The organism is Amycolatopsis sp. NPDC051102 (genome assembly GCF_040682815.1).
Classification (GTDB): domain Bacteria; phylum Actinomycetota; class Actinomycetes; order Mycobacteriales; family Pseudonocardiaceae; genus Amycolatopsis.
This window is the reverse complement of the sequence record NZ_JBFBBT010000039.1, coordinates 1-53,855: the sequence shown is the minus strand read 5'-3', so window position 1 is coordinate 53,855 and position 53,855 is coordinate 1. Positions and strand designations below refer to the sequence as shown.

At 71.9% G+C, this 53,855-nt stretch carries 49 protein-coding genes and 1 other RNA gene; 19 read left to right on the top strand and 31 right to left on the bottom strand.

Going from position 1 to position 53,855, the window contains the following annotated elements; translation table 11 throughout:
- Window positions 1-88: 88 nt before the first annotated feature.
- On the bottom strand, window positions 89-1,546 hold the full coding sequence (locus tag AB0M93_RS47490) for a PucR family transcriptional regulator (protein WP_364287746.1): 1,458 nt from the start codon (window positions 1,544-1,546) through the stop codon (window positions 89-91).
- 100 nt (window positions 1,547-1,646) lie between these two features.
- On the opposite strand from AB0M93_RS47490, the gene gabT reads away from it, so the two are divergent.
- Window positions 1,647-3,002, top strand: coding sequence for a 4-aminobutyrate--2-oxoglutarate transaminase (gene gabT, locus AB0M93_RS47485; RefSeq protein ID WP_364287743.1), 1,356 nt, complete (start codon window positions 1,647-1,649; stop codon window positions 3,000-3,002).
- On the top strand, window positions 2,999-4,426 hold the full coding sequence (locus AB0M93_RS47480; RefSeq protein ID WP_364287740.1) for an aldehyde dehydrogenase family protein: 1,428 nt from the start codon (window positions 2,999-3,001) through the stop codon (window positions 4,424-4,426). The genes gabT and AB0M93_RS47480 overlap by 4 nt, the downstream gene beginning before the upstream one ends.
- Here AB0M93_RS47480 and AB0M93_RS47475 read toward each other — a convergent pair.
- Both AB0M93_RS47475 and AB0M93_RS47470 read right to left on the bottom strand, forming a co-directional pair.
- On the bottom strand, window positions 4,398-5,174 hold the full coding sequence (locus tag AB0M93_RS47475; protein ID WP_364287737.1) for a helical backbone metal receptor: 777 nt from the start codon (window positions 5,172-5,174) through the stop codon (window positions 4,398-4,400). The genes AB0M93_RS47480 and AB0M93_RS47475 overlap by 29 nt on opposite strands.
- Window positions 5,171-6,577 (bottom strand): RNB domain-containing ribonuclease, encoded by a 1,407-nt coding sequence (locus AB0M93_RS47470; RefSeq protein ID WP_364287734.1) that lies wholly within the window; start codon window positions 6,575-6,577, stop codon window positions 5,171-5,173. Before AB0M93_RS47470 ends, AB0M93_RS47475 begins: the two co-directional genes overlap by 4 nt.
- Before the next feature lie 126 nt (window positions 6,578-6,703).
- Here AB0M93_RS47470 and AB0M93_RS47465 point away from each other — a divergent pair, with 126 nt between their 5' ends.
- A complete protein-coding gene (locus AB0M93_RS47465; protein WP_364287732.1) occupies window positions 6,704-7,648 on the top strand; it encodes an ATP-binding protein in 945 nt (314 codons plus the stop codon).
- Here the strand turns inward: AB0M93_RS47465 and AB0M93_RS47460 are convergent.
- The 13 genes from AB0M93_RS47460 to AB0M93_RS47400 all read right to left on the bottom strand — a co-directional run bounded on the left by AB0M93_RS47460 (window position 7,645) and on the right by AB0M93_RS47400 (window position 23,225).
- The gene (locus AB0M93_RS47460) at window positions 7,645-7,830 is read right to left on the bottom strand and encodes a hypothetical protein (RefSeq protein ID WP_364287730.1); all 186 of its coding nucleotides are present in this window, start codon (window positions 7,828-7,830) and stop codon (window positions 7,645-7,647) included. The two genes, AB0M93_RS47465 and AB0M93_RS47460, sit on opposite strands and share 4 nt — an antisense overlap.
- 31 nt (window positions 7,831-7,861) lie before the next feature.
- Window positions 7,862-8,491 carry a hypothetical protein gene (locus tag AB0M93_RS47455; protein WP_364287727.1) on the bottom strand — a complete coding sequence of 210 codons (630 nt, stop codon included), beginning with the start codon at window positions 8,489-8,491 and terminating at the stop codon, window positions 7,862-7,864.
- Window positions 8,492-11,109: 2,618 nt separating this feature from the next.
- On the bottom strand, window positions 11,110-12,111 hold the full coding sequence (locus tag AB0M93_RS47450) for a C40 family peptidase (protein ID WP_364287724.1): 1,002 nt from the start codon (window positions 12,109-12,111) through the stop codon (window positions 11,110-11,112).
- A 2-nt stretch (window positions 12,112-12,113) separates the two neighbouring features.
- Window positions 12,114-12,716: a hypothetical protein gene (locus AB0M93_RS47445; RefSeq protein WP_364287721.1), complete on the bottom strand. Its 603-nt coding sequence runs from the start codon at window positions 12,714-12,716 to the stop codon at window positions 12,114-12,116.
- A 3-nt stretch (window positions 12,717-12,719) separates the two neighbouring features.
- On the bottom strand, window positions 12,720-14,783 hold the full coding sequence (locus AB0M93_RS47440) for a magnesium transporter (protein ID WP_364287718.1): 2,064 nt from the start codon (window positions 14,781-14,783) through the stop codon (window positions 12,720-12,722).
- A complete protein-coding gene (locus tag AB0M93_RS47435; RefSeq protein ID WP_364287715.1) occupies window positions 14,780-17,731 on the bottom strand; it encodes an ATP-binding protein in 2,952 nt (983 codons plus the stop codon). The genes AB0M93_RS47440 and AB0M93_RS47435 overlap by 4 nt, the downstream gene beginning before the upstream one ends.
- A 3-nt stretch (window positions 17,732-17,734) precedes the next feature.
- Window positions 17,735-18,271: a hypothetical protein gene (locus AB0M93_RS47430; protein WP_364287712.1), complete on the bottom strand. Its 537-nt coding sequence runs from the start codon at window positions 18,269-18,271 to the stop codon at window positions 17,735-17,737.
- Between the two features lie 10 nt (window positions 18,272-18,281).
- Complete coding sequence (locus AB0M93_RS47425; protein ID WP_247061182.1) at window positions 18,282-18,548, bottom strand: hypothetical protein; 267 nt, start codon at window positions 18,546-18,548, stop codon at window positions 18,282-18,284.
- Window positions 18,549-18,998: 450 nt separating this feature from the next.
- Window positions 18,999-19,853 carry a hypothetical protein gene (locus AB0M93_RS47420; protein ID WP_364287709.1) on the bottom strand — a complete coding sequence of 285 codons (855 nt, stop codon included), beginning with the start codon at window positions 19,851-19,853 and terminating at the stop codon, window positions 18,999-19,001.
- 235 nt (window positions 19,854-20,088) lie between these two features.
- An RNA gene (gene rnpB, locus AB0M93_RS47415) (RNase P RNA component class A) lies at window positions 20,089-20,483 on the bottom strand.
- Window positions 20,484-20,503: 20 nt separating this feature from the next.
- The gene (locus AB0M93_RS47410) at window positions 20,504-21,739 is read right to left on the bottom strand and encodes an FAD/NAD(P)-binding oxidoreductase (RefSeq protein ID WP_364287706.1); all 1,236 of its coding nucleotides are present in this window, start codon (window positions 21,737-21,739) and stop codon (window positions 20,504-20,506) included.
- A complete protein-coding gene (locus AB0M93_RS47405) occupies window positions 21,736-22,548 on the bottom strand; it encodes a ferredoxin (RefSeq protein ID WP_364287703.1) in 813 nt (270 codons plus the stop codon). Before AB0M93_RS47405 ends, AB0M93_RS47410 begins: the two co-directional genes overlap by 4 nt.
- A gap of 8 nt (window positions 22,549-22,556) precedes the next feature.
- Window positions 22,557-23,225 carry a DUF4142 domain-containing protein gene (locus tag AB0M93_RS47400; RefSeq protein WP_364287700.1) on the bottom strand — a complete coding sequence of 223 codons (669 nt, stop codon included), beginning with the start codon at window positions 23,223-23,225 and terminating at the stop codon, window positions 22,557-22,559.
- Between the two features lie 249 nt (window positions 23,226-23,474).
- Here AB0M93_RS47400 and AB0M93_RS47395 point away from each other — a divergent pair, with 249 nt between their 5' ends.
- The 4 genes from AB0M93_RS47395 to AB0M93_RS47380 all read left to right on the top strand — a co-directional run bounded on the left by AB0M93_RS47395 (window position 23,475) and on the right by AB0M93_RS47380 (window position 28,744).
- Window positions 23,475-24,053, top strand: coding sequence for a sigma-70 family RNA polymerase sigma factor (locus tag AB0M93_RS47395; protein ID WP_364287697.1), 579 nt, complete (start codon window positions 23,475-23,477; stop codon window positions 24,051-24,053).
- The gene (locus tag AB0M93_RS47390) at window positions 24,050-24,427 is read left to right on the top strand and encodes a zf-HC2 domain-containing protein (RefSeq protein WP_364287694.1); all 378 of its coding nucleotides are present in this window, start codon (window positions 24,050-24,052) and stop codon (window positions 24,425-24,427) included. The genes AB0M93_RS47395 and AB0M93_RS47390 overlap by 4 nt, the downstream gene beginning before the upstream one ends.
- Before the next feature lie 31 nt (window positions 24,428-24,458).
- Entirely contained in the window at window positions 24,459-27,251 is a 2,793-nt protein-coding gene (locus AB0M93_RS47385; protein WP_364287691.1) for an AAA family ATPase, read from the top strand.
- 251 nt (window positions 27,252-27,502) lie between these two features.
- Window positions 27,503-28,744, top strand: coding sequence for an SLC13 family permease (locus AB0M93_RS47380; RefSeq protein WP_364287688.1), 1,242 nt, complete (start codon window positions 27,503-27,505; stop codon window positions 28,742-28,744).
- A 109-nt stretch (window positions 28,745-28,853) separates the two neighbouring features.
- Here the strand turns inward: AB0M93_RS47380 and AB0M93_RS47375 are convergent, their stop codons facing one another.
- From AB0M93_RS47375 to AB0M93_RS47360, 4 genes are all read right to left on the bottom strand, one after another.
- Complete coding sequence (locus AB0M93_RS47375) at window positions 28,854-30,593, bottom strand: hypothetical protein (protein ID WP_364287685.1); 1,740 nt, start codon at window positions 30,591-30,593, stop codon at window positions 28,854-28,856.
- Window positions 30,594-30,776: 183 nt separating this feature from the next.
- Window positions 30,777-31,922: a bifunctional RNase H/acid phosphatase gene (locus tag AB0M93_RS47370; RefSeq protein WP_364287682.1), complete on the bottom strand. Its 1,146-nt coding sequence runs from the start codon at window positions 31,920-31,922 to the stop codon at window positions 30,777-30,779.
- Window positions 31,919-32,656 (bottom strand): C4-type zinc ribbon domain-containing protein, encoded by a 738-nt coding sequence (locus AB0M93_RS47365; protein WP_364287679.1) that lies wholly within the window; start codon window positions 32,654-32,656, stop codon window positions 31,919-31,921. The genes AB0M93_RS47370 and AB0M93_RS47365 overlap by 4 nt, the downstream gene beginning before the upstream one ends.
- Window positions 32,657-32,749: 93 nt before the next feature.
- Window positions 32,750-33,589, bottom strand: a complete 840-nt coding sequence (locus AB0M93_RS47360) for a Nif3-like dinuclear metal center hexameric protein (protein ID WP_364287676.1) — start codon at window positions 33,587-33,589, stop codon at window positions 32,750-32,752.
- Between the two features lie 31 nt (window positions 33,590-33,620).
- Here AB0M93_RS47360 and AB0M93_RS47355 point away from each other — a divergent pair, with 31 nt between their 5' ends.
- The 4 genes from AB0M93_RS47355 to AB0M93_RS47340 all read left to right on the top strand — a co-directional run bounded on the left by AB0M93_RS47355 (window position 33,621) and on the right by AB0M93_RS47340 (window position 36,560).
- Complete coding sequence (locus tag AB0M93_RS47355) at window positions 33,621-34,178, top strand: chorismate mutase (RefSeq protein WP_364287673.1); 558 nt, start codon at window positions 33,621-33,623, stop codon at window positions 34,176-34,178.
- A 369-nt stretch (window positions 34,179-34,547) separates the two neighbouring features.
- Window positions 34,548-35,009 carry a low molecular weight protein-tyrosine-phosphatase gene (locus AB0M93_RS47350; RefSeq protein WP_364287670.1) on the top strand — a complete coding sequence of 154 codons (462 nt, stop codon included), beginning with the start codon at window positions 34,548-34,550 and terminating at the stop codon, window positions 35,007-35,009.
- Between the two features lie 49 nt (window positions 35,010-35,058).
- Complete coding sequence (locus AB0M93_RS47345) at window positions 35,059-35,892, top strand: SURF1 family cytochrome oxidase biogenesis protein (protein WP_364287667.1); 834 nt, start codon at window positions 35,059-35,061, stop codon at window positions 35,890-35,892.
- 50 nt (window positions 35,893-35,942) lie between these two features.
- Complete coding sequence (locus AB0M93_RS47340; protein WP_364287664.1) at window positions 35,943-36,560, top strand: FMN-binding negative transcriptional regulator; 618 nt, start codon at window positions 35,943-35,945, stop codon at window positions 36,558-36,560.
- A 31-nt stretch (window positions 36,561-36,591) separates the two neighbouring features.
- On the opposite strand, the gene AB0M93_RS47335 is transcribed toward AB0M93_RS47340, so the two are convergent.
- Together AB0M93_RS47335 and AB0M93_RS47330 are read right to left on the bottom strand one after the other, a co-directional pair.
- Window positions 36,592-37,029 carry a hypothetical protein gene (locus tag AB0M93_RS47335; protein ID WP_364287661.1) on the bottom strand — a complete coding sequence of 146 codons (438 nt, stop codon included), beginning with the start codon at window positions 37,027-37,029 and terminating at the stop codon, window positions 36,592-36,594.
- Between the two features lie 89 nt (window positions 37,030-37,118).
- On the bottom strand, window positions 37,119-37,631 hold the full coding sequence (locus AB0M93_RS47330) for an RICIN domain-containing protein (protein ID WP_364287658.1): 513 nt from the start codon (window positions 37,629-37,631) through the stop codon (window positions 37,119-37,121).
- A gap of 275 nt (window positions 37,632-37,906) precedes the next feature.
- On the opposite strand from AB0M93_RS47330, the gene AB0M93_RS47325 reads away from it, so the two are divergent.
- The 3 genes from AB0M93_RS47325 to AB0M93_RS47315 are packed head-to-tail and all read left to right on the top strand — an operon-like array spanning window position 37,907 to window position 40,181.
- Entirely contained in the window at window positions 37,907-38,338 is a 432-nt protein-coding gene (locus AB0M93_RS47325) for a helix-turn-helix transcriptional regulator (protein ID WP_364287655.1), read from the top strand.
- Complete coding sequence (locus AB0M93_RS47320) at window positions 38,335-38,892, top strand: hypothetical protein (protein ID WP_364287652.1); 558 nt, start codon at window positions 38,335-38,337, stop codon at window positions 38,890-38,892. The genes AB0M93_RS47325 and AB0M93_RS47320 overlap by 4 nt, the downstream gene beginning before the upstream one ends.
- Window positions 38,889-40,181 carry an MAB_1171c family putative transporter gene (locus AB0M93_RS47315; RefSeq protein ID WP_364287649.1) on the top strand — a complete coding sequence of 431 codons (1,293 nt, stop codon included), beginning with the start codon at window positions 38,889-38,891 and terminating at the stop codon, window positions 40,179-40,181. Before AB0M93_RS47320 ends, AB0M93_RS47315 begins: the two co-directional genes overlap by 4 nt.
- Window positions 40,182-40,525: 344 nt before the next feature.
- On the opposite strand, the gene AB0M93_RS47310 is transcribed toward AB0M93_RS47315, so the two are convergent.
- Together AB0M93_RS47310 and AB0M93_RS47305 are read right to left on the bottom strand one after the other, a co-directional pair.
- Complete coding sequence (locus tag AB0M93_RS47310; protein ID WP_364287646.1) at window positions 40,526-41,410, bottom strand: cobalamin biosynthesis protein; 885 nt, start codon at window positions 41,408-41,410, stop codon at window positions 40,526-40,528.
- Window positions 41,411-41,451: 41 nt separating this feature from the next.
- A complete protein-coding gene (locus tag AB0M93_RS47305; protein WP_364287643.1) occupies window positions 41,452-42,156 on the bottom strand; it encodes an FCD domain-containing protein in 705 nt (234 codons plus the stop codon).
- 103 nt (window positions 42,157-42,259) lie between these two features.
- Between AB0M93_RS47305 and AB0M93_RS47300 the strand changes: the two genes are divergently transcribed.
- The 4 genes from AB0M93_RS47300 to AB0M93_RS47285 all read left to right on the top strand — a co-directional run bounded on the left by AB0M93_RS47300 (window position 42,260) and on the right by AB0M93_RS47285 (window position 45,040).
- Window positions 42,260-42,757, top strand: a complete 498-nt coding sequence (locus AB0M93_RS47300; RefSeq protein WP_364287640.1) for a gluconokinase — start codon at window positions 42,260-42,262, stop codon at window positions 42,755-42,757.
- Complete coding sequence (locus tag AB0M93_RS47295) at window positions 42,754-44,121, top strand: gluconate:H+ symporter (RefSeq protein WP_364287637.1); 1,368 nt, start codon at window positions 42,754-42,756, stop codon at window positions 44,119-44,121. Before AB0M93_RS47300 ends, AB0M93_RS47295 begins: the two co-directional genes overlap by 4 nt.
- 86 nt (window positions 44,122-44,207) lie before the next feature.
- On the top strand, window positions 44,208-44,531 hold the full coding sequence (locus AB0M93_RS47290; protein ID WP_093948599.1) for a metalloregulator ArsR/SmtB family transcription factor: 324 nt from the start codon (window positions 44,208-44,210) through the stop codon (window positions 44,529-44,531).
- Window positions 44,528-45,040 carry an SRPBCC domain-containing protein gene (locus tag AB0M93_RS47285; protein ID WP_086671945.1) on the top strand — a complete coding sequence of 171 codons (513 nt, stop codon included), beginning with the start codon at window positions 44,528-44,530 and terminating at the stop codon, window positions 45,038-45,040. Before AB0M93_RS47290 ends, AB0M93_RS47285 begins: the two co-directional genes overlap by 4 nt.
- Window positions 45,041-45,089: 49 nt before the next feature.
- Here AB0M93_RS47285 and AB0M93_RS47280 read toward each other — a convergent pair whose 3' ends face one another.
- From AB0M93_RS47280 to AB0M93_RS47255, 6 genes are read right to left on the bottom strand one after another with little or no spacing between them, the layout of a single operon-like run.
- Window positions 45,090-46,094 (bottom strand): BadF/BadG/BcrA/BcrD ATPase family protein, encoded by a 1,005-nt coding sequence (locus AB0M93_RS47280; RefSeq protein ID WP_364287633.1) that lies wholly within the window; start codon window positions 46,092-46,094, stop codon window positions 45,090-45,092.
- Entirely contained in the window at window positions 46,091-47,356 is a 1,266-nt protein-coding gene (locus AB0M93_RS47275; RefSeq protein ID WP_364287630.1) for a 6-phospho-beta-glucosidase, read from the bottom strand. Before AB0M93_RS47275 ends, AB0M93_RS47280 begins: the two co-directional genes overlap by 4 nt.
- Window positions 47,353-48,243: a carbohydrate ABC transporter permease gene (locus AB0M93_RS47270; protein ID WP_364287627.1), complete on the bottom strand. Its 891-nt coding sequence runs from the start codon at window positions 48,241-48,243 to the stop codon at window positions 47,353-47,355. Before AB0M93_RS47270 ends, AB0M93_RS47275 begins: the two co-directional genes overlap by 4 nt.
- The gene (locus AB0M93_RS47265; RefSeq protein WP_364287624.1) at window positions 48,240-49,223 is read right to left on the bottom strand and encodes a sugar ABC transporter permease; all 984 of its coding nucleotides are present in this window, start codon (window positions 49,221-49,223) and stop codon (window positions 48,240-48,242) included. Before AB0M93_RS47265 ends, AB0M93_RS47270 begins: the two co-directional genes overlap by 4 nt.
- Window positions 49,220-50,581, bottom strand: a complete 1,362-nt coding sequence (locus AB0M93_RS47260) for an extracellular solute-binding protein (protein ID WP_364287621.1) — start codon at window positions 50,579-50,581, stop codon at window positions 49,220-49,222. Before AB0M93_RS47260 ends, AB0M93_RS47265 begins: the two co-directional genes overlap by 4 nt.
- 24 nt (window positions 50,582-50,605) lie before the next feature.
- Entirely contained in the window at window positions 50,606-51,805 is a 1,200-nt protein-coding gene (locus AB0M93_RS47255) for an ROK family transcriptional regulator (protein WP_364287749.1), read from the bottom strand.
- A gap of 224 nt (window positions 51,806-52,029) precedes the next feature.
- Between AB0M93_RS47255 and AB0M93_RS47250 the strand changes: the two genes are divergently transcribed.
- Window positions 52,030-52,503, top strand: a complete 474-nt coding sequence (locus AB0M93_RS47250) for a hypothetical protein (RefSeq protein ID WP_364287618.1) — start codon at window positions 52,030-52,032, stop codon at window positions 52,501-52,503.
- Window positions 52,504-52,506: 3 nt separating this feature from the next.
- Here AB0M93_RS47250 and AB0M93_RS47245 read toward each other — a convergent pair whose 3' ends face one another.
- Entirely contained in the window at window positions 52,507-53,556 is a 1,050-nt protein-coding gene (locus AB0M93_RS47245) for a hypothetical protein (RefSeq protein ID WP_364287615.1), read from the bottom strand.
- Window positions 53,557-53,855: the final 299 nt, after the last annotated feature.

Genomic DNA, 53,855 nt, shown 5'->3' with positions numbered 1-53,855 from the left:
CACTTCACATCCGGAGGCCTTCACCTGTCAGCACGACAGGCCGCCACCAGGTCACCTCAACTCAGGACAACGTCCCTGGACATCACAGCTAGGTCTGCAGGGCCACCCACAGCTCGGCGCGGACGCCCGGGGAGTCCAGGTCGCGGCCCAGCAGCTCCTGCGCCTTGGTGATCCGGTTCCGCAGCGTGTGCCGGTGGACGCCCAGCCGGGCCGCGGCGACGTCCCAGTGGCCGTGGTGCTCCAGCCAGCAGCGCAGGGATTCGACGAGGTCGCCGCGGCCGGTTTCGTCGTGGTGGCGCAGCGGGGCCAGCAGGTTCTCGCCGTAGATGCGGGCCACCACCGGGTCGATGAGGGACAGCAGGCCGCGGGCCGAGTGCTCGGCGTACGTCACCAACGGCTTGCCCTCGGCTTCGGCCGCGCGGGCCGCGAGGTCGGCTTGCTCCGCTCCGGCCGCGAAGTCCTCGATCGCCACCGGATCGGCCAGGCCGGCGTACATCGGCCCGACGGTCGCCGCGGCGGCCAGGGCGCGGTCCAGCACGTCGCCGCCGGATCGACCGGCCACGAGCACCGCCGAGCCCGACTCGGCGAAGAAGAGGGAAGGATCCCCCTCCAGGGCATCGCACACCCGGCGCCGCTGTCCCGGGTTGCCGACCAGCGCGACCAGCGCCCACGGCGGCTCCGGCGGATCGCCCCAGACCGTGGTCATCACCCCCAAGGCCAGCTCGTGCCTGCCCTCCGCGAGCAGGTCCACCAGGCCGGTCCGCAGGAACCGCCACGCGTGCGTGAGCTGCAGATCCTGTTCCAGCGCCAGGGAAAGCAGCGCGACCGCCGTGTTCACCACGTGCCGCCCGGCGGTGTCGAGCGGCTCGGGCGTGCCGACCGCCAGCGCCCGGCGGACCCGCGTCGGCAGGGTCTGCAGCACGACTTCGTACCCGTCGAGCGCGAAGACCCGCGTACCCGAGCGGAGCTGCTTCAGCTCTTCACGCACTTCGTCGGCGTAAGACATCGCGGGGCCGGTTCCCTCGGCGCCCACTGTGTCGAGCAGCAGCACCCAGCCGTCGACCAGCTTCGCCAGCTTGCGCAGCACCCCGGCCGGGCCGCCCTTGCCGACCGCCGTGCGGGTCAGTTCCTGCTGGGCACGGCCGATGCGGACCGTCGTCGCGTACTCGTCCGCCGCCACCGCCCGCGAGACCGCGCGGGTGATCGCGATGAACGGCGTCTCGCGCGGTACCTCCAGCACCGGCAACCCGACCGAAGCCGCCGTCGTCACGAGTGAGCGCGGCACGGCCTCGTGGCTCAGCCCGACGCCGAAGCCGAGGCCCGCCACCCCGGCGTCGACCAGGCGGCGCACGTAGGCCGGCGACGTCGCTTCGTCCAGCGCCAGGCCGGTGGTGAGCAGCAGCTCACCGCCCTCGAGGAACGCCTGCGGGTCGGTCAGCTCGGTGGGGTGCACCCAGCCGATCGCGCGGTCCAGGAGTTCGTCGCCGGTCAGCACCCGCAGCCCGAGCGGGCGCTCGGCGGCCAAGCCGGCCAGCGTGAGTGCCATAACGGCCAATCGTACGCTCCGATCTGTACAGAACGGCCAGCTGACGCCGGTGGCCGCGGGACTCATCCTGGGGACGTCCCCGACTTCCCAGGAGCACGCCGTGACCGCACCCACCACCGCCGGGCCGCAGGCCCCGGCGCCCCGGCAGCGCAGGCTGCAGACCGAGATCCCCGGCCCGCTCTCGCGTGAGCTGCAGGAGCGGCGCACCGCCGCCGTCGCCGCCGGGGTCAGCTCGGTGCTGCCCGTCTACGTCACCTCCGCCAGCGGCGGCCTGCTCACCGACGCCGACGGCAACGTGCTGATCGACTTCGGCTCCGGCATCGCGGTGGCCAACGTCGGGCACTCCGCACCGGCGGTCGTCGACCGCATCCGCAAGCAGGCGTGCTGGTTCACCCACACCTGCTTCATGGTCACGCCGTACGAGGGGTACGTCGAGGTCTGCGAAGCCTTGGCCGAGCTGACGCCGGGCGACCACGCGAAGAAGTCGGTGCTGTTCAACTCCGGCGCCGAAGCGGTCGAGAACGCCGTGAAGATCGCCCGGGTGGCGACCGGGCGCCAAGCCGTCGTCGTGTTCGACCACGCCTACCACGGCCGCACCAACCTCACCATGGGCATGACCGCGAAGTCGGTGCCCTACAAGCACGGCTTCGGCCCGTTCGCGCCCGAGGTCTACCGCGTGCCGGGCTCGTACCCGTTCCGCGACGGCCTGGCCGGCCCCGAGGCGGCGGCCTTGGCCATCGACCGGATCGAGAAGCAGATCGGCGGCGACCAGGTGGCCGCCGTCGTGCTGGAGCCGATCCAGGGCGAAGGCGGGTTCATCGAGCCCGCGCGGGGGTTCCTGCCCGCGATTTCGGCGTGGTGCCGCGAAAACGGCGTCGTGTTCGTCGCCGACGAGGTCCAGACGGGCTTCTGCCGCACCGGTTCCTGGTTCGCCTCGTCCGACGAGGACGTGGTGCCGGACCTGATCGCAACGGCCAAGGGCATCGCGGGCGGCCTTCCGCTGTCCGCCGTCACCGGCCGCGCCGAGCTGCTGGACGCGGTCCCGCCGGGCGGCCTCGGCGGCACGTACGGCGGCAACCCGATCGCCTGCGCCGCGGCGCTGGGCTCGATCGAGACGATGAAGAACGAGGACCTCGCCGCGTCGGCCAAGCGCATCGAAGGCGCCGTCCTGCCGCGGCTGCAGGCGCTGGCCACCGAAACGGGCGTCATCGGCGACGTCCGCGGGCGCGGCGCGATGCTCGCCGCGGAGTTCGTCCGTCCCGGGACCACCGAGCCGGACGCGGACCTCACCAAGCGCGTCGCGGCGGCCTGCCACCGCGCCGGCGTGGTGGTGCTGACCTGCGGCACCTACGGCAACGTGGTCCGGCTGCTGCCGCCGCTGTCGCTGTCCAACGACCTGCTCGACGAGGGCCTGGCGGTTCTCGAGCACGCTGTCCGCACGGAGGCTCGCGCATGACTTCCCCGTTCTGGGTCGCCGGCAAGCCGGTGACCGCCGGCGCGACGTCCGTCGTCCGCCACTCGTTCGACGGCTCCACGGCGGGGTCGCACTTCGTCCCGTCGGAGGCCGACGTCGAAGCCGCGGTGCAGGCCGCGGCCGACGTCGCCGACGAGTTCGCCACGCTGCCCGCGCACGTCCGCGCCGGGGCGCTGGACCACGTGTCCCGATCGCTGGGTGAGCGGTCCGAAGAGATCGCGGCCCTGATCACGGCCGAGTCCGGCAAGCCGCTGAAGTGGGCACGCGGCGAGGTGGGGCGCGCGGTGTCGACGTTCCGCTGGGCCGCCGAGGAGGCCCGCCGCTTCTCGGGCGAACTGCAGCGGCTCGACACCGACCCGGGCGGCACCGGCCGGCTGGCCCTGGTCCGCCGCGTGCCGCGCGGGCCGGTGCTGGGCATCACGCCGTTCAACTTCCCGCTGAACCTGGTGGCGCACAAGGTGGCCCCGGCGATCGCGGTGGGCGCGCCGATCGTGCTCAAGCCCGCGCCGGCGACGCCGCTGACGGCGTTGCTGCTGGGCGAAATCCTGGCGTCGGCGGACCTCCCGGCGGGCTCGTGGTCGATCCTGCCGGTGGACAACGAGACGTCGTCCCGCCTGGTCGAGGACCCGCGGCTGCCGGTGGTCTCGTTCACCGGCTCGGTCCCGGTGGGCTGGGCGATCCGCGACCGCGTCCCGCGCAAGCACGTGGCACTGGAGCTGGGCGGCAACGCGGCGGTCCTGGTCTGCCCGGACTGGACCGACCTGGACTTCGCGGCCCAGCGGATCGCGACCTTCGCGATGTACCAGGCGGGGCAGTCGTGCATTTCGGTGCAGCGGGTGTACGCGCACGATTCGGTCTTCGACGAGCTGGCCTCGAAGGTGGTTGCCGAGGTCCGGGCGTTGCGCACCGGCGACCCGCGCGCCGAAGGGGTGGACGTGGGCCCGCTGATCAACGACGACGCTGCGTCGCGGGTGTCGTCGTGGATTTCGTCGGCGGTGTCGTCCGGAGCTCGCTTGCTGACGGGCGGTGGCCGGTCGGGGGCCACGGTGGAGCCGACGGTGCTGGCGGACGTCCCCGAGGACGCCTCGGTCATGGCAGAAGAGGTGTTCGGGCCGGTGGTTTCGCTGGTCCGGGTGCCGTCGGTGGCCGACGGGGTCGCGCGGATCAACGCGTCCCGCTTCGGGCTGCAGGCGGGCGTGGTCACGCGCGATGTCCCGACGGCCTTCGAGGTGTCGGCGGCGCTTCACGTGGGTGGCGTGATCGTGGGTGACGTGCCGAGCTTCCGCGCGGATCAGATGCCGTACGGCGGGGTGAAGGACTCGGGCGTGGGCCGCGAAGGTCCGGCGTCGGCGATGGCGGACTTCACGGAGGAGCGGGTCACGGTCCTGACGGGATTGACGCTGTAAGAGCGGCGTGCGCCTCGACGAGTGACGGTCCGTACCAGGTGAGGTGGCGGCCCGAGACCAGGACGTACCGCGCGTCCGGGAAGTGGTCCGGGCCGTCCTCCTCGGTGAACAGGTACGGCTCGTCCGGCAGCACCAGCAGGTCCGCGTCCGCGCTCAGGTGCGCCCGCAGCTCCTCGACGTCCGGTCGCGGGTACCGCTCCTCCGAACCCGCGTACACGTTCGCCACGCCGATGCGGCGCAGGACGTCGCCCGCGAACGTGTCGCGGCCCAGGACGATCCACGGCTTGCGCCACACCGGGACCAGCGCGTGGAAGCGCACCGGCCGGACCTCGCGCCAGACCTCTTCCGCCGTGACCAGCCAGTCCGGCTCGTCCAGTTCGTACGCCTGCGTCAGGATCCGCCGCAGCGAGCCGAGCGCGGCCGGGACCGTGGCCGCCGCGGCCATCACCCACACCGGGATCCCGTTGGCGCGCAGGCGTTCCACGTCCTCCTGGCGGTTCTCCTCCGCGTTGGCCAGCACCAGGTCCGGGGCCAGGTCGAGGACCCGGTCCAGCTTCGGGTACTTCGACCCGCCCACCCGTGGTACATCCAAAGTGGACGGATGGGTGCAGTAGTCCGTCGCGCCGGCGAGGCGGCCGGGTGCGCTGACCTCGACCGCTTCCGTCAGCGACGGGACGAGCGACACCACCCGCGACGCCGGTCCGGACAGCGGCACCGGTTCCCCGAGATCGTCGACCAGGTACGTCATGCGCGTTCGAACGACACCTTCCGCTTGTCGACGTCGACCGCCGTCAGCCGGACCGCGATCCGCTCGCCCGCGGTCAGCTTCTCCCCCGCGCACTTCGCCATCACCGTCGGGTCCTCGACCAGGATCTCCGCCTTGTTCTCGTCCGCGCGCAGCACCACCGCGCTGAACTCGCCGCCGACGTGCTCGGCCAGGACCCACGCCTCGACCTGGTCGATGCACGCCCGCTCGACCTTCGCGGCGAGCGTGTCGGACGCGCTCATCCGCTCCGGGACGTCGGCCAGGGCCGCGCGCACCCAGTCCGGGACCTCGCGGCCGGCCGAAACGGCGAGGCAGATCTCCGTGGCGAACCGGTCGACCAGCCGCCGGATCGGCGCCGTTACGTGCGCGTACGCGCCGCCGATGCCCGCGTGCGTCGTCAGCGCGGGCAGCTCTCCGTCGAACGCCGTGTAGCCCGCGCCGCGCAGCAGCCGGGTCGTGTCGGCGTAGAGCGCCATCGACGCGGGCTGGCCGGGGTCCAGGGTGGCCAGGAACTCCGAAACGGTCGTCCCGGGCGCCCAGGCGATGCCCAGCGCCTCGGCCGAGCGGCGCAGCCAGTCGACGGCCTCGGGCTCCGGATCGGGCAGCGTGCGCAGGACGCCGATCCGCGCGTCGAGCATGATCCGCGCGGCGGCCATGCCGGTGAGCAGCGAGATTTCGGCGTTCCACGCGTCGACGGCCGTGCGCGGGCGGCGGGCGAGCACCCAGCCGCCGTCCGGGTCGCCGGTGATCTCCTGCTCCGGCAGCTGCAGCTCGACCGCGCCGCGCCGGACGGCCAGCTCGCGCCGCCGCCGGCCCAGCTCGGGCAGCGCGGCCACCGACGGGTGCGGGTGGCCCGCGTCGAGCGCGGCCTGCACGGTCTCGTAGTCGAACTGCTCGGTGGACCGGACCAGCGCGCGGCGCACCCGGGTGGCCGTCGGCTCGCCGGCGTCGTCGGTCTCGATCGTCCAGAGCACCGCGGGCCGGACCTCGCCGGGCAGCAGGCTCGCCGCGCCTTCGGACAGCACCGGCGGGTGCAGCGGGACGTTCCCGTCCGGCAGGTAGAGCGTCTGCCCGCGCCGGCGCGACTCGCGGTCGAGCGCGCCGCCGGGCGGCACGAACGCGGCGAGGTCGGCGATGGCGTAGTGCACGCGGAAGCCGTGCGCGGTCTTCTCGACGACCATCGCCTGGTCGAGGTCCTTGGCGCCGGGTGGGTCGATGGTGACCAGCGGCAGGTCCGTCGCGTCCTCGCGGGGGCCCGCGCTGGCGAGCGGGTCGAGGACCGCCGCCTCCGCTTCGGCCAGCACCTCGGGCCCGAACGACTCCGGCAGCGAAAACTCGGCACGCAGGGGGCCGAAGTCCCCGCCCGCCGAGTGTGTCCTGATCACGAGGGGAGGCACCCCCCAACCCTAACCCGCTCCGGGCCCGGAGATCGCCCGATCGGGCGCGGGCCGGTCGGGTGTACGTTGCCCGGTAATAATGAAAACCGTCTTCATTGCCAGAAAGGATCGACTGTGAAGATCGCGTTCGTCGGCAAGGGCGGCAGCGGCAAGACCACCTTGTCGTCGCTGTTCGTCGCGTACCTCGCCGACGCCGGGCTGCCGGTGCTCGCCATCGACGCCGACATCAACCAGCACCTCGCGGTGGCGCTCGGCGCGACCGAGGAGGAAGCACTCGCCTGGCCGACGCTCGGCGACAACATGGCCCTGATCAAGGACTACCTGCGCGGCGACAACCCGCGGATCCCGGACGCGGCGTCGATGATCAAGACGACGCCGCCGGGCCGCGGATCGCGGCTGGTCCGGCCGTTCGAGGACAACCCGGTGTTCTCGGCGTGCTTCCGGCAGCTGGGCGGCGTCCGGCTCGGCGTCACCGGCCAGTTCGACGAGGACGACCTCGGCGTCAAGTGCTACCACTCGAAGGTGGGGGCGGCGGAGCTGCTGCTGAACCACATGGTCGACGTCGAGGGCGAATACGTCGTGATGGACATGACGGCGGGCGCGGACGCGTTCGCGTCGGGGCTGTTCACGCGGTTCGACGTGACGTTCCTGGTGTGCGAGCCGACGGTCCGCAGCGTGGGGGTGTACCGCCAGTACGCGGACTACGCGCGCGACTTCGGCGTGCGGCTCGTGGTGGTGGGCAACAAGGTGACGGACGCGGAGGACGTGGAGTTCCTGCAGGACGAGGTGGGCGGCGCGCTGCTGGGCTGGCTGTCGGCGTCCCGGCACGTGCGCGCGGCGGAGCGCGGCTCGGCCCGGCCGATCAGCGAGCTCGAGCCGCGCAACCTCTCGACGTTGCGTTCGATGCTTTCGACGGTGGACGCGGAGCAGCGCGACTGGGCGCGATACCAGCAGCAGGCGGTCGAGTTCCACCTGCGCAACGCCCGGGCCTGGGCGGGCGCCGACCTCGTTTCACAGGTGGACCCGGCGTTCGTGCTGGGCCCGCAGCTGGTGGTCTAGTCGTCGTCCTCGGCATCGGCCCGCCGGGTGCGCTCCCGGGCGATCTCGAGGGCGCGCCGGGCGGTGGCCTCGTCCGGGTAGGGGCCGAGCAGATCGATGCCGCGGCCGCGTTCGAGGTGCTCGACCTGGTTGGTGCGGGTGTTGTAGTACCACCCCGGGTCCGGGTTCGGATCTTTCGCCATGCCTCCAGGTTCGCATCCGGAGGCCCGGCTGTCAGCGCTTGTACCGGTACGGGATCTCGGTCGGCTGTCCGGTGGGGCCGAAGTCCTGCGGTTCTTCGGTTTCGGGCTGCTCGGGGAATTCGTCGAACCAGCCACGCGGAGTACCACGGGGCGGGGTGTCGGGCTCCTGCCGCGAGGGCTGCGGAAGGGGCGTGTCCCGCCCGGGGAAGACGGGCCGGGCGTTGGGAGCGGGCGGAACCGGGGGCATGGTGCCGGGGCCGGGGAAGACCGGCCGCGCCGGGGCGGCGTGGCGGGCGGGGAACGGCTGGGGGGTCGATTCCGGGCCGGGGAAGACCGGCTTGGGCCGGGGTGCGTTGCTCGCCTGGGGTGAGGGTCCGCTGGGGGCCGGGTGCGGAATGTCCCGGGTCGTCTCCCACGGGGTCGAAGCGGCGTGGGCCGGGCTGCCCTCTGCCGGCGGCGGGACTGCGCCGGGCGCCGGGTGGGTGGTCTCCCAGCTGGGCGGGTTCGTGCTCGGCAGCGGCGGACCGGGGGCGATCTCCGGTGTCTGGGTGGGGCTCGGGTTGGTGGGAGGAGCCTGGAGGTCGGGGGTTCCCCAGGGCGGCCGGGGGAGCTGGGAGCCGGTCAGCGGGGGTTGCGCCTGCGGGGAGGCAGGCTGGGCCACGACGGGCGGCTGCGGAATGGCAGGCGCCTGCGGTGAGGCGGGCTGGGGCGCGCCGCCCGGCGCAACTGGCGGCGGGGCCTGCGCTTCGCCGACTGCCTGGCCACCCGCCGCTGGTGGCTGCGGAATTGCGGGCGCCGGTGATTCGGCGGGCGCGGGACCACTCACCGCGGCTGGCAGCTGCGGGCTTACAGGCGGAGCCGCCTGCGGTGAGGCTGTCTGGTCAGGCTGGGGAGCGGTGCCGGCAGGAACCGGCGGCTGCGGACCACTCGCCGCGGCCGGCAGGCGCGGGACTGCAGGCTGTGGGGTGGCCTGACCAAGCTGGGGTGCATTGCCCGGAGCAACCGGCGGCGGACCGGCTTGCGCCTGGCCACCCGTCACGGTCTGGCCAGGCTGCGAAGGAGGTGCCACCGGCGGGGCCGGTTGCGGTTCAGCTGCCGGAGGCACAGCCGCCTCGGTCTCAGCGGCGTTCTGTGCCGCGGGCGCTTCGGACCGCAGCTCATTCGATGGCGCGGGTTCGAGGCGGGCGGCATTCCATGCTGCCGATTCATCCGAAGCCGAAGTGCCCTCCTCCAGCCGATCGGCATCTCGCGACGCTGGCTCGGGCACGGTGGAAGCGGCCTCCACCTCCGTCGGCGCCGGTTCAACTGCTGCCGGCGCGGAATCCTCCGGCTGCGGCGCCGATTCGGTGGGCTGGACCTCCGGCTGGCTCACCTCCCCCGACGGTCGTTCAGCGGCAGCCGGGGCGGGATCTTCTGGCCGATCCGCGCTCTGCAGCCCCGGATGAGCCGCAGCGACCTCCGGACGATTCGCCTCACCCGGCAAGAACTCAGTCGCACCTTGTGCGGGGGCCTCCGGCCGGTCCGCTTCCTGCGGCGCCGATTCGCTCGGGGCCTGGTGACTCGCCTCCGCTGGCGCTGGTTCGATCGAAGCCGGCGCGCTGGCCTCCGGCCGCTCCGCGCCTTGCGGCACCGATCCAGCCGCGGCAGTAGCCTCCGGCTGGTCCGCTTCACTCTGCAAGGGTTCCCCGACTGCCGGTGCGGCAGCTTCCGGCCGATCCGCGCCCTGCGACGCCACTACGGCCCCGACACCGGCCTCTGGCCGGCCCGCTTCACTCGGCAACGGTTCCCCGACTGCCGGTGCGGCAGCTTCCGGCCGATCCGCGCCCTGCGACGCCACTACGGCCCCGGCAGCGGCCTCCGCCTGGTCCGCTTCACTCGGCAACGGTTCCCCGACTGCCGACGTGGCAGCTTCCGGCCGATCCACGCCCTGCGGCGCCAGTTCAGCCGCAGTAAGCGCGGCCGTCTCCGGCTGGCTCACCCCACTCGGCGCCGATTCAACCGCGGCAGCACCCTCCGGCCGACTCACCTCACCCGGCGCTGGTTCAACCGGGGTAGCACCCGGCCGACTGAGCTCATCCAGCGACGGTTCGACCGCGGCGGCAGCCTCCGGCCGACTCACCTCACCCAGCGACGGTTCGACCGCAGCAGCAGCCGGCCGACTCGCCCCACTCGGCGCCGGTTCAACCGCGGCAGCAGCCTCCGGCCGACTCACTCCACCCACCGATGGCTCGACCGCGACAGCCTCCGGCCGGTCCGCTTCCCGCGGTGCCGGTCCGCTCGGCGCGTCAGCCTCCGAACGCCCCGCCTCCCTCGCCGCCGGTTCGACCGCAGACGGCTCAGGAACCGCGCTTTCCGGCCCCGACCCGACCGACGCCGCGCTGGCAAGCTCCTGCGGCGCCCGTTCAACCGGACCGGCCTCCGGCCGCCCCACACCCGACGGCTCCGCAGCCGCATGGCGCGGCGACGGCGCCCGCACCGGGCCCGGCAAGTCCGCCTCCCCCGCCACCGACCACTCCGCCGAAACCGCGTCCGGACGCCCGCCCGGAACCTCCGACGCAGCCGGGCGGTTCCAACCCGGCACCTGCTCCGGTGTCCCCGGTACCGAAGGTGCCGGGGGCGGGTGGGGCACCGTCCGCCACACCGGCGCCGGGCCGATGTTCATCGGTGCCGGTGCCTGGCCCGTCGGGGATGCCGTCGGGGGTGCTGGGCGTCCGACCGGCTTCGGGATCGGGTCCAGGCATGACACCAGGACCGATGTGTTCTCCGGGTCGTCGACCTTTCGGCCGCTTCGCTCGCGGTAGACCATCTCGCCGTCGGCGTCCATCTCGACCAGGTAGCCCGCCTCGGCCAGCTGCTCCTCGTCGAGGTCCGCCAGCTTCTCGTAGCGGGATGGCACCACCCGGTAGATCGGCCACGCCAGGCCTGCGTGCTCCGCGTGGAACTGGGCCAGCAGCGCCGCCATCTGGTGCTGCCACGGCAGCGACATGCCCTCCGCCAGGGACCTCGGCAGCACCACGTACCCCGCGTCGACTCCCGGATAGCCCTGGCTCAGCTGGTCGGCCAGCGGCGTGCTGGACGCGGGACGTGCCGACTGCCTTGGCGGCTGGGGCGCGCCGAACAGCGCCGCCGGGTCGTGGGGCTCGCCCGCGCCGGACTTGCCTCGCCTGCCGAATTTGCGTCCCACGTGCTCATCCTCTGCCAGTACGCGGCCACCTGCTCGTGGAAGCGCCGCGACGTCGGGTGAATCGGCTGGTCCTGTCAGGGCCCTCTCGACCCATGCTAAACGCCGGGGCGGACCGCCTGCGGCACGAGTTCACGCTCGTCGAAGGAGAACGCCCGCGTGTGCACCGGGACGCCCGTCTGCTGCGCTTCGACGACCTTGTTGTCGCCCAGGTACATCATCACGTGGTGGATGGACGCCGGGTCCGACGGGTCGGTGGCGAGGAACAGCAGGTCACCGGGCTGTGCCTCGCGCACCGGCAGCAGCGCGCCGGCGTGGTACTGGTCCTGGGAGACGCGGGGCAGGATGATCCCGGCCGACTCGTACGCGCGCAGCATCAGGCCTGAACAGTCGTACGAGTCCGGGCCTGTGGCACCCCACACATACGGCTTCCCCTGCTCGCCCAGCGCGAAACTGATCGCCTTCGCGGCGGCCTGGCTCGGCGGCAGCAGCGCCCCCATGCCGGTGCCGCAGGCGACGACGTCGACGACCTGGCCGACGTTCTCCACCAGGGTCGCCGCCATCGGCTCCCACTTGTGGTAGCGGTCCGGGAAGCCCGAGCGCTCCACGGCCTGGGCCGCGTCGCCCGGCCGCTTGTTCTCCCAGTCCGGCACGCCCTGGAGCACGTCGTAGAACTTGTTGACCTCGTACGTCGGGTCGGTGACCTGCGCCACCGTGCCCCAGCCCATCGACGGGCGCATCTGGAAGATGCCCAGGGAGTCGCGGTCGCCGTAGGTCAGGTTGTGCAGCCCGGACTCGGTCATCCCGGCCTGGATCGCGACCTGCCAGGCCCGCGGCGCCAGCGACCGCTGCTTGCCGACCGAGATGATCACCGAGACGATGCCGCGCTGCTCGTCGTCCAGCTTCGACGCGTCGACCGTGCCGCGGTCGCCCTGGCCGGGCTGCGTCGGCCCGACCGAGGCGTCGCAGCTCATCAGGCTCACGCCCCGAGCCTGCGCCTGCTGGTTGTCGATGACGACCTTCGCGGCGACCGCGGTCACGACCAGCGCGCCGATCGCGACGAACACGACCAGCCCCAGCCACAACCCCAGGCGCCGCACGGTCAGCTCGCCTGGTCGTAGTCGGCGACCCGCCAGCCGGCGTTCGTGCTCACCACCGTGATGGCCAGTTTCGGCCCGTCGGTGGGGATGGTCAGCTGCACCGAACTGGGGTACGAGGTGCCGACCACCGGCTCACCGGTGACCTTGGTGGCCGGGATGTTCGCCGGGTCGACCGTCGACATCACCGGCAGGTACTCCTCGGTGGTGAACGGCTTGAGCTGCGCGAGCCACTGTTCGGAGGTGATGCCGGCCGGGTGGTTGACCCAGGCCGCAGCCCACTCCTTGGCGACGCGGATCGCGTCGCCGTTCGGCGCCGTCGGCGTCGGGGTGGCCAGCGGCGTGGACAACCGGGTCGGCAGGTTCGACGTCGGCACCGGCGCGGCGATGCCCGGCCGGGTCGTCGTCACCGAGGTCGTCGTCCCCGGCCCGCCCGGCGACGCCTTGGCCTGCGGTTTCCCGACGACCTTCGGCAGCACGATGCCGAGCGCGGTGACCAGGATGGCCAGGAACACCAGCGTCCCCATCAGGTGGCGGGGCGAGCGCAGCGGCCACCCCCACAGGCGCCGGTAGACCGCGGTGCGGCCGCGGTTGGTGCGGATCGGCATCGGTCACCGCCCCATGGCTTGGTCGGTGTCCCGCTCTTCGCGGACCTCGATGCCGCGCGAGGGCCGGTAGAGCACGAAGACGGGCTTGCCGGCGACGACTTCGGGGTCGACGCGACGCGGCTGGGCGCGCACGCCCGGCATCCGCGGCGCGGCGTCGCTGAAGGTGGACTCGGGCGGGCGCAGATCGGACGGCACGACGACGGGCTCGGGTTCGTCGCTCCACCGCCGGTCGGCCACCGGCGAGGTGTCGACGCGCCGGCTCGCTTCCCGCGTCGTCGGACGGCCGCCGGCCCCGACGACGACGTACTCGCCGCCGTCACCGCCGGCCGGGTTGTACTGGCCGAACACCGGAGAACCGGGACGGCCGCCCGCGGGCAGCGCACCGGCGGAGCCGCCACCTCCGACGGCTCCGGGCCAGGCACCGGACCACGCGGCGGCCGGGCGGGACGCGCCGTTGTCCAGGCGCTGGGCGTTGGCGAAGATCGTGGCTTCCGGCCGGAACCGGCCGCCGCCGGCGGTGGCACCGAGCGGGCCGCGCTGCTCGCCGTCGACGACATCGTCGGTGTCACGCACGTTCTGCCAGAACTCGTCCTGCGGGGTCGGGCCGCTGCGGTTGCGCCGGAACCGCGAGAAGATCCCGCCGCCCGGCGACGGCACGGCGGCGCCGACCATGCTGACCGACATCTCGACCATCTGCCACAGCCGCCGCACGGGCCGCCCGACCATGAACAGCAGCACGGTGATGAGCCCGGCGAGGACCATCTGCGTGAGCATGTTCAGCGAGTTGCCGGCGTCGAAGATGGCTTGCAGCAGCAGGGCGTGCACACCGGCGAGGACGGACAGGACGACGAGGTTGAAGGCGACCCCGCCGGCGACCTTGAGCACGCGGCGCAGGATCTCCGGGTGCAGCAGCGCGATGAGGCCGATCAGGGGGGCGGTGAGGGCGAAGAGGCGGATGAGGACCTGGGCGAGCAGGACGCTTGCCTTGGCCAGCAGCTGGAAGAGCGAGTAGACGAGGGCCTGGCCGAGGGAGAGGAAGCCGGCGCCGGTGCGGCCGCCCGCCTCACCGGTGAAGTAGCCGGTGGCCGGGCCGAGCTTGGTGGAGATGTCCTTGTAGGCGTTCTTCTTGCCGTCGATGACGGCCTGGTTGCCGTCGTCGCCGTTGCGCAGCTGCGCCCACGTGAACGCCTGCGCGTCCAGCAGCGGACGGCCGAACTGGTCGGCCTGCGGCGCGGTCGGCGAACCGAACTCCCCGCGGATCCAGTTCTTGTAGACGATTTCGTTGTGCAGGTTCGTCGGCAGCACGTGCCGGATGACGCGGTCGTTGGAGTCGTCGACGAACCCGGCCTGGATGTTCGTCGTGGTCTGGACGATTGCCTTGTCGATCGGGTCGAAGTACCGCAGCATCGCCAGTGACGACGCGGCCAGCCAGACACCCGCCAGCGCGTACAGCGCCCGTTTGCTGACCGCGGCGAGGTCACCCCGCCAGATGTTGCGGAACAGCATGATCGACATGACCAGCGCGACCAGTCCGAACAGCTGGGCGTAGATGTTGTTGTAGACCTTCTCCGCGCCCGACTTCACCGCGCTGTAGAGCGGGTTGAGCAGGCCGCCTTCGAGCACGGTGTAGTGCAGGGAGTTCGTCGCGCCGACGATGTTCTTGCCCAGGTTGAACAGCTGGTTGCCGCCCCAGGTGTCGAGCGTCGAGCCGGCCGGGGTCAGGTTCAGCCCGCTGCAGTTCGTCTCGAAGGTGTTCCAGACGAACCCGGCGTAGCTGTAGTCGACGTACGGGCTGCCCGCCTCGCCGTGGCCTTCGGCGGGGTCGATCGCGCCGACCATGCCCGCGCCGGGGCGTTCCGGGTTGGGTGCCTCGCCACAGGCCGCCGCGCTCGCCGCCGGCGCGGTCGCGATGGCCTGCAGGCCGAAAACGAGCATGACGGCGAACATCGTCGCCTTGCGCCCCGGCGTGCGCCGCCCCGGCCGCGGACCTTCCTTGATCCGCCGCTTCAGCGAGTGCCACCCCGCGGCCAACGTCAGCAGGACCGCCAGCGTCAGCACGGTGTTCATGCGGCGTCCCGGCCGGTGCCGCCCTTTCCACCTGAGCGGGCGTGTTGCTGCTGCCCGTTGGACGGCTGGACCCCGCCCTCCACTTCGCCCGTCTCCGACGCCAGCGGGTCCGGGGCGCCCAGGAGGTTCTCGTCGGCCAGGCCGACCTCCAGCTCCGCCGCCAGCTCGAAGTCCTGCTCCAGTGAGATGTCGTCCTCGGGTGGGACCGCGACGTACGGCTTCTTCTCCTCCGTGACCGGCAGGGCCAGCTCGTTGCCCGGGCGGCGGGTGGCCGCGTCCTTCGAACCCGGGGTCGTGTCCATGACCGCCCGCAGGTGGTCCAGGTGCGGGCCGGAGAAGTCGACGCGGATGCGCTCCACGCCTCCGGCGCCGTCGCCGAAGATGAACTGGCGGGGCTCCACGTCGCGCTCTATTCCCCGCTGCGCTCCGGGACGGCGGCCCAGTGCCGCCACGACCTGCTCGTAGCCGACGCCGACGGGCACCTTCAGCAGCCGCAGGGCGTCCGCCTGGGCGTCGTCGTCGTCCAGGCGGCCCACGAACACCGAGTCCAGCAGGGCCACGAAACCCTGGATCTTCAGGAAGTCCGCCGGGATCTGGGACGACAGCAGCACCCGGACGTTCCACTTGCGCGAGTCACGCGCGAAGCGGTTCATAAGCACGCGCCCGGTCGGGACCTCGGACAGGAAGAACGCCTCGTCGATCCAGACGCCCTTGCGCATCTCCTTCGGCTTCTCGTACACCGACCGCTGGGTCAGCCACGCCGCCAGGTTCAGCATCTCGACGCCGAGGGACTCCGCGTCCGTCCAGTACTCGCGGGGGACGCCGTCCTTCGGCAGGGTCAGGCCCGCCATCGTCAGGACCGTCAGGCGGTCGTCGCGCGTCTCGGAGTACGGGTCCGCGTCCGTCTCCGGGATGAGCAGCGCCATCCGCTCGCGCATCTCGTCCAGGAAGTCCGCGACGACGCCCGCGTGCTCGTGGTGCTCGCTGGAATCCCGGCGCAGGGCATCGATTACCTGGCCAGGATCGGCGTCGAAGCGGCCGCCGACGGCGCGGACCGCGCGCAGCAGCACGATCCGCGTCTGCGCCATCCGGGACACCTCGTACGGCAGGACACCCGTCAGGACGTCCAGGACGAGGCGCCGTCGCGTCGCGCCCGCGAGGGCTTTCTCGCGGCGCCAGGAACGCTCGGGGTCGTCCTCGTCCATGAAGTGCTCGATCAGCGGCTCGGCGACCACGCGGTACGGGTTCAGGATCCCCGGCTGGGCGTTGAGCAGGTTGATCGGCCGCGCGTACGGGCGCAGCTCCGGCAGGTCGCACAGCCGCGACAACGGACCCGAAGGGTCGAGGATCGTCCAGTTCGCCCCGGCACGCAGCGTCTTGTAGACGATGCCGCCGCCGAGGAACGACTTGCCGCCACCCAGGCCGGCGACCATCGCCGTCAGGCCCGAGCCGTCGCGGATCTCCTGGGCCATCCACGGGTCCCAGGCCACCGGGCGGCGCGTCGCCGTGCACGTTTCGCCGAGGAGGATGCCGCGGCGGTCGCCGACCTCCGCCGTCGCCGTCGGGACCGCCGAGGACGCCCAGACCACCGAACCGCGGCGCATGTACGCCGCCGATGCGAGGGGCTCGCCCGGGATGAACTCGCGGGCCATCGCGTACTGGGCTTCGGGGTGCTCGATGGCGATCTTCGGCTTGTACAGGTCCAGCAGCTGCTGGGCCAGGCGCAGCGCGTCGCGCTCGGTCGGGCCGGACACCGCCAGCCGCCACCACGACCGGACGCGGGTGGCCAGCGCGGTGAAGCCCGACGTCATCTCGTCGTCGATCTCCAGCACGCGCCCGGCTTGGCGGGACAGCGACTGCGGCGGTTCGAGCTCGTGCTCGTCGGTGTAGTGCTTGACCTGCGAACGCACCTTGTTCATCTGGCGCTGCAGCTCGCCGGCGACTTCCTCGGGGCGCCGGACGTAGATGCGCGCGGACACCTCGACCGCGGCGGGCAGCCGGTCGGCGTGCTGGATCCACGGGTCGTCGACCTCGGGGATCTGCAGGCCGTGCATCTGCCCCACCGTCAAGATCGCCAGGTGCCGCGAGACGCCGGCGTTGGAGCCGGTGCGGCCGCGGACGGTCACCGTCGGCGCGTACGGGTCGGCGTAGTAGTCGGCGGCGTCGGTGAAGCTGGCCAGGTCTTCGGGCTCCCAGGCCGCGCCCGGCACGGCGGGCATGTTCCGCGGCGCCGGCAGGCCCAGCGAGCACGAGCGGTGCATCAGCCAGGACATCTCCTCGGCGTGCACCGGACGGCCTTCCAGACCCGCGCTGCCGATGACCTGGTCGAGGTGCTCGACCTCGGAGTCCAGCGCGGTCAGCTCGGCGTCGACGGCCTCGGGGAGGATCTTGCGCAGCACCGGCGCGGCGCGCTCGACCGCGCGGTCCACCATCCGGCGGGTCTGCACCTGAACGCCCAGGTAGACCTCTTTTTCGGCCATCGAGCGGCCCATCAGCTGCTGCTGCTCGCCGATCAGGTAGTCGTCGAACGACAACGCGCCCGGGACGTCGCCCGGGCGGCCGTGCGCGTTGTAGACGTGGGCCTCGGCCCACATCCGGATCGGGTACGGCCGGTTCGTCACGCGCAGGTGCAGCCAGCGGCCCTGGAGCTCGGCGTACTGGCCGGCGATGGCCGCGATCAGGTCGCGCCGCTGGGAGTCCGAGCGGAACGACCAGCGCTGCGGCGCCAGCCGGTACCAGGCGTAGACCTCGACGCCGGTGCGGACCAGGTGCCCGTCGATGCTGCGCACCGCGATCGACGGGGTGTAGGCGGGAATCGCCTGCTCGCCGGGCAGGCGCGCCTTGTTCCCCGAGCCGTTCCGCGACGCGCGGACCTGCTCGGGCGGTTGCCATGCGCCCGAGTGGGTGTCCCGACCCCGTTTTCCTCGGCTACCGCCGCGACCGAACAACGACTACCTCCCGGCCCGAGCCGAGTTGCCCCGGCTCCGGCGCGCTCGTGGTGCTCCCTGGTAAATCGGTGCAGTGGCGCGAAACGCCCCCGTTGAGGGTGGTGGCGGGGGCGTGGGTGACGCCGCACCCGGCAGGCCGCCGTGGTGCTGGTACTGCCGTCTGCGGCGGTGCTTCGGCAGCGGGCGCTCGGCCCGCACCCGGACGCGGCTGGCGCTGACCGCGCCGCCCGTGCCCGTGGTCCGTTCCCTCGGGGTGTTCAGCTCGCGCCCGGCCATCGCGACCACGGCGCCGAGCGGGCGCTCGTGGCTGATCTTGGCCGTGAGCAGCCGGGTGATCACGATGGTGGCGACGAACGCCCACGCCGTCGAGAAGAACCCGAAGCTCCAGCCCGCCCAGCGTTCGACGCCGAGCACCACGAAGAACGTCGGGATGCCGATGAGCCAGGCGACGTACCGGGCTCTCCAGGGAAAAGTCGCTTTCGGGGGGCCGAGCCACACGGCGTCGACCCGGTAGACCTCGTCGTCAGTCCTGATGCGCACGCCGGCCGCCTCAGCCGGTGAACAGGCCGGCGATCCACTGGCCCACGTTCACGCCCGCGCCGCTGACCGCGAGACCGATGATGGCGAGCGCGATGACCACGCCGGCGAGCCGGCGCATGACACCGGCGTTGTCGCCCTTGCCGCCGCCCAGCCACAGGAGCAGGAGCGCGACGGACAGCAGCACCAGGGGGATGACGTTGTCGAGCAGCCACTGGCGCACGTTTCCCGTGCCCAGTTCGCCGGCGGCCAGCGTGTCGAGGGTGGTCAAGGTCATCATCGCGATACTCCCGGTGCGCGGTGGGGCCCGCGCGGTTCTGGCTCAGGCGGTGCTTCGAACATAATGGGGGCTACGAGGGGTAGTGGTCAAAGTGCGCAGCGTAGAGACCGGCTGGCTCGTCAACCGGCGTGGTGCGGATGGCACGCGAAAACTCCACGCCCACCATCATCGCGGCAAGGGCCCTCGGGTTGAACCCCGGCCACCCATACTTCTCAGTGTGCTGACGAACTCACCCCATTGCCCGGGATTTGCTCACTGTGGGTACTGACACTGTGGCCGTTGTGCGGCCTGGAACAGTGTCGCATGACACGAACGGCGGCGTCCCCCGAGTCCGCTCTGTCACCGCCCTCCCGCCGGTCGGCGGCCATGTCGATCTTGAGGGCCGCGCTGTCCGTCACGGGGTGGTCAAGGCTTAACGCGGATTTCACTACATAGCGTGATCTTGACCGTTCACGAACGCCGCCGGGCGAAGACGCCGTCCGGGAACGCGCCGGCCTCGACGACGCGGCGGCTGAGGCCGCGGCACAGCTCCTCGAGCCGGGCGGCCCGCTCGGGTCCGAGGTGCTCCCACGGGCCCTGCGACGCGGTCTCGGTGGCGACCTCGACGCGGTCGCGGACGGCGGCGCCCTCGTCCGTGAGACCGCCCTCGGCGTCGAGGAGACCACGACTGGTCAGCCCGGCGATCGCGGCGGCCCACTGCTCGTCGCTCCAGCCGCGGGTCAGCTTGGCGGTGTCGACGGTGAACCCGCGGCCGGTGGCCACGTGCGTGAGGAGGGCTTCGAGGCCGCTGAGGCCGTTCAGGACGAGCGCGGCGATGTGGCCGTCGCCGCGGTACTCGCGGATCAGCGTGACGGCGTGCCAGAGGACCAGGTGCGGCTCCCCCGGCCAGGCGAGCCCCGCGTGGGCGGCGTACAGCGGGCGGCCTTCGGCGGTGCAGCCGGCGGTCGCTTCGCGGGCGAGTTCGGCGGCCTCGGCGACCTCGTCGCTCTTGACGTGGTCGCCGAGCAGCCGGGTCAGCGCCTTGTCGACGCCGTCGAGACGCGCGTCCAGGACCTGCTCCGGCGTCGCCAGGGTCCAGGCGCGCGGGATCACGCGGGCGACGACCTCGGGGCTGAAGTTGTAGAACGTGGCGGCGACGACCTCGGGACCGACGGCCCCCATGGCCGCGGACCGGCTCGCGAAGTACGGCATCCGGCCGGGCCGCAGCCCGATCCCGGTGAGCGCCGCATCGACCTCCGGCGCGAAGTACGACAACGCGTGCAAGGAATCGAACGCCGACTTGAACCGCTTCTCGTCACCCGCCATAGCGGCACCCTACTACCGGGTAACCACACGACGGAACCACACTTCGCCGGGTCCCGAGCGTGATGTAGCAGCCGACACGCGTGATTGGAGAGTCGACTCGCGTGATTGGGAGGTCGACACGGCTTCGGGCCGCCGGTTCCGCCGTGTCGACCCTCTGATCACGCGAGTTGACCTTCTGATCACGCGAGTTGACCTTCCGATCACGCGTGGTCGGAGGTCTGATCGGGGTACGGGGCGGACGAGCCGGCATGTAAGCCGGATCCTGTTCCCCGGTCGCCTTGCGGCTTCCGGGGCGGCGGCCATCCATCTCGGCCTGCCGTCGCCGGCAGGCTCCAGCGGCCTACCCGCAGGCTCGGACGGGCCGTCCTCGAACGCCTGCGCAGGAGCCCGGAGGCTCCCTCTTGGCCTTGCTCCGGGTGGGGTTTACCTAGCCGTCCCGGTCACCCGGGACGCTGGTGGTCTCTTACACCACCGTTTCACCCTTACCCCCGTCCAGGACGGGGGCGGTCTGTTTTCTGTGGCACTGTCCCGCGGGTCACCCCGGGTTGCCGTTAGCAACCACCCTGCCCTGCGGAGTCCGGACTTTCCTCGAACCGGGTCGCCCCGGCTCGCGACCGCCCTGCCAGCTCGTCCGCAGGCTGGATGGTAGCTCAGTACCCGGCCACCGCCTCGCTGTGGTGACGCGGGCGGACCTCGGGCGGCGGTTCGGCGGGCACGGGGTGCTGGCGGGCGAGCTCGGCGGTCCAGTGCAGCACCGCGGCCGGGCTGTCGAGGCCGATCAGGCCGACGAGCCTGCCGTGGCGCACGAACCCGGTGATCGGCCGCGTGCCGGGGACGGGCGACTCGAGCAGCACCGTGTCGGTCGCCAGGGACGGGCGGCCGGCGACCTGGATGCGGACGCCGTGCTGTTCGGACCAGTAGCGGGGCACCGGGGTGTAGGCCGGGGACCCCTGCGGGCCGGTGAGCAGGTTCTGGGCCGCCGCCCGGCTCATCTCGACGGCGTTGAGCCAGTGCTCGTCACGCTGGGGCGTCGCGTCGAAGCGGAGGTTGGGCCAGCGGGCGACGTCGCCGGCCGCGACGACCGTCGACGAGCCGACGACGTGGCAGGTGGGCCCGCAGACGACGCCGTCGTCGAGCGGGAGCTTGGCGCCGCGCAGCCACGAGACGGCCGGGACGCTGCCCACGGCGACGACGACGCAGGAGACGTCGATCGCCCGGCCGTCGGCGAACTCGAGGCCGACGTGGTTCGGTGCGGGCCGCCAGCGGCGGATGGTGGTGCCGAGCTCGAGCCGGACGCCGCGGGCGGTGTGCAGCGCGGTGAGCCAGTCCCCGATGTCGCGGCCGAGGACGTCGGCCAGCAGCGGTCTCGACCGTCCGAAGAGGACGACGTCCCGGTTCATCTCGCGGAGGCTGGAGGCGACTTCGCAGCCGATGAAGCCGTCACCGACGACGGCGACCGGGCCGGGACCGGCGGCGAGCGCCCGCTGGAGGGCGATCGTGTCGGCGAGGGTGCGGACGACGACCACGCGCGGGTGGCCGTGCGGCGCGCCCGGCATCCGGCGGGGTTCCACGCCGGTGGCGATGATCAGCCCGTCGTAGCGGAGTTCCTCGTCGCGCAGGTGCACGATCTGCCGGTTCGGCGACAACGCGGTGACGGGCGTGCCGAACCGCCATTCGGCGTCGACCTCGAGCGGGTCGGCGAGCAGTGTGTCGGCGCGGCTGACCGCGCCGGTGAGCAGCTGCTTGGACAGCGCCGGGCGGTGGTAGGCGATGTCGGGCTCGGCGCCGAGGACGACGACTTCGCCGTCGAACCCGAGTTCGCGCAGCCGTTCGGCCGCGCGGAGGCCGGCGAGACCGGCTCCGGCGATGACGATGCGTTCGCTCATCGGGTGGCTCCCAACAGGTGGATGGCTCGCATGGGGCAGGCGCGTGCGGCGGCCTGGACGTTCGCGACCAGCTGGGCCTCCGGGCGCTTCTCGTACGCGAGCTGCCCGTCCAGGCCGAGCCGGAAGACCTGGGGCGCCTCGGACTGGCAGACCCCGTAGGCGTGGCAGCGCTGGCTGTCGACGTCGACGCGCAGGGTCGCCGGCTCCGGGCCGGGCTCGGCCGGCGGCAGCGTGACCAGCCCGGCGCGAGCGAGCACCGCCGCGGGCAGCACCCGCAGGACCGACAGCAGCACCGGCGGGACGAGCAGCGTGATGCCGGCGAGCCAGACGACGGCGAGGTGCCCGCTCGACACCGCGCCGAGCCAGGCGTGCACGGCGAGCAGGCCGATGGCGAGGTACCCGGCCTGGTGGAAGCGCAGCCAGCGGCCTTCACGGGCGCCCCGGCGCAGGCCCGCCGTCACCGACACCGCGATCACGAGCTCGAAACCGACGATGCCCAGCGCGTGCCTCGGCGTGCCGTCGTAGAAGGGCAGCAGCAGGTCGGCGACGCCGAACGGGTCGTCTTCCAGGAACAGGAGGGTCAGCCCGTGCAGGGTGCCGGTGGCGAGGGTGAACGCGGCGAGCAGCACGTGCCCGGTGCGGAGCGCGTCCTGGCCGCTGAACCGGCGGACCCAGCCGGTGGCGGACAGGACGCCCCAGCACAGCGTCAGGCACATGCAGAGGTAGGTGAGGCGGCCGGACAGCGTGGCCGCCTCGGCGATCCCGGTGTCGTGGGGGGACACCGGGATCAGCGCGGCTGAGGGGGACATGGGCGGCGTTACCTCCGGGGGCGCGGCGAGGTCCTGCCGGGGGTCCCGAGCAGGCGGAGCAGGCCGAACGTGGCGACCGCGGCGAGGGCCACGCAAACGGCACCGACGGCGATGGCGCCGCCGCCGAGGGTGTCGTCCTCGGTGGCGGAAACGAGCAGGGACGTGGTTTCGGCGAGCCCGGTGCTCTCGAGCAGCGTCAGGTGCCCGAGGGAGGTGTCGACGGCGGTCTGGGCGAACGCGCGGACGTCGTCGTCGCGGGTGCCGGCGCGGACGTCGGAGGCGAGCCCGAAGAGGGTGCCGTACTCGGCGCGGAGGCGGTTGACGTAGGCGCGGTCGAAGCGGTCGCCGGAGTCGGCGGCGATCTCGCCGGCCCAGGTGCGCTCCTGGTCCGTCGGCTCCCCCGGCAGGGTGACGGCGAGCCGGTCGGCGACCGCGCGCAGGGCGACGTCGAGGCGGGCCTGGTCGTCGGCGATGCGGACGGCGACGGCGCGGACGCGGCGGTTGGTCGCGCGCTCGACGGCGAGCCTGCTCGACGGCACGGCCCACAGCGTGTGCTGCTTCAGCCGGGTCAGCAGGGCACGGTCGGTCTGCTGCAGTTCCCCGGCCGACGCCGGGAGCGCACAGCCGAGCAACAGCGCGGTCGCGGCGGCCAGCAACGCCACGAATCGGAGCGGCATCCCCGTTGTCCCTTCGCGAAGGAGTTCTCATCTCCAGCTACGGCCGGAAGGTGTGATCCGGTTCTCACCGTCACCTTTTAGTGACCTGTGACGTGCATCACAAATACAGATTGTGAACACCGCCACGGAGAGCCACGGCAGGCCCGCAGCTAATTGGGTCGGGAAACTAATGCATATGGTCTATTAAGTCTTTTTGCGCTACGCTCCGGTAGCCCCACGGTCCGCCAGTCAGGTGAGGTTGCGAGCTTTATGGAAGCACTGGGCAGAGAAAGTCGCGGCCACGTCGGCTACGCCCCGTCCGCCACGGCGGTCGACACCGGCCCCGACACGGGGGACGACCTCGTCCCGTTGCTCTACAAGGACTTCCGCGCGACGCTGTTTTCGCAGGTCCTGGCCCTGACGAACCATGACCGGCAGTGGACCGAGGACGTGGTGCAGGAGACGATGATCCGCGCTTGGCAGCACTCCGACACGCTCGAACGCGAGCCCGGAATGCTGCGTGGATGGCTGCTCACGGTGGCCCGCCGGATCGTGATCGACGGCTGGCGGAATCGCCGGGTCCGCCCGCAGGAGGTCGCTCTGGAGATCCCGGAAAACGCCGAGTCCACCGACCGCGCGGACAGCTCGTTAGCGGCGCTAACGATTACTCGGGCATTGCGGGAACTGGACGCGAAATATCAGTCCGTCATCTACGAGACCTATCTCGCGGGAAACACCGTTCGGAAGGCGGCGGAAATTCTCGGAATTCCCGAGGGAACCGTCAAATCGCGGTTGTACACGGCGATGCGGCAATTGCGGAAGGCGCTCGGGGAAGTGGCGGTCCGATGAAAGGGCGGCACGCGGACGCCGCGGCCTACGGGCTCGGCGTCCTCGACGATCCGGCGGAGTTCGAAGCGCACCTGCTCGGCTGCGCCCGCTGCCGGAGCCGGGTCGCCGGGTTCGGCCCGGTGACCGGCGCGCTGGCCGAGGCCGCGCGGCTGGGCTACCTGCCGCCGGGCGATGGGGCCGCCCGGCGCCGGAAGGCGGCCGGCCCGCTCCTGCTGCTCGCGCTCGGGGTGGCCGTCACGGCCTTCAGCACTACCCGGCCGGCCGCCGGGAAGATCCGGTTCGCATCCCCTGCGTCCATCGTCTCCCCTGGTCAGGTCGTGGCCGGTGCCGGCCGAGCGCCGCGGAGTCTCCCGTGGCCGGCCGGTTTCCAGTAGTCTGCCCCAACCCAACATGAAAGTCCTTACGGTGGATACCGAAGTAAATCCCGAGCACCCCGTCAGCGGGGCTTCGGTACCGAAGCGTCCCGCCCCGCGGCTCCCCGGCCGCGAGCCCGAACTCAACCGCCTGACCGGTCTCTTCCCGCTCGCGCTGGGCGGCACGGCCGCCAGCGCGGTGCTGGTCGGCGAGTTCGGCATGGGCAAGAGCGCCACCCTGCGGACCACCGCCGCGCTGGCCGCGGACGCCGGGTTCACCGTCGCGACCGCCACCGGGTCGCGGCTGGAGAGCCACCTCGCGGGCGGCCTCGTCCGCCAGCTGGCCGACGCGCTCGAAGGACCGGATGCGCCGCCGCGCCCGCCCGTCGCCGAGCTGTGCGGACCGGCCGGCGAGAGCGAAGCGCTCGACCTCTTCTTCCGGATCGTCCGCGACGCGAGCGCGCGGGGTCCGCTGTTCCTCGGCATCGACAACGTCCACCTCGCCGACGCCTGGTCCATGCGGTGCCTGGCCTACATCCGCAACCGCGTCCTCGACCTGCCGGTGTTCATCCTCCTGACGTCGCTGACCGGGCACCCGCCGCACCGCGAGGTCGCGCTGCTGGAGATGGCGGGCTGCACGCCGGCCACGATCACGCTCAACGGCCTCGGCGACGCGGCCGCCGCGGAGATCCTCGGCCTCGCCCCCGGCGAGCTCGCGTCCGCCTGCCGCGAGGCGACCGGCGGCAACCCGTACCTCCTGCAGGCGCTGCGACCCCGGCTGCTGCCCGGCGCGGACCCGCACGAGCTCGGCTCGTCGCTGATCGGTCAGGTCCTCCACACGCGGATGCACGAGTTCCCGCACGCGCCGGCCATCCTGCACGCGGCGGCGGTGCTCGGCGAGGACGCGACCTTCGACCTGCTGGCCAAGCTGGCCGGCGTCGACGAGCTCGACGCGCTGCAGGCCATCGACACCATGGTCCGGCTGCACGTGCTCAACAACAGCAGCCAGCCGACGCTGACCTACTCCTTCGTCCGCAACTCCCTGCTCAAGGACATGCCGCGGACGACGAGGGCGGTCAACCACTCCCGCGCGGCGAAGCTGCTGACGGAGACGGGCGCGCCGGCCGAGCGCGTCGCCGCCCACCTGCTGGAAGCGACGTCGATCCGGATCCCGTGGGCGGTGGACGTGCTGCGGCTGAGCGCGCGCGACGCCGTGTTCTCGGGGCGGCCCGAGCTGGCCGCGCGGCACCTGCGGCGGGCGCTGGAGGAACGGCTCACGTCCGGGCGCCGGATGGCCGTGCTGCTGCAGCTCGCGCACGCGGAGTTCCAGTTCGACCCGCCCGGCGCGGCGAAGCGGGTCCGGGAGGCCGTCGACACGGTCGGCAACCGCGAGACCGCCGCGTACATCGCCACCGCGATGCTGCTGTCGCTGTGCGGCGGCCAGGACGCGCGGCTCGGGATCAGCGCGGCGGGCCAGATCGCCGCGCGGCTGGACGCCGGCGGCCCGGACGCGGTGTGGCCGCTGCTGTGCATGACCTACCTGGCCGAGGCGGGCAGCCGGCTCGGGCCGCCCCCGGAGTTCCGCGACTTCGAGGAGCAGTGGGCGCCGCTGACCGACCCGGCGGCCCAGCGGAGCCGCTCGGCGCTGCTGGCCCTGGACGCCGTCCGCAACGGCGAGTCGTCGCAGGACGCCGTCGGCCACTTCGCGGACGCGCTGACCGGAGACGATGGCGACCTCTTCGAACAGCACTACTTCTTCACGCTGGCGACGGCGGTGCTCGCGGACGAGCCGGCGCACGTCGACCGGCTGTGCCGCGTCCTCGACGTCGAGCGCGAGCCGTGGGACGTGCACGTGCCGCACGGCGCGCTGCCGACCCTGGCCCGCGGGATCGCGCTGCAGGCCAGCGGCGACCTGCAGCGGGCCAGCGTCCACTTCGAATCGCTGCTGCGCCGGTTCGACGAGCGCGGCGGGACGACGACCTGCCCGGTCGGCGTGCTGTGCGCGGCCAAGCTCGTCGAGTGCTGGGTGGACCTCGGCCGGTTCGAGGCGGCGACGTCGCTGCTGGACCGGATGGACTTCGTCGCGAGCCAGGGCCTGTTCACGCACACGTACCTGCTGTACGCGCGGGGCCGCCTGCGCGTCGCGACGGGGTACACGCGCTTCGGCTTCGAGGACCTGCTGAGCTGCGGACGGCGGCTGGCGCACCACGGCATGCGGTTCCCGGGGTTCGTGCCCTGGCGCGCACACGCCGCGCGCGCGGCGCTGGCGCTCGGCCAGGCCGACGACGCGGCGCGGCTGGCCGAAGAGGACATGAACGCCGCCGCCCGCTGGGGTGCGCCGCGCCCGCTGGGCACGGCGCTCACGACGCTCGGCCTGGTCCGCGAGGACGACGAAGCCGAACGAGCGCTGCAGAAGGCGATCACGACGCTGCGCTCGTCGCCGGCGCGGCTGCAGCTGGCGACGGCGCTGACCGAGCTGGGCACGCTGCAGGCGCGGCACGGTCAGTCCGAAAAGGCGATCGAGACGCTGCGGCAGGCCGTGGAGCTGAGCGAGCACTGCGGCGCGCGTCCGCTGGCGCGCCGGGCGGCCGAGGAGCTGCGGTCGTCGCGGCGGGCGTTGACGCCGGCGAAGGACAACGAGCACGGCCTGACGCGGCAGGAGAACCGGATCGCCGTCATGGCCGCGCAGGGGCTGACCAACCGCGAGATCGCGACGGCACTGCACCTGACGCGGCGGACGGTGGAGCTGCACCTGTCGGGCGCGTACCGCAAGCTCGGCATCCCCGGGCGCGCGGAACTCGGTGGGGCGCTGGCGAAGTCTTCCCAGCGCGGGGACGGTCGCTGACCCGCTCGCGGGGTCCGTCCATTCGGGACTCGGCGGGTTCCTGGCCGCCGCGGGGGAGTCCACATCGGACTGGCGGGGCCGGCTCGGCACGTCGAGGGTTTCCGCACCCGGCTGACCGGCTCCGCCACCCCGAAGCCGCCGCTTCAGTGAGAGCCGCCGGCGATCCGGGACCCGGGCCCGCGGGGGCGCCCCCCGTCTTCCACGCTACCCGGCACCACCGACAAAATCGGGGCGTCGGTTAGCGTTGACGCGTGAATCTCCTCGCGGGCGCGGCCAGCCTGCTCCTCCTGGCCGGTGTGCTCGTCTTCGCGATCGTCCGTCCGCGGGGCTGGCCGGAGGCGGTCGCCGCCGTGCCCGCCGCCGGAGTCGCGCTCCTGCTCGGGCTGGTGCGGCCCGCCGCGGCCGGGCACCGGGCCGTCGAGATCCTGCCCACGCTGGGCTTTCTCGCCGCGATCCTCCTTTTGTCCTTTCTGGCCAGTGTGGACGGTGTCTTCACCTGGCTCGGCAACCGGCTCGCCGAGGCGTGTCACGGCCGGCCGCGGCGGTTGCTCGTGCTGACGTTCGCCGCCGCGGCCGGGGTCACCGCGATCCTCAGCCTCGACGCCACCGTCGTGCTGCTCACGCCGGTGGTCCTCGCCACCGCGACCAGCCTGGAACTGCCCGCCCGGCCGCACGTCTACGCCTGCGCGCACCTGGCCAACTCGGCGTCGACGCTGCTGCCCGTCTCCAACCTGACGAACCTGCTGGCCTTCGCCGCGTCGGGGCTGACGTTCGCCGGGTTCACCGCGCTGATGGCCCTGCCGTGGCTGGTCACCCTCGCCATCGAACTGGTCGTCTTCCTGCGGTTCTTCGCCGCGGACCTGCGGCCGCGCGAGACGCCCGAACCGCGGCAGCACCTCGAGACGCCGACGTTCGCCCTCGTCATCCTCGGCCTGACGCTCGCCGGGTTCGCCGTCGGGCAGCTCGGGCACGTCGAGCCGGTGTGGATCGCCGCGCTGGCCGCGCTGATCCTCGGGGTGCGCGCGCTCGCGCGGGGCAAGATCCGGCCGTGGCAGCTGGTCAGCGAAGCCGCGCCGCAGCTGTGCCTGTTCGTGCTGGGGCTGGCCGTGGTGGTGGAAGCCGTGTCGGAGCACGTCCTCGGCGGCGTGCTGCGTGACGTCCTGCCGACGTCGACGGGTCTGGTCGACCTCCTGGTGGCGGCCGGGGTGGCGGCGCTGCTGGCCAACCTCGTCAACAACCTGCCGGCGACGCTGATCCTGCTGTCCGTGCTGGGCCCGCACCCGGCGCCGGGCGTGCTGCTGGCGGTGCTCCTGGGGGTGAACATCGGCCCGAACGCGAGTTACCTCGGCTCGCTGGCGACCCTCCTGTGGCGCCGGACGCTCCCTAAGCCCCCTTCGGCCCGGACGTTCCACGCGCTGGGCGCGCTCACGACACCGCTGTGCCTCGCCGCAGCCACCGTCGCGCTGTGGCTGGGCCTCGGCCTGGCCTCGTGAATGGGCATCACGCGTGATCAGCGAGCCATCACGCGTGATTGGAGAGGCATCACGCGTGATTGGCGGGCCATCACGGGCGGGACTCGCGTGATCGGGGGCGGGACTCGGGTCAGCTGGGCATCGTGATCGTCTGGCCGGGCTTCATCGTCGGGCCGCAGTCGTCCAGGGGGCCGCCGAAGCGGTCCGCCGCCACGGCCGGGATCGTCTTGGCCGCGTAGTCTTGGGCCGCCTTCAGCTTCGCCGGGTCCGTGACCGCGTCGCGGCGGACCCAGTCGCCGTTGCGGAGGCCCTCGATCGGGGAGCTGTAGATCAGGACGTAGTCGCGGTCGAGGCGCGGGTCCAGCGCGATGCCGTTGCCCGCCGCCCAGGGGCCCCACGAGTGGATGAACGTCGGCTTGACCGTGTCGAACACGTAGTTGCGCAGGCCGGCCAGGTCGTTGTCGTGCACCAGGTCGGCGATCGGCTTGTTGACCAGCCCCGCCATGTCGACCAGCTCGAGCCGGCTGGTCATCGACGAGCCGCCGAGGTCCGGCAGCAGCAGCGACGCCTTCTGCAGGCCGAGGATGTCGGCGTAGGTGTTGAACCCGCGGCCGAAGCGGTCGGCCACCAGGCACGCCGTGATGTTCGGGTTCTTCGCGAACTTGTCCGCCGCGGCCGCGAACCCGAACGCCGACGGCACGAACGCACCCACCAGCACGACGATCACGCCCACGCGCAGCAGCGCGCGCCGGTGGCGCAGCAGCTCACCGGCCGAAAGCGTGCCCGCGATCACGGCCAGCGGCCAGATCGGGCTGGCGAACCGGTGCTGGTACATCCAGTCGGCGACCATCACGCCGTACGCGACGATCCCCAGGCCCAGCGGCACCAGCAACGCGACCAGCGAACGCCGCCAGGGCGCCTTGACCAGCGCGAACCCGATCACCAGCGCGAGCACGATGACGCCGGCCCAGCCCGCGTAGCCGACCAGCTCGAACGGCCGCTTGACGGCGTCGAACCCGGGCAGGCCCTGCTGCTTCGCGACCGACGGGTTGGCCAGCAGCCGGCCGAACTCCGCGTGCCGCCAGACGACGTACCCGCCGAACGGCACCGCGAACGCAGCCACCGACAGCAGCGCGAGCCGGAAGCTCTTCCAGAACAGGCCGCCGCGCAGCAGGAACAGCGCCGCCAGCGGGTACGCGCCCGCGTAGATCAGGCCTTCCGGCCGGGTCAGGGCCGCGAACGCGACCAGCACGCCGGCCCACAGCGCGACCTTCGGCGTCAGCAGCTTGTCCCGCTTCACCGAGACGAACAGCGTCACGGCCAGGGTGACCACCGCGAACGCGAACAGCGAGTTCTCCAGGCCGGACACGACCCAGATGACGTACGACGGGATCGTCGCCAGCGTCAGGCCGGCCACCAGCGTCACCAGCCACGCGAACCGCGTGAAGATCTGCTTCGCGGCGATGTAGCAGGCGGTCAGGACGCCGCCGGTGAACAGCAGGCCGAGCGCCTTCGGGAACAGCACGTAGTCCGGGATGCCGAAGAGGGTGCCGCGGTCGAAGAGGCCGACGAGCTTGCCGAGGCCGAGCAGCACCATCCACGTCGGGTCGGAGAAGCCCTCGACCGGCGGGGCGCCCGGCTGCAGCACCGGGCCGACGCCGTCGGCGAAGCTGCGGGCGTAGGAGAAGGTGATGGCGGCGTCGTCGACGATCCAGTGGCCGTAGCGGGTGGCGTGGGCGGCGACCGCCGCGACGCCGGCGAGCACGGCCAGCACCGGGGCCAGGCGCGCGCCCCAGCCACGCGCGGCCGTGGTGGCCGGGTCCTCGGGGACGTCGCTCTGGGAGGTCTCGGTGAGTGCGCTAGCCGTCATGTCCTCGTCACTGTTCCGCCCGCAGGCTTCTGCCGGTGGGATACGCGCGAGCTGGCGCCCCCTTAGTGGATCCGCAGGCGGATCCGCCACCGCGGCGACGCGGTCGAGACACTGTAGCCAATACCCCATCCGGGGTCGGCCACGCGTCGGTGTTGAGCGTGATCCACCCCACATTTTCCCCGGTCAGACGAGGTGCGAGGTGTCGTTGACCAACCGGACCGAGGCGTTCCCGTCCGGGTAGAACTCGACGATCGACAGGGACGCCAGATCCAGGTGCAGCCGGAACAGCAGCTGCGGCCCGGCGTCGAGGCCCATCCGGAGCAGGGTCTTGATCGGTGTCACGTGGCTGACCAGCACCAACGTCTTGCCGCCGTGCTCGGCGATGAGCTCGTCGCGGGCCTTGCGGACGCGCCGGTGGACGACGTCGAAGCTCTCCCCGCCGGGCGGCGGCACCGAGCTGTCGCTCAGCCACGAACTGTGCAGTTCGGGGTCGCGGTCGGCCGCCTCGGCGAACGTCAGGCCCTCCCACTCGCCGAAGTCCGTCTCGATGAGACCGGGATGGGTCTCGACGCGGCCGCCGAGCGCGTCGGCGACGGCCTGCGCGGTCTGCTTGGTACGGGTGAGCGGCGAGGAGACGATCGGGACGGCCTCGCCGTCGACGACCAGGCCCTCCATCGCGGCCAGCCGCTTCGCCGCCGCCGCGGCCTGCCCCCGGCCCAGCTCGGTCAGCGGGACGTCGCCGCGGCCGGAGTAACGCCGGAGGGCCGACATCTCCGTCTGGCCGTGCCGCAGGAGCAGCAGCCGGGTCGGCGTGCCTTTCGCCCCGGTCCAGGCCACGGCCGCGCGGTCGGGCTTGCGGGTCGGCAGCTTGGGCAGGGCCGCGGTCTTCTTAGCGGCGCCGGGCCGGCCCGCGGCGGGTTTGCCGGTCGCGGCGTCCATGGCCTCGTTCGCCAGGCGGTCGGCGTGGGAGTTCTGCGCCCGCGGGATCCACTCGTACTTGACGCGGGAGAAGCCCGCGGCCAGTGCCTTGGCCCGCTCGGCCAGCGGCTGCATGTCCGGGTGCTTGATCTTCCAGCGGCCGGACATCTGCTCGACCACCAGCTTCGAGTCCATCCGGACGTCCACTGTGGACGCGCCGAGCTCGGCCGCGGCGGCCAGCCCGGCGATCAGGCCGTTGTACTCGGCGACGTTGTTGGTGACCACGCCGAGGCTTTCCTTGCGCTCGGCGAGGACTTCGCCGTCGCTGTCGCGGACCACGGCGCCGTAGCCCGCGGGCCCCGGGTTGCCCCGCGAGCCGCCGTCCGCTTCGACGATGACGTGCGAGGTCACAGACCCGACTCCAGGGTCCGGACCAGGATCGCGCCGCAGTTCTCGCACTGGATGACGTCGTCCGCCGGGGCGGCCTTGATCTCGTTCACCGTGTTGCGGTCCAGCTCCAGCTGGCAGGCGCCGCAGCGGCGGGCGCGCAGCAGCGCCGCCCCGATGCCCTTGTGCTCGCGGACGCGCTCGTACAGCTTGAGCAGCGGCTCCGGGAAGCGCGGCACCAGCTTCTCGCGGTCCTCGGCGCGGCGCGCGCGGGTGGTGTCGAGGTCCTTGAACGCCTCGTCGCGGCGGGCGATCGCGGCGGCGACCTCGGCCTCGGCCTTGTCGACCTCGGCGCCGGTGCGCTGCGCGTCCAGGCCGAGGGCCTCGCGCTGCTCCATCAGCTCCAGCAGGTCGTCCTCGAGCGCGCTCTGGCGGCGTTCCAGCGACTGCAGCTCGTGCTCGATGTCGGTCATCTGCTTCGAGTTGACCGAGCCCGACGCGAGCAGCTTGCGGTCGCGGTCCTCGCGGGCGCGCACCGACTCGATCTCCTTCTCCTGCCGGGCGATCTCGCGGTCGAGGTCGGAGGCGGCGGTCTCCACCGACACGAGCGCGTCGCGGCGCTCGCGGGCGGTCTTCTCCCCCGCGTCGATCTCGGCCAGCTCGGGCAGGGTGCGGCGGCGGTGCGCGGTGCGCGAGAGCTCGGCGTCCACCTTGGCGAGCTCGAGCAACTGGCGCTGCACGGCGGGTTCGGCCTTCACGGTGCTCCTCTACTGTGTCGATTGTTACCAATCCGACCGGCAGCCACGGCGGAACAGGTGCCGGTGAGCGAGTTCGCTCCGGTTTGTGTCCGCCTACTTTCGACCGGATTGGTAAATCGGTGTGCGCTCGGCGCGGACGGTCCACGGGTCGGTGCACCGCGTGGACACGTGAACGTCAACGCTACCCGCAAACGCCTGCGCCACGAGCGCCGAGGCTTGCCCGCACCAGGGCCACTCGCTGGCCCAGTGGGTCACGCCGACCAGCGCGGGCACCGCACCCGGGCCGGCGAGGTGTTCGCCGGCGGGGTGATGCCGCAGGTCGGCGGTGACGAAGGCGTCGACGCCGGCCGCGGTGGCCTGCTTCAGGTAGGAGTCGCCGGCGCCGCCGGACACGGCGACCGTGCGGATCGGGCGGTCCGCGTCGCCCGCGCCGAGCACGCCGGGCACGGTCGCGGGCAGGGCGTCGGCGACGCGCTGGACGAATGCCGCGAACGGCTCGGGCGCGGGCAGCTCGCCAACGCGGCCGATGCCGGTGACGCCGTCGGCGTTCGGCGTCAGCGGGCCGGTCACGCGCAGGCCGATGGCCGCGGCGAGCGCGTCGGAGACACCGGGGTCGGCGGAGTCGGCGTTGGTGTGCGCGCAGTAGAGGGCGATGCCGGCGCGGATCATCCGGTGCACGAGCGAGCCCTTGGCGGTGTCGGCGGGCACGCCGTGCACGCCGCGCAGCAGCAGCGGGTGGTGGGCGACGATCAGCTGCGCGCCGAGCTCGGCGGCTTCGCCGACGGTCTCGGCGACCGGGTCGACGCAGAAGAGCACCCGGCCGGCGGGTTCGGCGGGATCGCCGCAGACGAGGCCGACGGCGTCCCACGACTCGGCGAGCGCGGGCGGGTACGCCTGCTCCAGGACGGTGATGATTTCGGAAAGCGCGGGCACCCGGGGATCTTCGCATGTACGGTCGCGGGCCATGCGAGTACTGGCGGTGCTCTTCGCGGTGGTTTCCGGTCTCCTGCTGACAACGGTCCCGGCCTCGGCCGCGACGTCGTCGCTGTGGCACCTGACGGACCTGGCGGCGCAGCGCGTGGCGATCGCCGACCAGGTGGCCGCGGCCAAGTACGGCACGCCGTCGCCGATCGACGACCCGGTGCGGGAACAGCAGATCTACGACTCGGTCGCGGCGCGTGCCCCGGGGCTCGGCCTCGGCCCGGCGGAGGCGGTGCGGTTCTTCCACGCCCAGATCGAGGCGAACAAGCTGGTGCAGCGCGGCCTCTACGCGCGCTGGGACGCGCACCCCGCGGAGGCGCCGACGACCCGGCCGGACCTGGGGCGGATCCGCCCGGTGATCGACCGGCTGAACACGGGGCTGCTGACGGAGCTGGCGGCGACGACCCGGGTCCGCGCGGCGCGGTCGTGCCCGGTCCGGCAGCTGGTGACGGCGGGTGTGGTGGACGGCTACCACCGGTTCGACGCGCTGCACACGCGCGCCCTCGCCGAGGCGACCTCGGCGACCTGCGTGGCGGGCTAGGAGCGGCCTGCGCCGGTCCTGGCCGGTGCGCGGAGGTGGAGGCGCCGCGGCGGCGACGGGCCGCCGCGGACGCCGGGGGCGGTCAGTTGCAGTTGCCGCAGCAGCCGCAGCCCTGGCCCGTGCACTTCGAGCAGCATCCGTGCATGATCGCTCTCCTTCCGGTTCGCGTCCTCGCCCGATCGACGCTAGGTGCGCGCCGCGGGCCGCGGATACCGCCGAGCGGGCGGGTGACCGGGTGAACCCGGTGGTTACGCTCGCGGGCCGACGGCCGCGGTCTTCGCACGTCCGCCTCCACCCGGTGGTTACGCTCGCGGGCCGACGGCCGCGGTCTTCGCACGTCCGCCTCCACCCGGTGGTTACGCTCGCGGCGTGACGCACATCGTCTTCGTCTGCTCCGGCAACATCTGCCGCTCCCCGATGGCCGAGCTCGTCTTCCGGTCCCGGCTCGAGGACGCCGGGCTCGGTGACGCCGTCCGCGTCACCAGTGCCGGTACCGGGCCGTGGCACGCCGGTGAGCCCGCCGACAAGCGGGCGCGGGCGACGCTCAAGGCGCACGGCTACCCCACCTCGCACGTCGCGTCCGAGGTGTCCGACGAGGACCTGGCCGCCGATCTGCTGCTGGCCGCCGACGAAGGGCACCTCGCGTTCCTGCGGTCGCGGGTCGAGGACCCCGCGAAGGTGCGGCTGCTGCGGTCGTTCGACCCCTCGGCCCCCGAAGGCGCCGAGGTCCCGGACCCGTACTACGGCGGCGACGACGGCTTCGAAGACGTCCTCGGCATGGTCGAGCGCGCGGTGCCCGGTTTGCTGGATTGGGTGCGTTCGCGGCGGTAGAGGTCACAGCCCGCGAAGCCCGGCGGGCGGCACGGGCTACCGTGGTGGGGTGCGGTTGCGGTTCCTGCTCCGGCCCGGGTGGCTGGCTCTGACGGCGGTGGTGTTCACCTTCGCCGTCTGCTGCTTCACGCTCCTTTCGCCGTGGCAGTTCAGCCGCAACGCCGAGCGCGAGCAGCAGAACGCCGCCCTCGAAGCGTCGTTCACCGCCGCACCGCTGCCGCTGACGCAGCTGCTGCCGCCGGGGAGCGTGCCCGGCGGGCGCACCGAATGGCACCTCGTGTCGATCACCGGCCAGTACCTGCCGGACAAGGAAGTCGTCGCGCGGCTGCGGACGGTCCAGGGCGAAGGCGCCTACGAAGTCCTGACGCCGATGCGGACCACCGACGGCACGGTCGTGCTGATCGACCGCGGGTACGTCCGGCTGGACAGCAAGTCCGGCGCGCTGCCGTTCGCGCCGCCGCCGGCCGGGACGGTCTCCGTGACGGCCCGGGTGCGTGCGGACGAGACCGACCCGAAGAACCGCGACGCCTTCGCCGACGCCTCGACCGGCGGGCAGCTGCAGAGCTACGTCGTCGACTCCCGGGTGGTGGCGCGGGCGGGCAAGCTCGACATCCGGCCGGGGTACTTCCAGCTCGACGTCGGCCAGCCCGGCGTCCTGGGCGCGTTGCCGCTGCCGCAGACCGATTCGGGGCCGTTCCTGTCGTACGCGCTGCAGTGGATCGCGTTCGGCGCGATGGCGCTGCTGGGCTGGCTGTACTTCACGGTCCGGGAGCTCAAGCCGGGCGGGGCGCTGGACGCCTCCCCCGCCGCGCCGGGCCGCCGGAAGTCCGTCGCGGAGATCCTGGCCGAGGACGAGCTCGCCGAAAGTGGCCATCAGAAGTAAGCCGGAAATGGCCCTGTGACGAGGCCACTCGCCGTGGTGATACTCGGGCCATGCTGATCCACCCGTGGGACGCCTCGTCCGATTCCGAGTGGCGCGCGTGGCTGGCCGGGCACGACTTCGGCCAGCTGATCGCCGGCGGCCGGGACCGCGACCTGCCGGTGGTGTCGCCGGCGCACTTCGCGTTCGACGGCGACCACACGATCGTCACGCACTTGGCGCGCCCGAACCCGATCTGGCCGCTGCTGGAGGAACACCCGCGGGCGCTGCTGACGGTGGTCGGCGACTACACCTACATCCGCGCGGACTGGAACACGGACGCGGACCCGGCGTACGGCGTGCCGACGTCGTACTACGCGACGGTGCAGCTGGAAGGGGACGTCCGGCTGGTCGACGACCCCGCGGCGAAGGCGGCGTTGCTCGGCGAGCAGCTGCGGCACTTCGAGCCGGACGGCGCCCGGGCGCCGGTGAGCGCCGCCCAGGACGCGCCGGACCGGCGGCTGCTGCCGGGCATCCGCGGGATCGAGTTCACGATCACGGGCGTCCGCGCGAAGTTCAAGTTCGGCGGCAACAAGACGGCGGCGGACCGGGAGCGGATCGGGACGCGCCTGGCCGAGCGCGGCGGGCCGCTGGACGCCGAGGCGCTGGCGCAGCTGCGCCGCCGCGGCTGAGGAAACCCCCAGCCGCGGCGGCCTCCTCCCCTCAGCCGCCGCAGCCCGGGACCGGGAGCACGTCCAGGAAACCGTGGATGGTCTCGCCGGTGGTGTGGTTCCGCGCGTCCGCGGTCATATGCTGCGTGACGCCCGGCTGGTTGGCGGTCGCGTGCTGCTCGCGGATCCCCGTCGTCGTCGAGACGTCGTCGCCGGTGAAGAAGACCTTGCCGTTGTCGGCGAAGGTGATGGTCCAGATCTGGCCGGCGACGTTGGTGTGGATCTCGAACTCCTCCCCCACGACGAACGGCGACCCGGCGGGGCCGTCGTCGTCGTGCTTGGACTTCAGCGTGAACGCCGTGCCCAGGGTGCCGAAGCCGTCCTGCTCGTAGGTGGGGCCGCAGGGGCGCTTGGCCTCGGCCGTCCCGGTCATGACCAGGGTGAGCAGGCCGGCGGCGACCAGCCCGGCCGCCATGTGCTTGTACCGCAAGAGTTCCTCCCGGTTTCTCGGCGAGCGTTTGCCTACGTTCGTCGATACGGGGAGGGGTTACAGGGCCGGTCGCCGCACCTACCGCCGGGTCAGTACCACTGCTGGTTGGTCAGGCCGTTGCAGTCCCACAGCTGGATCTTGGAACCGTTGCCACCCCCGCTGGACACGTCGGCGTCCAGGCACCGGCCGTTGTAGCCGTTCACGTAGGCGCGCGCACTCCCGTCCCAGTACCACTGCTGGTTGGTCAGGCCGTTGCAGTCCCACAGCTGGACCCGGGAACCGTTGCCGCCCCCGCTGGACACGTCGGCGTCCAGGCACCGGGCCGTCCCGCCGTACGGGTAGATCCGCAACGAGTAGTCCGCGCTCGTCCTGGACCAGATCTGGTTGGTCAGCCCGTTGCAGTCCCACAGCTGGGCGCGGGAGCCGTTGCCACCACCACCGGAAACGTCCCCGTCCAGGCATCGGCCGTTGAAGACTTCGTGCAGGAGTCCGTTCGCCTGTACCGTCTGCGTCGTGGCCGAGGCCGCCGAAGCCAGGGCAGGCAAGGTGGCGAGCGCGGCGACCGCCGCCACGACCGGCGTCACGAGCTTACGAATTCGCATCTGATTTTCCCCTCAATTGATCGGATTGCACTGTTGCACGAAATTGCCATCAGAAACCTTGCGAGGACATCTCGGAGCGCACACGAACGAGAATCACGCGAAATTGCCGCACACAGAACAGAAAAGGCGTCGACGAGACGCACTCGTCCGTGCCTGTCACACCCCCGCACAAACCCCGCTTCGCGAGCTCTGCCACGACCCCCCGAAGCGGATGCACCGATACTATTGAGCACCGAAGAGTCTTGTCAAGTAAAGTTTAATGAACAGAGTGGATCATGTCTGACCCGAACGCCCGAAGGACACTGGCCGACGCGCTGACCACCCTCATCGACAAGAAGGCGGCCCGGGACGGCGAGCACACCGTCACCGACCAGGAGATCGGTGCGCACATCGGGAAGTCGCGCACGACCGTGTGGAAGCTGCGCACCGGCCAGGAACAGAACCCGAAGATCGAGACGCTCGAAGCGCTCGCCCGGTTCTTCGGCGTGAAGGTAACCTACTTCCTCGACGAGGAGAAGGCCGCGGCGGCCGACGAGCAGCTCGAGTCGCTCGCCGCCGCGCGCCGGCTGCAGGAGGCCGCCGAGCGCGGCGGCGTGCTGGGCATCAACGCCCGGCTCGGCAGCCTCTCGCCGGAGAGCCTGCTCGCGGTCGCCCGGCTGATCGAGCAGCTGGACGAACCGGACGGCTCCGGTGGCACCGGCAGATGAAGGATCCGCTCCGTCCGGCGGGAGCCAACCTGTCCGAGCTGCGGCACGCGGTCGAAAGCGTGCTCGACGAACTGTCCTGGTCGCCGCCGTGCGAACTCGGCGCGCTGCTGGACCAGATCACCCGGCGCCGCGGCAAGCACATCGCGTTGCTGCCCGCCGACCTGCCCCGTGACGGTGCGGGCGGCCTGGTCATCGAACGCGCCCACGACCTGGTGATCGTGTTCGACCAGTCCCTCCCGCCGCTCCAGCAGGAACACGTGATCATGCACGAAGCGGCGCACGTGCTGTTCGGGCACCGCGGTACCTCGGTCGGCGATCTCACCCGCGACGAACTCGACGAGCTGGATCCGGACGTCGTGCGCGGCGCACAACGGTTCGTCAGACGCGACGGCTACTCGGCCGTCGAAGAAAGGGTCGCCGAGGTCGCGGCGGCGCTGATGTGGTCGCGCGCGGACAGGGCCCGGCGTTCGGTCCGCCCGCCGTTCCGCTCGGACACGGTGGCCGAGGCCAACGAACGGTTCGCCGAGGCGTTGCTGGCCCGGAGGCCCCGGTGAACCTCCCCGGCACCACGGTCGTGGCGGCGGTGGTCACGACCGCTGCCTGGCTCTACTTCCTCCGCGCCCTGCGGCGCAAGCCACTCAACGACACGCTGCTCTGCGCGTGGTTGTCCGCGCAGTTCATGGCGTTCGCGCTGTACCTCGGCCTGGTCGAGTACGGCGCCGAAGTGACCCGTCCGATCCCGTCGTGGGCCCGGATCACCGTGATCCTGCAGCACGTGTGCGTGCCGGTGGCGCTCTGCTTCGGCCACCTCGCCTACCTCTTCCTGATCTACGAACGCAAGCGGGCCGTGCGCCACGTCGTCCGGCACGCTTGGCTGCTCGCCGCGACCTTGACGACGATGCTGGTGTTCGCCGTGCTCGCCGATCCCGCCCAGTTCACGGCCGCGCACGTCTCGCACTACAGCGACAGCGGACTCGCCGGCGTCTACATGGCGGTGTTCACCGCCTACGCCGGGATCATCGTGACGGCCACCGCGAAGGTCACCTGGACGTGGTCGCGGCTGGTGGACGACCCGTGGATCCGCCGCGGCCTGCTGGCGGGCACCCTCGGCCTGCTGTTCGGAGTCCTCTACTTCCTGGTGGGTGCCGCGTTCATCGCGCTCGCCGTCGTCGGCCACCCGATCGCGACCAACGAAGGCGCGCTGGTCCGCTGGCTGCTCGTGCTCTCCGTCCCCCTGTCGCTCGCCGGGCTGACCACCCCCGGCTGGGGACCGCGGCTGGCGTCGGCCAGAACCTGGTGGCGCACCTACCACGCGTACCGGCGGCTGCATCCGCTGTGGGCCGAACTCACCGACGCGTTCCCGCACGTCCGGCTGTCACTCGAGCCGTCGCGGCCCAGCGCTTTCCTGCGTTCCCGGTTCCCGCGCCCGGGGTGGGTGACAGCGGCCCTGGACAACTGGGACGAACGGTGGTCGCCCCTGCACCGGCACCTCGACCTCCGGCTGCACCTGCGGGTCCTGCAGATCTGGGACGCCAGGCGCGCGCTGCTCGACCAGTGCGACCCGGCCGACTACGAACAAGCGCTGGCCGCGCCGGCCGCGTCCCGGCTGTCCGAACAGCAGCGAGCCGCCCGCGCCGAAGCCACGATGCTCGTCGCCGGGCTGTCCCGGCATCGGGCGGGCCGGCCCGGCGGCCGCCGGGCCGGAAGCCACCCGGAGGCGGCTTTCCGGGACGCGGACCTCTTCGCCAACGCGGCCTGGTTCCTGCGGGTCGCGAAGTACATGAAGACGGCGGTGCCGCTCACCGGCGAAAAGGAGGGGTCCCGGCCATACGGCCTGCCGTGAAGCTTCGCACCAACGGGCCGCCATCGGTCGCGGTGACGCCAGGCCGGCCGGCGGCCACCGCCTTGCTGCCGCAACCTGCCGACTTGGCCGATTTCAGTCGAGCAAGGCGATCGCCACGGACTACGCCCTGTCCGCCGCGGCCCTCAAGGCCCTGGTCGCCGCGATGGGACCGCCGACCAGGAACCGCTCATCCAGGCCGCCCTCGCGGAGCGGGGCACCACGATCGAGGAGGCCGTCATGACGACGCTCGACGGCTTGGATGTCGAGCGGTACCTGCTCGACGCCGGTGTCACCGGCAGCGAACTCCGCCGCGTCCGCAGCAGGCTCTTGAAACTTCGCTGAAGTCAGCGGCGCCGGAAGCCCGACAACACGGCCAGCACCACCGCGGTCGCCGCCGAGAGCCAGCCCACCACCCGCGACAGCTCCACCGCCCGCGTCACGTGGCCCGCGTCCGGGTTCCGGCCCACCCCCAGCACCGGCAGCTCCGCCACCCCGTGCGGGTACACCGTCCGCCCGCCGACGCGGATCTCCAGTGCGCCCGCGAACGCCGCTTCGACGCGGCCCGCGTTCGGGCTCGGGTGGGCGATCGTGTCGCGGCGCCAGGCCCGCCACGCGCCGCCCGCGGAGCCGCCGACCACCGGGGCCGCCAGGACCGTCAGGGCCGCCGCCACGCGGGTCGGGACCAGGTGGACCAGCTCGTCGAGGCGGTCGATCGCCCAGTGGCCGCGGCGGCCCGTGCGGGCCCGGCGCAGCAGGCTCACCGCGCGGGCTCCCAGCAGGCCCGGCACGCCCGCCAGCGCGCCCCACACCAGCGGCGCCACCACCGCGTCCGACGTGTTCTCCGCCAGCGTCTCCACCGACGCCCGCGACAGCGCGATCGCGCCGAGCCCGTCGGTGACCCGCGGGTCCAGTTCGGACAGTGTCGAGCGGGCCGGCTCGAAGCGGCACTCCTCGAGGTCGCGCGCCAGTTCGGTGCCGTGCAGGGCCAGGCCGGCCGCGCCGAGGACCGCCCACGTCGTCACCGCCGTCGCCGATGCCTGCGCCACGGGGCGGCCGCGGCCGGCGCGCTCCAGCAGGACCCCGGCGGCCACCGCCGCGCCCGCGACCAGGACGCCCGAGCGGGGCGGGAGCCGGCGGAACGCCGTCACCGGAGGGCGGCGGCGGGGGTCGCCGAGGGCGCCGTCGGCCGCCACACCCAACACCAGTCCGATCGCGCGCGCCGCGCTCACCCGTGCCCCCCGGCCGAAGGAAAGTCCAGTTCCCGTGGAGGCTACTCGACCTCGGAACCGCCCTCGGAGACCAGGGCGGCGATCTCGTCCCGCGCCTGGACGACGATGTCCCGCATCGCCCGCTCCGCCCGGTCCGCCTCGCCGCCGGCCACCGCCGCGGCCACCTCCAGGTGCAGCGCGATGGCTTCGGGCTGCGGCTCCGGCGGCATCAGGCCGTGCCCGGTGCGGCCGGTGAGCACCTCGGCGACCACCTCCGACAGCTGCCCGAACATCGGGTTCCGGGACGCGGTCAGCAGCAGGTCGTGGAAGGCGATGTCGAACTCGAGGAACGCCGAGAGGTCGCGGGCCCGGCCCGTCCGCGCCAGCCGCTCCCCCAGCGCGGTCAACCGGCCGCGCTCCTCCGGCGTCGCGCGCAGGGCCGCGTACCGCGCCGCGCACGGCTCGATCGCCGACCGGAGCTCGTTCAGCGTGGCCAGGGCGGCGGGGCGGGCCGGGCCGTCGAGCTGCCAGCGGATCAGCCGCGGGTCGTAGTGGTTCCACTCCACCGGCTCCCGGACGATCACGCCGACCCGGCGCTTGCTCGTGGTCAGCCGCATCGTCTCGAGCACGCGCACGACTTCGCGGGCCACCGTCCGCGAGGCGCCGAAGCGTTCTTGGAGGTCTTCCGAGCGCAGCACGGTGCCCGGGACCAGGGATCCGTTCGCGATCGCCGCGCCGAGGGCATCCAGTACCTGCTCGTGTCTCACCTGATCGAGGCTAGTCGTCTGACTCGATTAAGTAGTACTTCATCTTGAATAAGTAGTACTTTTGAGTTTGACTCACCTGAGCACAACGAAGTGGGAGGTGCGGATGACCGTCATCGTGGTGATGGGGGTGTCAGGCTCCGGGAAGACGACGATCGGCACGGCGCTCGCCGCGGCGCTCGGCGTCGACTACGCGGAAGCGGACACGTTCCACCCGAAGGCCAACATCGACAAGATGACCGCCGGCACGCCGCTGACCGACGAAGACCGCGCACCCTGGCTCGAAGCCATCGCCGGCTGGATCCGCGAGCACGAGGCCACCGGCGGTGTCGTGACGTCGTCCGCGCTCAAGCGCCGGTACCGCGACGTGCTGCGCCGCGGCGGCGACGTCTGGTTCGCCCACCTGCACGGCGACCGGGCGCAGCTGGCCGAGCGCATGAAGACCCGGAAGGGCCACTTCATGCCGGTGTCGCTGCTGGACTCGCAGCTCGCCGACCTCGAACCCCTCGAGCCGGACGAGGCCGGCGCCGTCTTCGACAACACCAGCGGCACGCCGGAAGAGATCACCGAAGCCGCGCTGACCGCCTTCCGGGAGCACGCGTGAACGCCGTCCTCGCCGCCGGCTGGACCGGCCACGACACCCGCCTGATCATCGCGACCGTCGTCGCGATCGCCGTCATCGTCGTGCTGATCACGCAGGTGAAGCTGCACCCGTTCCTGTCGCTGGTCCTCGGCTCGCTCACGCTCGGGCTGACCGCCGGGATGCCGGTCGACAAGCTGCTCAAGAGCTTCACCACCGGCGTCGGCAGCACGGTCGCGTCCGTCGGCATCCTGATCGCGCTCGGCGCGATGCTCGGCAAGCTGCTCGCCGACTCCGGCGGTGCCGACCAGATCGTCGACACCGTGCTCGGCAAGGCCCGCGGCGCCGCGCTGCCGTGGGCGATGGCGCTGGTGGCCGCGCTGATCGGGCTGCCGATGTTCTTCGAGATCGGGCTCGTGATGCTGATCCCGGTGGTGCTGCTCGCGGTCAAGCGCACCGGCAAGCCGTTGATGCTGCTGGGGATTCCCGCGGTGGCCGGGCTTTCGGTGCTGCACGGGCTCGTCCCGCCGCACCCGGGTCCGCTGGCCGCGGCCGGCGCGCTGAACGCGAACGTCGGCATCACACTGGCGTTCGGCCTGCTCGTCGGCATCCCGACGCTGGTCGTCGCGGGCCCGCTGTTCGCCCGCATCGCGGCCCGGCTGGTGCCGGACGCCGCCGCCCCCGAGCGGCTCGTCCCGGAACGCGCCGACACCGACAAGCCTCGCCCGAGCTTCGCCGCGACGCTCACGACGGTGCTGCTGCCGGTCGTGCTGATGCTCGCGAAAGCGCTGTCGGACATCCTGCTGGCCAAGGAGAGCCAGGCCCGCAAGATCCTCGACTTCGTCGGCGACCCGCTGATCGCGCTGCTCGCGGCGGTCCTGGTGGGCATGGTGCTGCTCGGCCGCCCGGCCGGGCTCGGCCGGGACCGGCTGTCCACTGTGGTCGGTGACTCGCTCGGGCCGATCGCCGGGATCATCCTCATCGTCGGCGCGGGCGGCGGGTTCAAGCAGACCCTGGTCGACGCGGGCGTCGGCGACGTGATCACCGGCCTGGCCAAGGACGCGCACCTGTCCCCGCTGCTGCTCGGCTGGCTGGTCGCGGTCGCGATCCGGCTGGCGACCGGCTCGGCGACGGTCGCGACCGTGTCCGCGGCGGGCATCGTGGCCCCGCTGGCGGCGGGCATGGACCCGTCCCACAGCGCCTTGCTGGTGCTCGCGATCGGTGCCGGATCGCTGTTCTTCTCGCACGTCAACGACGCCGGGTTCTGGCTGGTCAAGGAGTACTTCGGGCTCTCGGTCGGCCAGACGCTGAAGAGCTGGTCGGTGATGGAGACGCTGATCTCGGTGGTCGCCATCGCGCTGATCCTGCCGCTGTCGCTGATCGTTTAGCCGCGAACGGAGGCCGTCACCCACCGCGGGTGGCGGCCTTCTTCGTGCGTTGACATGTGACCTTTTGGTCACCTATTCTCGCTGACGTGCCCGACGACGACCTGGTGTTCAAGGCGCTGGCGGATCCGACCCGCCGGTTCCTGCTCGACCTGCTCTTCGAGCGTGACGGCCGCACGCTCACCGAGCTGGAGACCCAGGTGGAGATGACCCGCTTCGGCGTCATGAAGCACCTGAAGCTCCTGGAGGAGGCCGGGCTCGTCGTCGCGCGGAAGGAAGGCCGCGAGAAGCGGCACTTCCTCAACCCCGTCCCGATCCGCCAGATCCACGACCGGTGGATCGACAAGTACACCGAGCGCCAGGTCACCGCGCTCCTCGACCTCAAGAACGAGCTGGAAGGCGAAGAACCATGACGGACACCGTGCAGGTCTACCGCGTCTACATCAAGGCTTCCCCGGAGCGCATCTGGGACGCCATCACGAAACCCGAGTGGACGGCGAAGTACGGCTACACCGGCCTGGTCGACTTCGACCTCCGGCCCGGCGGCAAGCACCGCACCCGCCCGACGCAGGCGTTCATCGACGCCGGGATGACCGGCGACCTCGTCGACGGCGAAGTCCTCGAGGTGGACCCGCCGCGGAAGCTGGTCCTCACCTGGAAGCTGCTGATGGCGCCCGGCGACGTGAGCGAAGAGCCCTACACGACGTTGACCTACGAGATCGAGGAATCCAAGACCGCCGGCACCCGGCTGACCGTGACCCACGACGTCACCGGCGCGCCGACGATCGCCGGGATGGTCAGCGGCGCCTTCGAGCGGCTGGACGCGCCCCCGAACGAGAACGCCGGCGGCGGCTGGGCCTGGATCCTCTCCGACCTCAAGTCCCTGCTGGAGACCGGCGACACCATCGTCCCCGCGCCGTGACTCGGGTCTGGTGGCCTGCCTCGCGCCGCTTCGAGGCAGGCCACCAGGTCTAGGTGCGCTGGGTCGCCGCCTTGAGCGCCGCTTTCGCGGCCTCCGGCGCGCCCAGCGTGTCGAGTCCGAACAACGCCGCTCCCACCACGGGGTTCACGTCGACGACGCGGACCACCGCGCGCGGTGCCACCTTCAGGCACCGCTTTTCGATTTCCGCGATCACCTGGGCGCCGACGCCGGTCAGGACGCCGCCGCCCAGGACGATCTCCGGGGCGTCCTCGGTGAGGTCCAGCTCGCGGAGGATCACCGCCGCGAAGACGCTGACCTCCTCGACGAACCGCGTCACGATGTCCTGGGCGACCTCGTCCCCCGCCGCCGCCACCTCGAACAGCAGCGGGCAGAGCCCGTGGATCGACGCCGGGTCGATCTCCTCGAAGTGCAGGCCCTGCACGACGTCCAGCAGGGCCGGCTTCCCGAAGTAGGCCGCCACCGCCGGCATCAGCGCGGTCCGCGGGCCGCGGCCGTCCTCGGCGCGGACCGCCCACCACAGCGCCTCTTCGCCGAGCCGGTAGCCGCCGCCCCAGTCGCCGGAAATCTTGCCCAGCGCGGGAAAGCGGTGCACGCGGCCGTCCGGGCCGACGCCGGCGCCGTTGATCCCGGCGCCGCAGACCACCGCGACCCCCACCCCCGCGCTGCCCGCCCGGAGCAGCGCGAGGGTGTCGTTGCCGACGGCCAGGGTGTCGCTCCAGCCGCGCGCGGACAGCGCCGCGTGCAGGGCCTCTTCCTCGCGGGGGAAGTCGAGCCCAGCCAGGTACGCCGAGGTGTGGACCGCGTCCGGCTTCTCCCCGAAGTCCGGGTAGGCCTCCAGGACCAAGCCCTCCAGCGCCGTGACGCAGGCCGCGACGCCGATGTTCTGCGGCGATGCGCCGGGGCCGCGTGACGACCCCAGCACGACGCCGTCTTCCGAGATCACCAGGACCTCGGTCTTGCTGTTGCCGCCGTCGATCGCGATGACTGCCGCCGACGTACTTTTCCCCGCGGAGGCGCAATCAGACACGCTCATCCGCGCGCCCAGGGCAGGTACTCGCGGTTGATCTGGACCAGCGAGTCGGCGAGCGTGTCGGCCTTGGTGTACTGGCCGACCAGCGGGTGCGCCAGGAGGGCGTCGGCGACGCGGTCGCGGCCGCCCTTGAGCGCCGCCTCCAAAGCCAGGAACTCGTACGCCGTCGTCGCCGAAATCAGGCCCGAGAACTGCGGCTCGACCGGCGGCTGCGGGATCGGCGTCGCCCCCTTGGAGTCCACAATGGACCTGGCCTCGATGACGGCGTCGTCCGGCAGGAACGGGAAGGTGCCGTCGTTGCGGACGTTCACCACGTGCTCCTCGGCCGGGCCGCCCGCGGTCAGCGCGTGCACCAGCTGCACGGCGGCTTCCGAGTAGTACGCGCCGCCGCGCTTCTCCAGCGACTCCGGCTTCGTGTGCTGGTCCGGGTCGAGGTAGATCTTCAGCAGCTCTTCCTCGACGTCGGACACGACGTCCGCGCGCGGACGCTCGGTGCGCTGCTTGGTGACCTGCTCGTCGTGCGCGTAGAAGTACTTCAGGTAGTACGACGGCACGACGTTCATGCGCCGCAGCCACTTCTGCGGCACGCTGACCTCGTCGGACAGGTAGTCCAGGTGCTGATCCAGCAGCTCCGGGAGCCGGTCGACGCCGTCGACGAGCGCGCCGCGCTCCCAGCTCAGGTGGTTCAGCCCGGTGTGGACGAGCTTGACGTCGTCCGCGCCGACACCCAGGAGTTTCCCGAACTGCCGCTGCAGGTTGATGGCGACGTTGCACAGCCCGACCGCGCGGTGCCCCTCGTTGAGCAGGGCGCGCGTGACGATGCCGACCGGGTTCGTGAAGTTGACGATCCACGTGTCGTCGCCGGCGATCTTGCGGACGCGGTCGGCGATGTCCAGCACCACCGGCACCGTGCGCAGCGCCTTCGCCAGCCCGCCGGCGCCGGTCGTCTCCTGGCCGACGCAGCCGCAGGCGTGCGGGAACGTCTCGTCGGAGCGCCGCGCCCGCTGCCCGCCGACGCGCAGCTGGATCAGCACGGCGGAAGCGCCGTCGACGCCCTCTTCCAGCGACTGCGTGGTCCGCACCCGCGCCGGGTGGCCGGCGTGATCGAGGATCCGCTGGCTGAACCCGCCGACGGCCTCGACGCGGTAGGCGTCCGGGTCGACCAGTACGATCTCGTCGACGTCCAAAGTGGACCGGCGGCCGGCGATCCCGTCGATCAGTTCCGGCGTGTAGGTGGACCCGCCACCGACGACTGCCAGCTTCATCCCTTGACTCCCGTGAATGTGATGCCCTTGACGAACGACTTCTGGGCGAAGATGAACAGCACGATCACCGGCGCCATGATCAGCGCGGTCGCCGCCATCGTCATGTTCCACTCGACGTGGTGCATGCCGCGGAAGGAGGCGATGGCCAGCGAAAGCGGCCAGTGGTCCTGGTCCTCGCCGGTGTAGAGCAGCGGCCCGAAGTAGTCGTTCCAGGTGAACAGGAAGCAGAACATGGCGGTGGCCGCGATCCCCGGCTTGGCCATCGGGATCAGCACGCGGTACATCGCCTGGAACTCGTTGCAGCCGTCGATCTTCGCCGCTTCGAGGTAGTCCTTCGGAATGGTGAGGAAGAACTGCCGGAGCAGGAAGATCGAGAACGCGTCGAAGAAGAAGTACGGCACGATCAGCGGCACCAGCGTGCCGGTGAGGCCCATCCGCACCCACAGGTCGTACAGCGGCACGACGGTGACCTGCGGCGGCAGCAGCATCGCCGCCACGGTCAGCATGAAGAACAGGTTCTGCCCGCGCCACCGCAGTTTCGCCAGCGCGTACGCCGCCGGGATCGCCGAAAGCAGCGCACCCGCCGTCGCCAGCGCCGAATACAGCAGGCTGTTGCCGAAGTATTCGAGCAGCGGCGCCTTCTGGAACACCTTGACGAAGTTTTCGAAGTGCCATTCGGTCGGCCACAGGCTCGCCGTCATCGCCTGGTCGCTCGCCATCACCGCGGTGAGGAAAACGAACAGCAGCGGCAGCATGAAGATCACGCCGAGCGCGATGCCGACGGAATGCAGCGCGATGAACGACAGCCGCTTGTCCCAGTTGCGCTTGAACCGCACCTTCGGCGGTACGCCCGCTTCGCGCTGCGGCGCTTCGGCCAGTGCGGTCATGCCCCCTCCTCCTGGTGCTGGGACTTCCGGAGCTGCCGCACGAGAATCCACGTGAAGCCCGAGCTCACGATGAACAACAGGACGGCCATCGCCGCCGCGTAGCCCATGTTGAAGTAGCGGAAGCCCTGGACGTACAGCCAGATCGGGTAGGTCAGCGTCGAGTTCTGCGGTGCCCCGATGAGCTTCGAGTTGCCGGCGACGTCGGCGGTGCCCGCTGACGCCGAGGAAGCCACGATGGCCTGAGTGAAGAACTGCAGGGCGTAGATGATCGAGTTGACCACGCCGAACAGCAGCACCGGCGAGATCGACGGCAGCGTGACGTGCCAGAACCGGCGGATCGGGCCGGCGCCGTCGAGCTCGGCTGCTTCGTACTGTTCGGTCGGGACGTCCAGCAGCGCGGCCAGGATGATGATCATCAGCTCGCCCGAGCCCCACAGCGCGAGCAGCGTCAACGCGGGCTTCGACATCCCCGGGCTGTTGAACCACAGGCCGCCGTCGATGCCGACGAGCCGCAGGAAGCGGTTGACCGGGCCGAACTCCGGGTTGAACACGAAGACGAACGCCAGCGTCGCCGCCGCGGGCGGGGCCAGCGTCGGCAGGTAGCAGAGCGTCCGGACCAGGCCGACGCCCGACTTCAGCCGCGAGATCACCGACGCGATGCCGAGGGAGAACACCACGCGGCAGACCGTCAGGACGACCACCAGCCACAGCGTGTTGTACGCGGCCGTGCCGACCAGCGGCTCGGTGGTGAACATCCGGACGTAGTTGTCGAAGCCGATGAACTGCGGCGGGTTGATCAGGTCGTACCGGGTGAAGGAGTAGTAGACCGTGGCGATCAGCGGGTAGCCGAAGAAGATCAGGAACCCGATGAACGCCGGGGCCATGAAGAACAGCACGGTCCGGCGGCGCTTGGCCCGGCGGGCCCCCGCCCGCACCTTCGCAGGTGCGGACGGGGAAGCCTTTTCGGCGAGCGTCGTCATCCGCCCGCGCCCTTCTGCTTGAGCTCGTCGTCGATCTGCGCGTCGACCTTCGCCAGGCCGGCGGTCAGGTCGGGCACCGAGCCCGCCTGCCACTTCTCGGCGAAGTCGTTGACCGCCTTGAGGTGCGCGTCGCCGATCGGGGTGGTCTGGTTGGCCACCAGCTTGCCGCTGTCGTAGATGTCGAGGAACGTCTTGAACTGCGGCTGCAGGTCCAGCCGCGGCGAGGTGAGCGACGCCTTGGTGCTGGGCACGTTCTTCAGGCCGTTGGCCATGTCCACCAGGGTGTCGGTGTCCAGGGTGACCTGCTTGATGAGCTCCCACGCGGCGCCGGGGTTCTTGGCGCCCTTGGGGATCGCGATGATCGTGCCGGTGGTGAAGCCGCCGCCGTAGTGGTCGGCCATGCTGTCGAGCACCGGCGCCGGCGCGGTGCCGTAGTTGACGTCGGGCGCCTGGTCCTTGAGGAACGCCGTGCGGAACTCGCCGTCGTAGATCATCGCCAGCTTCTTCTTGTGGAAGCCGTGGTCGGCGGAGTACTCGTCACCGAGACCGGCCTTGAACTGCTCGACCTTGGCGTGGCCGCCGTAGAAGTCGATCAGCTGCTTCTGGAACTCGAACATCGCCTTCCAGCCGGGGTTGGTGGCGAGGTCGGACTTGCCGTCCGGGCCGAGGAAGGGCGCGCCGAAGTTCGGCGCCCAGTACTGGGCCTGGTTGGCGTAGAACGGCATCGAGGGCAGGAAGCCGGCGACCTTGATCGAGCCGTCCGGGTTGAACTCGGTGAGCTTCTTGGTCGCCTCGAACAGCTCCGACGTCGTCTTCGGCGGCGAGGTGATGCCCTTCGCCGCGAACATGTCCTTGTTGTAGTAGAGCCCGTAGACGTCGGCGAGCATCGGCATCGCGCACCGCTTGCCCTGGTATTCGGTGTAGTTGCGGACCGCTTCCGGGATTTGGTTCAGGTCGATCTTGTCGCGGTCGATGTAGGGCTTGAGGTCCTGGAAGCTGCCGGTGGAGCACCAGGCGCCGAGGTTGTCGGTGTAGAAGGAGATCGCGACGTCGGGCGGGTTGCCGCCACGGATCGACTGGGTGAGCTTGTCGTCGTCCTGGTTGCCCTCGTGCTTGATCTCGATGTTCGGGAACTTCGTCTTCAGCTTGTTGAGGCCCGCGGTGACCACGCCGTACTCGCGGTCGGTGAACTTGGAGTACACGGTGATCGTGAGCTTGTCGTCCTTGCCGGGCGCGGCGGCCGCGTCACCGCCGCCGCTCGGGGCGGCGGCGCCGGAGCAGGCGCTGGTCAGCAGGACGGACGCCGCGGCGGCGGCCACCAGCAGGGCGCCGCGGCGGGTCCGGGTGGTAGGGGGCATGGCCCTCCTCCTCATCGGTTGGAGCTACGGGAGTCGTGAACGGGTGCTGTCGCCCTCGGACCTGCGCGACCCGAGGAGCGTGGGGGTGACGACGCCGAAGACGTCCTCACGGGTGGTGGCGAGCGCGGACTGCAGCGCGCCCGCACGGACGGCGTTGCCCTGCACGGACGCGCACCCGACGGGCGTGCGCGGCAGGACCAGTTCGTGCAGCTTTTCCTGGACGAGCGCGGCGAAGTTCTCCCCGCCGGCCCGGCTGGTGTCGCCGCACAGGAGCACGAGCTGCGGGTCGGCGACGGCGACGAGGTTCGCGACGCCACCGGCGACCCGCCGGGCGAGATCGTCGAGGAAGGGATGGCCTTTCCCGGCTTTCTCCACGGCGTCCCAGGCGGTTCCGGCTTCGATGCCGTGCGCGGCGGCGAGCCGGCAGACGGCGGGCGAGTCGACGAGGTTGCCGAACCGCGCGCCCGCCTCGGGCCAGACGTCGCCGGTGTCCTTGGTGGCGGGATCGGGCACGCGCATCCAGTCGATCTCGCCGCCCCCGCCGGTGGCCCCGCGCAACAGCCGCCGTCCGATGACGACGGCACCGCCGACGCCTTCGGACAGCCAGACCATGACGAAGTCGTCGACGTCCTGCGCCTGCCCGACGGTCATCTCCTCGACCGCGACCAGGTTGACGTCGTTCTCGATCAGGACGTCGACGCCGAGTTCGTCGGACAGCTTCTGCGGGACGTCGAAGCCGAGCCAGCCAGGGATGTGCGGCGCGGAAGACAGCAGGCCGGTCCGCGGATCGAACGCCCCCTGCGCGCCGATCACGACGTGGGCCAGCTGGTTCCGCGTGATGCCGGCTTCCGCGGTGACGTGGTTGAGCGCTTCCCCGAAGGTCCCGACGACGTCGGCGCCTTCGTGGACGGGCAGCGGCACCTGGTACTCGGCGAGCACGACCCCGGCGACATCGGCGACGACGAAGTCGGCCACGTGCGGCGTGAGATCGACGGCGGCGACGAAGGCGAGGCTGCCGTTGGCCGCCCAGAGCTGGGCCCGCGGCCCGCGTCCCCCACCGCGCACCCCGGCCTTGACGACCAGGTCGTCCTGCTCGAGCCGGGTGAGCAGCTGCGCGGTGGCGGGCTTGGACAGCCCGATGGCGAGTTCGAGTTCGGCCCGCGTGAGCGGCCCCTCCCGCAGGAGGACCTCGATGGCGGCGCGATCGTTGATCTCGCGCAGCATCCGCGGGCTACCGGCTCGCACTCGTCCCTCCGGACTTAATTAGGATACTTTACAGACGGTTTCCGGGGACTGTAGTGAGCCGGGGCACAGCCGTCAACGGTCTCGTGAAACGGCCAGGTAACGCTTGGCGGGCCACTGGGCCACGTGGCGGAAACACCGGTGAACGAGTGGCGCCGCCGACGTGGGCCGCGGTATTCGCTTGCGGCGGCGGGGATGCTGGAACCATGGACCCGACGGCCGAAATCCTGGGCTGCCCGGTGCCGGCCGCCCGGTTCGTGGCGCGCGGCGAACTGACTGTGGTCGCGCTGCAACACGTGGTGGCGTACCCGGCGGGCTGCAGCCTCACCGTGCAGGTGGCGGCGCGCCGCGGCGGGATGGACGACGCGACCTGGGAGGGCATCGACGTGGCCCACGCGGGCGGCCTCCCCGGCCCGGCCGACGGCGGCCTGCAGTTCCGCGTCGACCGGGGCGAGCTGACCGACCTCGGCGGCGGTGCCGCCAGCAACGACCGGTCCTACCGGGGCGAGCGGCAGCTGTGGCTGTCACCGCTGCCGAACGGACCGGTGGAGTTCAGCGTCGAGTGGCGGGCGGCCGGTTTGGCCCGCCACTCGACGACGTTGGACGGCCGGGCCATCGCCGAAGCGGCGGCCCGGGCCGAGCCGTACTGGCCTACTCCTCCGCGTCCACCCAGGCTTTGAGCATCACGCGGGCGATGGACCCGTCACGGCGGCTTCTCCGCCACGTCGACCGGATTCGAGCTGAGGTGCGGCACCTGTCGCCCACTGGTCGAACTGCTGGGCCAGCCAATTCCTCGTTTGCTCCGAAACGTAGCCGCGAGCGTCTTCGAGGAGCGGAGTGACGGCGTGGTCTCGCACTTCTTCGTGCGCCTCCGGCGCCGGGCAGATGAACACCGCGAGGATGCGGAGATCCCGCAGCAGTTCGTCGCTGGTGATCAGTTCGAGAATCGGCACGTGGGCGAGCACGGCGGTCTTGAGCGCTCCCCATGCCTTGTCCACGATCATGCCGACCACTTCCCTGGTCAGCTGCGACCGCCGATCTTTCCGGCTGGCATCGACGACCGTGTCGACGATGACTTTCTTCGCCGCTTCGGAAAGCTTGCCGATCAGCCCGTTGGCCTCTTCGATGACCTTGACGAAGCCGATGATCAGGTCACACCAGCCGTGGTCGGCGAGTTGCAGGCGGATCCGGCCGAGGTCTCCGGACCCGGTATCGAGCTCGGCGAGGACGTCCGGCCAGATGCCCTCCGTCATCGCCTGGGCGAGCGCATCCACCTGCTCCACCGGAGCGGGATGGCCCGGGTACTCCTCGAGTATGCCACCGACGTGCTGAGGTTCTTCGGGCTCGACGTGCTGATCGGTTTCGGTGCCAGACGACCGGGCTTGATCGATTTCCCCGCGCTCAACCGGCAGCCGCTCGGCCTCCGGCCGCTGGACGGGGACCTTCGGCCTTCGCAATATGGTGCGCGCGAGCCAGTCGGACAGGTCCAGGCGGAATGAGTCCACGCTCGCCTCGCGCGCCCTCGCATTGCGCCGGATTCCGCGCTTCGAAGTCGTCCACTTGACCCACTTCTTCTTGATCTCGTCACGTTTGGCCGAGCGAACCCGTTCCGGCCCGCGAGCGAGACCGACCCATTCTTTCCACCCGTGTTGCGAGCCACTGCAGTGGCGGCATTCGCAGACGTGTCCTTTGGCCTTCTCACAAACTTCCGGATGCTTTGCGGTCGATGCCATGGCCCGGCCCCTCGTTCGACAACCCACCCGGCTCGATCTTCCGAGCACTCAGGAAAGCGTCATACCGCCACGCTGGTAGTTGCCGAGTTGCCGTCCGTAACGAGATTCGACCTCACAAGACTCCGGCGTCCCATGGACCGCACGAGTCCCGATGTCCTTGGGCGATCGGGTGAGAAGTGGGGGGGGGGGGGGGGGGGGGGGGGGGGGGGGGGCCGCCCCCCCCCCACCGCCCGCCCTGGGGATCGCGCGCGCGGGGGGACGCGTGCGCGGCGGGCGGCGATGGACCGCGCCCGGCGCGA

Coding starts and splice junctions, on each gene's coding strand:
- AB0M93_RS47490 (WP_364287746.1), bottom strand. CDS start 1,546: ATGGCACTCACGCTGGCCGGCTTGGCCGCCGAGCGCCCGCTCGGGCTG.
- AB0M93_RS47480 (WP_364287740.1), top strand. CDS start 2,999: ATGACTTCCCCGTTCTGGGTCGCCGGCAAGCCGGTGACCGCCGGCGCG.
- AB0M93_RS47475 (WP_364287737.1), bottom strand. CDS start 5,174: ATGACGTACCTGGTCGACGATCTCGGGGAACCGGTGCCGCTGTCCGGA.
- AB0M93_RS47460 (WP_364287730.1), bottom strand. CDS start 7,830: ATGGCGAAAGATCCGAACCCGGACCCGGGGTGGTACTACAACACCCGC.
- AB0M93_RS47445 (WP_364287721.1), bottom strand. CDS start 12,716: ATGCCGATCCGCACCAACCGCGGCCGCACCGCGGTCTACCGGCGCCTG.
- AB0M93_RS47440 (WP_364287718.1), bottom strand. CDS start 14,783: ATGAACACCGTGCTGACGCTGGCGGTCCTGCTGACGTTGGCCGCGGGG.
- AB0M93_RS47425 (WP_247061182.1), bottom strand. CDS start 18,548: ATGATGACCTTGACCACCCTCGACACGCTGGCCGCCGGCGAACTGGGC.
- AB0M93_RS47420 (WP_364287709.1), bottom strand. CDS start 19,853: ATGGCGGGTGACGAGAAGCGGTTCAAGTCGGCGTTCGATTCCTTGCAC.
- AB0M93_RS47410 (WP_364287706.1), bottom strand. CDS start 21,739: ATGAGCGAACGCATCGTCATCGCCGGAGCCGGTCTCGCCGGCCTCCGC.
- AB0M93_RS47405 (WP_364287703.1), bottom strand. CDS start 22,548: ATGTCCCCCTCAGCCGCGCTGATCCCGGTGTCCCCCCACGACACCGGG.
- AB0M93_RS47400 (WP_364287700.1), bottom strand. CDS start 23,225: ATGCCGCTCCGATTCGTGGCGTTGCTGGCCGCCGCGACCGCGCTGTTG.
- AB0M93_RS47395 (WP_364287697.1), top strand. CDS start 23,475: ATGGAAGCACTGGGCAGAGAAAGTCGCGGCCACGTCGGCTACGCCCCG.
- AB0M93_RS47390 (WP_364287694.1), top strand. CDS start 24,050: ATGAAAGGGCGGCACGCGGACGCCGCGGCCTACGGGCTCGGCGTCCTC.
- AB0M93_RS47375 (WP_364287685.1), bottom strand. CDS start 30,593: ATGACGGCTAGCGCACTCACCGAGACCTCCCAGAGCGACGTCCCCGAG.
- AB0M93_RS47355 (WP_364287673.1), top strand. CDS start 33,621: ATGCGAGTACTGGCGGTGCTCTTCGCGGTGGTTTCCGGTCTCCTGCTG.
- AB0M93_RS47340 (WP_364287664.1), top strand. CDS start 35,943: ATGCTGATCCACCCGTGGGACGCCTCGTCCGATTCCGAGTGGCGCGCG.
- AB0M93_RS47330 (WP_364287658.1), bottom strand. CDS start 37,631: ATGCGAATTCGTAAGCTCGTGACGCCGGTCGTGGCGGCGGTCGCCGCG.
- AB0M93_RS47325 (WP_364287655.1), top strand. CDS start 37,907: ATGTCTGACCCGAACGCCCGAAGGACACTGGCCGACGCGCTGACCACC.
- AB0M93_RS47320 (WP_364287652.1), top strand. CDS start 38,335: ATGAAGGATCCGCTCCGTCCGGCGGGAGCCAACCTGTCCGAGCTGCGG.
- AB0M93_RS47300 (WP_364287640.1), top strand. CDS start 42,260: ATGACCGTCATCGTGGTGATGGGGGTGTCAGGCTCCGGGAAGACGACG.
- AB0M93_RS47285 (WP_086671945.1), top strand. CDS start 44,528: ATGACGGACACCGTGCAGGTCTACCGCGTCTACATCAAGGCTTCCCCG.
- AB0M93_RS47280 (WP_364287633.1), bottom strand. CDS start 46,094: ATGAGCGTGTCTGATTGCGCCTCCGCGGGGAAAAGTACGTCGGCGGCA.
- AB0M93_RS47275 (WP_364287630.1), bottom strand. CDS start 47,356: ATGAAGCTGGCAGTCGTCGGTGGCGGGTCCACCTACACGCCGGAACTG.
- AB0M93_RS47270 (WP_364287627.1), bottom strand. CDS start 48,243: ATGACCGCACTGGCCGAAGCGCCGCAGCGCGAAGCGGGCGTACCGCCG.
- AB0M93_RS47265 (WP_364287624.1), bottom strand. CDS start 49,223: ATGACGACGCTCGCCGAAAAGGCTTCCCCGTCCGCACCTGCGAAGGTG.
- AB0M93_RS47260 (WP_364287621.1), bottom strand. CDS start 50,581: ATGCCCCCTACCACCCGGACCCGCCGCGGCGCCCTGCTGGTGGCCGCC.
- AB0M93_RS47255 (WP_364287749.1), bottom strand. CDS start 51,805: ATGCTGCGCGAGATCAACGATCGCGCCGCCATCGAGGTCCTCCTGCGG.
- AB0M93_RS47250 (WP_364287618.1), top strand. CDS start 52,030: ATGGACCCGACGGCCGAAATCCTGGGCTGCCCGGTGCCGGCCGCCCGG.
- AB0M93_RS47245 (WP_364287615.1), bottom strand. CDS start 53,556: ATGGCATCGACCGCAAAGCATCCGGAAGTTTGTGAGAAGGCCAAAGGA.